Annotated in this window: 43 protein-coding genes and 3 rRNA genes (2 of these 46 running past the window's edge); 19 read left to right on the top strand and 27 right to left on the bottom strand. The window is 69.6% G+C overall.

Annotated elements, in window-relative coordinates; translation table 11 throughout:
• On the bottom strand, nt 1–318 hold the beginning of the coding sequence (gene lhgO / locus CRP56_RS20075) for an L-2-hydroxyglutarate oxidase (RefSeq protein ID WP_097265914.1). 903 nt of this gene lie to the left of the window's left edge; the window shows 318 of its 1221 coding nt (coding positions 1–318); the start codon lies at nt 316–318; the stop codon falls past the left edge of the window.
• 62 nt (nt 319–380) lie between these two features.
• Nucleotides 381–1805 (bottom strand): hypothetical protein, encoded by a 1425-nt coding sequence (locus tag CRP56_RS20070; protein ID WP_059194529.1) that lies wholly within the window; start codon nt 1803–1805, stop codon nt 381–383.
• Between the two features lie 684 nt (nt 1806–2489).
• On the opposite strand from CRP56_RS20070, the gene CRP56_RS20065 reads away from it, so the two are divergent.
• A complete protein-coding gene (locus CRP56_RS20065; protein ID WP_097265913.1) occupies nt 2490–4589 on the top strand; it encodes an asparagine synthase-related protein in 2100 nt (699 codons plus the stop codon).
• 108 nt (nt 4590–4697) lie between these two features.
• Nucleotides 4698–8021, top strand: coding sequence for a BTAD domain-containing putative transcriptional regulator (locus CRP56_RS20060; protein ID WP_097265911.1), 3324 nt, complete (start codon nt 4698–4700; stop codon nt 8019–8021).
• Nucleotides 8022–8045: 24 nt separating this feature from the next.
• On the opposite strand, the gene CRP56_RS20055 is transcribed toward CRP56_RS20060, so the two are convergent.
• Nucleotides 8046–9944: a sigma-70 family RNA polymerase sigma factor gene (locus CRP56_RS20055; RefSeq protein WP_097265910.1), complete on the bottom strand. Its 1899-nt coding sequence runs from the start codon at nt 9942–9944 to the stop codon at nt 8046–8048.
• Nucleotides 9945–10223: 279 nt separating this feature from the next.
• On the bottom strand, nt 10224–10994 hold the full coding sequence (locus CRP56_RS20050) for a TetR/AcrR family transcriptional regulator (protein ID WP_097265909.1): 771 nt from the start codon (nt 10992–10994) through the stop codon (nt 10224–10226).
• Between the two features lie 379 nt (nt 10995–11373).
• Here CRP56_RS20050 and CRP56_RS20045 point away from each other — a divergent pair, with 379 nt between their 5' ends.
• The gene (locus tag CRP56_RS20045; protein WP_097274277.1) at nt 11374–12753 is read left to right on the top strand and encodes an NAD(P)/FAD-dependent oxidoreductase; all 1380 of its coding nucleotides are present in this window, start codon (nt 11374–11376) and stop codon (nt 12751–12753) included.
• Nucleotides 12754–12925: 172 nt separating this feature from the next.
• On the top strand, nt 12926–14563 hold the full coding sequence (locus tag CRP56_RS20040) for an ATP-binding SpoIIE family protein phosphatase (RefSeq protein ID WP_097265908.1): 1638 nt from the start codon (nt 12926–12928) through the stop codon (nt 14561–14563).
• Nucleotides 14564–14640: 77 nt separating this feature from the next.
• On the opposite strand, the gene CRP56_RS20035 is transcribed toward CRP56_RS20040, so the two are convergent.
• Nucleotides 14641–15909: an MDR family MFS transporter gene (locus CRP56_RS20035; protein ID WP_097265906.1), complete on the bottom strand. Its 1269-nt coding sequence runs from the start codon at nt 15907–15909 to the stop codon at nt 14641–14643.
• A 140-nt stretch (nt 15910–16049) separates the two neighbouring features.
• On the opposite strand from CRP56_RS20035, the gene CRP56_RS20030 reads away from it, so the two are divergent.
• From CRP56_RS20030 to CRP56_RS20005, 5 genes are all read left to right on the top strand, one after another.
• The gene (locus CRP56_RS20030) at nt 16050–16619 is read left to right on the top strand and encodes a MarR family winged helix-turn-helix transcriptional regulator (RefSeq protein ID WP_097265905.1); all 570 of its coding nucleotides are present in this window, start codon (nt 16050–16052) and stop codon (nt 16617–16619) included.
• Between the two features lie 652 nt (nt 16620–17271).
• Nucleotides 17272–18797 (top strand): 16S ribosomal RNA (locus tag CRP56_RS20020).
• 307 nt (nt 18798–19104) lie between these two features.
• A 23S ribosomal RNA gene (locus CRP56_RS20015) occupies nt 19105–22226 on the top strand.
• A gap of 94 nt (nt 22227–22320) precedes the next feature.
• A 5S ribosomal RNA gene (rrf, locus tag CRP56_RS20010) occupies nt 22321–22437 on the top strand.
• The 16S, 23S and 5S rRNA genes sit together here, the layout of an rRNA operon.
• A gap of 71 nt (nt 22438–22508) precedes the next feature.
• Complete coding sequence (locus tag CRP56_RS20005; RefSeq protein ID WP_097265904.1) at nt 22509–23066, top strand: GNAT family N-acetyltransferase; 558 nt, start codon at nt 22509–22511, stop codon at nt 23064–23066.
• A gap of 35 nt (nt 23067–23101) precedes the next feature.
• Here CRP56_RS20005 and CRP56_RS20000 read toward each other — a convergent pair whose 3' ends face one another.
• The 9 genes from CRP56_RS20000 to CRP56_RS19960 form a co-directional block, all read right to left on the bottom strand.
• Nucleotides 23102–24553, bottom strand: coding sequence for a TraM recognition domain-containing protein (locus CRP56_RS20000; protein WP_097274275.1), 1452 nt, complete (start codon nt 24551–24553; stop codon nt 23102–23104).
• An 18-nt stretch (nt 24554–24571) separates the two neighbouring features.
• On the bottom strand, nt 24572–26002 hold the full coding sequence (locus tag CRP56_RS19995; RefSeq protein WP_079312623.1) for an ATP-binding protein: 1431 nt from the start codon (nt 26000–26002) through the stop codon (nt 24572–24574).
• A 14-nt stretch (nt 26003–26016) separates the two neighbouring features.
• Nucleotides 26017–27576, bottom strand: coding sequence for an SCO6880 family protein (locus CRP56_RS19990; RefSeq protein WP_097265902.1), 1560 nt, complete (start codon nt 27574–27576; stop codon nt 26017–26019).
• Nucleotides 27573–28913 carry a hypothetical protein gene (locus tag CRP56_RS19985; protein ID WP_097265901.1) on the bottom strand — a complete coding sequence of 447 codons (1341 nt, stop codon included), beginning with the start codon at nt 28911–28913 and terminating at the stop codon, nt 27573–27575. Before CRP56_RS19985 ends, CRP56_RS19990 begins: the two co-directional genes overlap by 4 nt.
• Nucleotides 28903–29712: a hypothetical protein gene (locus tag CRP56_RS19980; protein ID WP_097265899.1), complete on the bottom strand. Its 810-nt coding sequence runs from the start codon at nt 29710–29712 to the stop codon at nt 28903–28905. The genes CRP56_RS19985 and CRP56_RS19980 overlap by 11 nt, the downstream gene beginning before the upstream one ends.
• 205 nt (nt 29713–29917) lie before the next feature.
• Nucleotides 29918–30226, bottom strand: a complete 309-nt coding sequence (locus CRP56_RS19975) for a hypothetical protein (RefSeq protein WP_003991275.1) — start codon at nt 30224–30226, stop codon at nt 29918–29920.
• 277 nt (nt 30227–30503) lie between these two features.
• Nucleotides 30504–30791 carry a DUF2500 family protein gene (locus CRP56_RS19970; RefSeq protein WP_097265898.1) on the bottom strand — a complete coding sequence of 96 codons (288 nt, stop codon included), beginning with the start codon at nt 30789–30791 and terminating at the stop codon, nt 30504–30506.
• Between the two features lie 114 nt (nt 30792–30905).
• Complete coding sequence (locus CRP56_RS19965) at nt 30906–32192, bottom strand: S53 family peptidase (protein WP_097265897.1); 1287 nt, start codon at nt 32190–32192, stop codon at nt 30906–30908.
• A gap of 390 nt (nt 32193–32582) precedes the next feature.
• Nucleotides 32583–33908, bottom strand: coding sequence for a S53 family peptidase (locus CRP56_RS19960; protein ID WP_373559654.1), 1326 nt, complete (start codon nt 33906–33908; stop codon nt 32583–32585).
• A gap of 354 nt (nt 33909–34262) precedes the next feature.
• Here CRP56_RS19960 and CRP56_RS19955 point away from each other — a divergent pair, with 354 nt between their 5' ends.
• The 4 genes from CRP56_RS19955 (at nt 34263) to CRP56_RS19940 (ending at nt 38648) form a co-directional block, all read left to right on the top strand.
• The gene (locus tag CRP56_RS19955) at nt 34263–34967 is read left to right on the top strand and encodes a trypsin-like serine peptidase (protein ID WP_097265894.1); all 705 of its coding nucleotides are present in this window, start codon (nt 34263–34265) and stop codon (nt 34965–34967) included.
• Between the two features lie 22 nt (nt 34968–34989).
• Complete coding sequence (locus tag CRP56_RS19950; protein WP_097265893.1) at nt 34990–36714, top strand: serine/threonine-protein kinase; 1725 nt, start codon at nt 34990–34992, stop codon at nt 36712–36714.
• A 36-nt stretch (nt 36715–36750) separates the two neighbouring features.
• Complete coding sequence (locus CRP56_RS19945; RefSeq protein ID WP_179851068.1) at nt 36751–37758, top strand: C40 family peptidase; 1008 nt, start codon at nt 36751–36753, stop codon at nt 37756–37758.
• Between the two features lie 182 nt (nt 37759–37940).
• Nucleotides 37941–38648, top strand: coding sequence for a phosphatase PAP2 family protein (locus CRP56_RS19940; RefSeq protein WP_097265892.1), 708 nt, complete (start codon nt 37941–37943; stop codon nt 38646–38648).
• Between the two features lie 22 nt (nt 38649–38670).
• Here the strand turns inward: CRP56_RS19940 and CRP56_RS19935 are convergent, their stop codons facing one another.
• On the bottom strand, nt 38671–40236 hold the full coding sequence (locus tag CRP56_RS19935; RefSeq protein WP_097265890.1) for an FAD-binding oxidoreductase: 1566 nt from the start codon (nt 40234–40236) through the stop codon (nt 38671–38673).
• A gap of 1004 nt (nt 40237–41240) precedes the next feature.
• Between CRP56_RS19935 and CRP56_RS19925 the strand changes: the two genes are divergently transcribed.
• Complete coding sequence (locus CRP56_RS19925) at nt 41241–42065, top strand: hypothetical protein (protein WP_097265887.1); 825 nt, start codon at nt 41241–41243, stop codon at nt 42063–42065.
• Nucleotides 42066–42162: 97 nt separating this feature from the next.
• Entirely contained in the window at nt 42163–42342 is a 180-nt protein-coding gene (locus tag CRP56_RS19920) for a hypothetical protein (RefSeq protein ID WP_097265886.1), read from the top strand.
• A gap of 33 nt (nt 42343–42375) precedes the next feature.
• On the opposite strand, the gene CRP56_RS19915 is transcribed toward CRP56_RS19920, so the two are convergent.
• Nucleotides 42376–42702, bottom strand: a complete 327-nt coding sequence (locus tag CRP56_RS19915; protein WP_097265884.1) for a metal-sensitive transcriptional regulator — start codon at nt 42700–42702, stop codon at nt 42376–42378.
• Nucleotides 42703–42914: 212 nt separating this feature from the next.
• On the opposite strand from CRP56_RS19915, the gene CRP56_RS19910 reads away from it, so the two are divergent.
• Together CRP56_RS19910 and CRP56_RS19905 are read left to right on the top strand one after the other, a co-directional pair.
• On the top strand, nt 42915–43535 hold the full coding sequence (locus tag CRP56_RS19910; protein ID WP_059195745.1) for a DUF47 domain-containing protein: 621 nt from the start codon (nt 42915–42917) through the stop codon (nt 43533–43535).
• Between the two features lie 7 nt (nt 43536–43542).
• Nucleotides 43543–44541: an inorganic phosphate transporter gene (locus tag CRP56_RS19905; protein ID WP_097265882.1), complete on the top strand. Its 999-nt coding sequence runs from the start codon at nt 43543–43545 to the stop codon at nt 44539–44541.
• A 121-nt stretch (nt 44542–44662) separates the two neighbouring features.
• Here the strand turns inward: CRP56_RS19905 and pstB are convergent, their stop codons facing one another.
• The 11 genes from pstB to CRP56_RS19850 all read right to left on the bottom strand — a co-directional run bounded on the left by pstB (nt 44663) and on the right by CRP56_RS19850 (nt 56483).
• The gene (gene pstB / locus CRP56_RS19900; protein WP_097265880.1) at nt 44663–45439 is read right to left on the bottom strand and encodes a phosphate ABC transporter ATP-binding protein PstB; all 777 of its coding nucleotides are present in this window, start codon (nt 45437–45439) and stop codon (nt 44663–44665) included.
• A gap of 45 nt (nt 45440–45484) precedes the next feature.
• Nucleotides 45485–46531 (bottom strand): phosphate ABC transporter permease PstA, encoded by a 1047-nt coding sequence (pstA, locus tag CRP56_RS19895; RefSeq protein ID WP_097265876.1) that lies wholly within the window; start codon nt 46529–46531, stop codon nt 45485–45487.
• Nucleotides 46528–47535, bottom strand: a complete 1008-nt coding sequence (gene pstC / locus CRP56_RS19890) for a phosphate ABC transporter permease subunit PstC (protein WP_097265874.1) — start codon at nt 47533–47535, stop codon at nt 46528–46530. Before pstC ends, pstA begins: the two co-directional genes overlap by 4 nt.
• Nucleotides 47536–47639: 104 nt before the next feature.
• Nucleotides 47640–48764, bottom strand: a complete 1125-nt coding sequence (gene pstS / locus CRP56_RS19885; RefSeq protein ID WP_097265872.1) for a phosphate ABC transporter substrate-binding protein PstS — start codon at nt 48762–48764, stop codon at nt 47640–47642.
• Nucleotides 48765–49004: 240 nt separating this feature from the next.
• Nucleotides 49005–49427 carry an NUDIX hydrolase gene (locus tag CRP56_RS19880; protein ID WP_257040842.1) on the bottom strand — a complete coding sequence of 141 codons (423 nt, stop codon included), beginning with the start codon at nt 49425–49427 and terminating at the stop codon, nt 49005–49007.
• A gap of 43 nt (nt 49428–49470) precedes the next feature.
• Nucleotides 49471–50586: a CHAD domain-containing protein gene (locus tag CRP56_RS19875; RefSeq protein ID WP_097265868.1), complete on the bottom strand. Its 1116-nt coding sequence runs from the start codon at nt 50584–50586 to the stop codon at nt 49471–49473.
• Nucleotides 50567–52939 (bottom strand): RNA degradosome polyphosphate kinase, encoded by a 2373-nt coding sequence (locus CRP56_RS19870; protein WP_097265866.1) that lies wholly within the window; start codon nt 52937–52939, stop codon nt 50567–50569. The genes CRP56_RS19875 and CRP56_RS19870 overlap by 20 nt, the downstream gene beginning before the upstream one ends.
• Before the next feature lie 161 nt (nt 52940–53100).
• Nucleotides 53101–54072, bottom strand: coding sequence for a hypothetical protein (locus CRP56_RS19865; protein ID WP_097265864.1), 972 nt, complete (start codon nt 54070–54072; stop codon nt 53101–53103).
• Between the two features lie 70 nt (nt 54073–54142).
• Entirely contained in the window at nt 54143–55141 is a 999-nt protein-coding gene (locus CRP56_RS19860) for a TMEM14 family protein (protein WP_097265862.1), read from the bottom strand.
• On the bottom strand, nt 55138–56046 hold the full coding sequence (locus CRP56_RS19855; protein ID WP_097265860.1) for an ABC transporter ATP-binding protein: 909 nt from the start codon (nt 56044–56046) through the stop codon (nt 55138–55140). The genes CRP56_RS19860 and CRP56_RS19855 overlap by 4 nt, the downstream gene beginning before the upstream one ends.
• Nucleotides 56043–56483 carry a GntR family transcriptional regulator gene (locus CRP56_RS19850; RefSeq protein ID WP_097265857.1) on the bottom strand — a complete coding sequence of 147 codons (441 nt, stop codon included), beginning with the start codon at nt 56481–56483 and terminating at the stop codon, nt 56043–56045. The genes CRP56_RS19855 and CRP56_RS19850 overlap by 4 nt, the downstream gene beginning before the upstream one ends.
• Before the next feature lie 144 nt (nt 56484–56627).
• Between CRP56_RS19850 and CRP56_RS19845 the strand changes: the two genes are divergently transcribed.
• Nucleotides 56628–57167 (top strand): RNA polymerase sigma factor, encoded by a 540-nt coding sequence (locus CRP56_RS19845; protein WP_059195759.1) that lies wholly within the window; start codon nt 56628–56630, stop codon nt 57165–57167.
• A gap of 82 nt (nt 57168–57249) precedes the next feature.
• Nucleotides 57250–57671, top strand: partial view of a hypothetical protein gene (locus CRP56_RS19840; RefSeq protein ID WP_097265855.1) — the 5' portion only. It continues 397 nt past the right edge of the window; the window shows 422 of its 819 coding nt (coding positions 1–422); its start codon is at nt 57250–57252; its stop codon lies off the right edge, out of view.

The raw sequence follows: 57671 nt of genomic DNA, 5'->3' as shown, positions 1-57671 counted from the left end.
CCGCTCGGTGGCGACGATCAGCTTGCCGGTGACCGCGTGCGCGATGCCGTACTCCGCGCAGAACTTCACCATCTCCGCGGCGCCCTTGACGGCGTACCGCGCCTTGAGCGACCCCGGGCGGTAGTAGATCCCGCTGTGGATGACCCCGCTGTTCCGCCCCGTCTGATGCCGGGCCGGCCCCGCCTCCTTCTCCAGGACGGTCACCCGCGTCCCGGGCGCGGCACGCGTGATCGCGTACGCCGTGGACAAGCCGACGATGCCCCCACCGATCACGAGCACGTCACAGTCGTAAGCGACGGCCGAGCGCACATGCACCACCTCCCACCTCGATAGTGCACTGCGCCACTGACAGTCCCTTCAAACGCGGGATGCGACAGCGGCTATGCCGGAGCCATCAGCAGGGGCCTCGCCCGCTCCCGCAGCTCCACCACCCGCGGCTCGTCGCCGTACGGCTCCAGGCGGTGCAGCAGGTCCTTCACGTACTCGGTGGTGCGGGCCGACGAGATGCGCCCCGCGACCTCCACCGCCCGCACGCCCTGCTCGCATGCCGCATCGAGATTGCCCGACTCGAGCTCGGCGACCGCCGAGACGACGAGCCGCAGTCCGTGCGAGCGCACGAACTCCTCCGTCGGCTGCGACAGCGCCTGCTCCGTGAAGCGGCGCACCTGGCGCGGTGCCTTGAGGTCGCGGTAGCACTCGGCCGCGTCGGCGGCGAACCGGTCGTAGGAGTAGAAGCCGAGCCAGGACGGGTCCTGGTCGCCGTCCCGCGCCCGCTCCAGCCAGCCCTCGGCGGCCCGCAGCGCCGCGCCCGCCGCGTGCGCGTCGCCCGCGCGTGCGTGCGCGCGTGCCTCGACGAGGCGGAAGAAGCTCATGGTCCGGGCGGTCGCCAGGCCCCGGTTGCGCTCCAGGGCGGCCTGGGCGAGGTCGACGCCCTCGTCGCCGAAGCCCCGGTAGGTCGCCTGGAGGGACATGGAGGCCAGTACATAGCCCCCGAGGGGGACGTCGGCCGCCGCGCGGGCCAGCCGCAGGGCCTGGATGTAGTAGCGCTGCGCCGCCTCCTGCTGACCGGTGTCGAAGGCCATCCACCCGGCGAGCCGGGTGAGTTCGGCGCTGGCACCGAAGAGTGCCCGGCCCACCTCGTCGGAGTAGGAGCCGAGCAGCAGCGGAGCCGCCTCCACCCGTAAACACTCCGGCACCATGGACGAACGCCAGTCGCCGCCTCCGTACTTGGAGTCCCAGCGCCTGGCGTCCTCGGCGGCCTCCCGCAGTTTCTGCACGTCGCTGTGGCCGACTTTGAGCGGTGCGCCGGAGTCCTCGGAGTGGTTCACCTCGCGCGCGACCGAGCTGTCGGCCGGGGTTATCAGCCACCGTGAGGCAGGCGTTGCGTACGCGCTTACTGCGAACGATCCGGCCAGCGACTGCCAGATGCCGCCGGAGCCGGCCCGGCGCCCCGCGAGGTCGAGCCGGTACAGCTCCGTCGCGCTGCGGACGGCCTGTCCGACGTCCCTGGGGAAGGCGAGGCCCACCTCCGGTGCGGGATCCGCGTCCGCCAGACCGATCTCGTGGAGCGGCACCGGGCGGCCGAGCTTCTGGCCGATCGCGGCGGCGATGAGGTGCGGCGCAGCGCCTTGCGGCACCATGCCCTTCGACACCCAGCGCGCCACCGAGGTCTTGTCGTAGCGAAGAGTCAACCCGCGTTGAGCGCCAAGATCGTTGACGCGACGCGCGAGTCCTGCGTTGCTGATTCCCGCGAGGGCGAGAACGGCGCCGAGTTTTTCGTTCGGCCCGCGTTGCTCCCTGGACATGCGCCACCCCTCGACACAGACGGCTGCCGCGCTGGCATAACCACGCGGCATTCGTAAACCCAGCGTAGTTCGCCGCATCCCAAGCGTTAAGGGGCATTCTTCCGGATGGCGGGATTGTGGCCCGTACGCGCGTGCGGGGCCCCACACGCACCGTCCCACCGTGCTCCCGCTGTGTGGCCGTGCGCCTGCGCGTGCGCTCTTCTCCGGCCATCGGGGGAGCGGTTCCATGGATCGTGCGTGGGTCGGCCCGCTGTACTGGATCCAGTGGGCTGGGGGATTCCGCCGCCTCCATCCCCGCGGGCGGCGGAACGGTCCGGGGGGCGAACTCCGTTCCCCGGACTGCGCGTTGCCGAGGCGCTGCGCAGAGCCTGTACGGAGCGTGCGCGAGCCCGTCTCCGCCGCGCCAATTTGGCTGAAAATCGCCCCCGCATTCCTCGGGCAATTACCGCTCCCACCATGGAAGTTGGCGGCGCGAAGGGCGTTCTGGGGGAGCGTATCGGGGGCGCATTCAGGTCGCAGGCCCCCTCCCTGGTACGGGTGTTCGCTTCTTCACGGGCATGCGCGTGGGGGCGCACACGGCGGAGCTCAAGCGGCTCCGTCGCCCCTCCGGTGCGCGTCCTTCATGGCAGCATGGTGAACCGATTCGTACGGTGCACTGGTTGTCCACAGCCTGTGGAGGCGTCCATGCGGTGGTTGGTGGGGTGGAGCAGCACCGCAGCGGGCGCAGCCGAGATCGGTTCCGCCGGGGCCACCGGTGCGGACGGCGAGACCGTGCACCCGGTGGGGTCCCAACTCCTGTGGGGCGATCCCGATCCGCTGTGGGCGGTCGGCGACTGGCGCCCCGACGAGGTGCGGGTGGTGAAGGCCGACGCCCAGAACCGCATCGCCGTCCTCGGCACCTGCGGCGCGAGCGACGAGCAACTGCGCGTCGGTCTGTTCGCCGCGCGCGGAGGGGCACTTCGCCATCTGACGAACTGGCCCGGCAGCTACACCGCGGTCGTCCAGGTGGGCCGCCGCGTCACGGTGTGCGGCGATCTCGCGGGCGCCCGCCCGGTGTTCTACACCCCCTGGGCCGGCGGTACGGCGTACGCGACGGCCGCCCTCCCGCTCGCCGACCTCATCGAGGCCAACCTCGACTTCGGCCACCTGGCGGCCCTGCTGGCCGCTCCCGACGTACCGGCGGCCCTGCACGACTCCACGCCCTACGACGGCGTACGGCGCATTCCGCCGGGGCACGCGCTGATCCTGCGCGCCGGAGCGCGTGAGATCGCCGGGTACGAGCCGGTGGCCTCCCTCGCGGTGGCGGCGCCCACGGCCGACCCCGACAGCGCGGTGGACGCCGTACGGGACGCGCTGGTGGAGGCGGTACGCGCGCGCTTGTCGGCTCCTCGGCATGTGCCCGGCGCCGACATCGACCCGGGTCCCGTGCCCGGCATGGGGCCCGCCGAACGCCGTGCCGCGCGCGGGATGCCGGTCCCGGGCATCGGCGCCGACCTTTCCGGCGGCCCCGCGTCCGGCACCCTCGCCCTGCTGGCGGCGGGCCTCCCGGGAGCGCCGGGCACGGTCCTGGGACACGGCACGGGGGCGGGCGAACGCCTCCTGGCGGTCACCTTCAACGACCTGGCGGTGGGCGGCCGCGAGGCCGAGCTCGAACGCGCCGGGAACCTCGCCGCCAACCCGCGCCTGCACCATGTGGTGGTGACCGGCGGTGAGGAGACCCTGCCGTACGCCGACCTGGACGGCCCGCTGACCGACGAGCCCGGCGCGAGCCTGGTGACGGCCGCCCGCCATCGCGCCCGCCTGGCCTCCGGCAGCGCCGACCACTTCACGGGCTACGGCGCCCGCCAGGTCCTGGACGCCCACCCGGCCCGCCTCGCCGACCTCCTGATGGACCGCAAACGCCGCCACCTGGTCCGCCCGGTCGCCGCGCTGGCCAAGGCGGACGGCTCGGTGATGGTCCCCGCGCGCGTGTACAGCGCGGCGCGCCGGCTGGCCCGGACGCCCTACAGGGCAGGTCTCGAGGTCCTGGCCGACCGCCTGATGGACCGCCGCTTCGAGGAACCCGGGGGCGCGGTCGGCGCTTCCCTGGCCGCGCTCACGTGGGCCAGACCGGGCCCCGCGGCCCGCTGGCTGACCGGCGAGGCCCTTGCTGAAGTATCGGTTCGCCTGCAAGGCGCGACGAACCGTTCAGCCGTGGGCCCGGGCCAACGTCCCGGCGACTACCGCGCGCGTGCGGCGCTGGCGAGGCACGCCGCGGACCTGAGGGTGCTGGAGCAGGCAGCCGAGATCCGCTTCCAGCGCCTGCACGCCCCGTTCCTCGACAACCAGGTCGTCCGCGCCTGCCGCGCCCTCCCCGAGGCCCTCCGCGTCCAGCCCGGCGCCCGGGCCGCGATCCTGCGCACGGTGCTCCAGGGCGCCGGCGTGGCCGACCTCCCCCCGGGCTGGGGCGCCCCCTCCCACGCCTCGGCGGCGGTGGCGGCCCGCACGGGCCTGAGGGTGGCCGCCGACTCCCTGATGGCCCTCTTCGGCACGCCCTTGCTGGCGGAGGCGGGACTGGTGGAGGCACGGGTGGTCCGCAAGGCCCTGAGGGCGGCGGCGGAGGGCGAACCCCTTCCCCTGGACGGCCTGGCCGACCTGGTCTCCCTGGAACTCTGGCTGCGCCGCCTCCTGGCCCGCCGGGGAACCTGCTGGACCGGAACCCCGGCCCGCGCGCGTGCGGTACCGGCGGGGATCACGCCCCAGCGGGGGGCTCTGGGGGCGGGGGCCACGGCGCGGAGGGGATAGGCCTTCTCACGCCGGGCCGGGCAACACGCACCCCCATCCATCCGCCCCCGACACCCCACCACCCACAAACCCCGTGCCCCTCGCGGCCTCCCCGGCGACAATGACCCGGTGCGGTACAGAATTCTGGGTGTCACCCAGGCAGCGGACGACCACGGCACCGTCGTACCCCTGGGCGGTGCCCGAGTCCGAACGCTGCTCACCGCCCTCGCCCTCCGACCGGGCCACACCCTCACCCCCGACACCCTCATCGACGACATCTGGGCCGACACCCCGCCCCAGGACGCCAACGCGGCGCTCCAGGCCCTCGTGGGCCGTCTGCGCCGCGCCATCGGCAAGGCGACGATCGTCTCGACGCCCGGCGGCTACCGCCTCGACGCGGCCAGGACGGACGTCGACCTCTTCGTCTTCGAACGCCTCGTGCACCAGGGCGTTGAGGCCCTCCACACCGGCGACCCCGGCGCAGCCGCCCGCGCCCTGGACGAGGCCCTCGCCCTGTGGCACGGCCCGGCCCTCGCCGACCTCCCCGACCGCACCGCCGCGACCCGCCCGGAGACGCTCCGCCTGGAGGCGACCAGGACCCGCGCGGAGGCGTCCCTGCGTCTGGGCCGCGCCCAGGACGTCGTACCGGAACTGACAGAGCTGACCACGGCCCGCCCGTACGACGAGAAGCTGCACGCCCTCCTCGTCCGCGCCCTGCGTGACACCGGCCGCCCGGCCGACGCCCTGGCCGCGTACGAGACGGCCCGCCGAGCCCTGTCCGAGGGCCTGGGCACCGACCCGGGCCCGGAACTGCGCGCCCTGCACGCCGAACTCCTGGCCCCGGCGCCACCGGCAGCCGAGGCGGCCCCCGCATCCCCCGACCCCGCATCCCCTGCCCCCGGACCCGCCCGCACCGGCAACCTCCGTCCCCGCCTCAACTCTTTCGTGGGCCGGGAACCCGAACTCGACGCCATCCGTTCCGAATTGCACAGGGCCCGGCTCGTCACCCTCACCGGACCGGGAGGCTCTGGAAAGACCCGCCTCGCCGAGGAGGCCGCCGCCGCGCTGCCGCAGGCTTGGCTGGTCGAACTGGCACCGCTGGACCGCCCGGAGGCGGTGCCCGGCGCGGTGGTCAGCGCCCTCGGTCTGCGGCAGACCGTGCTGATGGCCACCGAGCTGTCCACCCCGCAGGAGGACCCGCTCACCCTCCTCGTCGAGTACTGCGCCCCGCGCAGCCAACTCCTGATCCTTGACAACTGCGAACATGTGATCGAGGCGACGGCCCACCTCGCCGAAACCCTCCTCACCCACTGCCCGGGGCTCACGATCCTCGCGACCAGCCGTGAACCCCTGGGTGTCCCCGGCGAGTCCGTGCGCCCGGTCGAGCCCCTCCTCCCCGACCAGGCCCACCGGCTCTTCACGGAGCGCGCGACGGCCGTCCGCCCGGACGCGGCGGACCTCGTCCTCCGCGACTCCGACGCCGTGGCGGAGATCTGCCGCCGCCTCGACGGACTGCCGCTCGCCATCGAGCTGGCGGCGGCCCGTCTGCGGATGCTCACGCCCCGGCAGATCGCCGACCGCCTCGACGACCGCTTCCGCCTCCTCACCTCCGGCAGTCGCACGGTCCTGCCCCGCCAGCAGACCCTGCGCGCGGTCGTCGACTGGTCCTGGGACCTGCTCGACGAGCGGGAGCGGACGGTGCTGCGCGAGGTGTCGGTGTTCGCGGGCGGCTGGGACCTCGCCGCCGCGGAGGCCGTGTGCACCGGCCCCGCCGCCGAGCTGATCGGGGCGCTCGTCGACAAGTCCCTGATCGTGGCGGCCCCGTCCGAGGCCCCGGACGGCGGCGGCGCGATGCGCTACCGCATGCTGGAGACGATCCACGAGTACGCCGTGGAGCGCGCCGCCGAGGCCCCGGAGCAGCGTGCCGGCGCCGAGCGGCGGCACCGCGCGTGGGCCAGCGCCCTGGTCGCGGAGGCCGAGCCCGTGCTGCGTTCGGTCGGCCAACTCCCGTGGATCTCCCGCCTGGAGGCGGAGCTGGACAACATCCGCGCGGCCCTGCACCGAGCCGTCGAGGACGGGGACGAGGCGGCGGCGGGCGCGCTGGCCGTGAACATGGGCTGGTTCTGGTGGCTGCGCAACTACCGGCGCGAGGGCGCCGACTGGGTCGACCGGATCCTGCGGTTGGGCGCGGCGCTGGACGTGGCCCCGCTCCCCGAGGATCCCCAGGCTCGCTGCTCGCTCCTGGAGTCCCTGGACCCCATGGACGTGCTGCTCTCCGCGCCGGACGGCGGGGCCGGACACCCGCTGTACGAGCTCCGCATGGAGCTGCGGATGCTGCACATCCTGCTCGTCTCGGAGATCGAGGCGCGCGACCGGATACCGGACGAGCGGATGGGCGAGTACCTCGCCCAGGTGCGGGCGTACTTCGAGAAGGGCGGCCCGCAGGCGGCCCGGATGCCCGGCCTCGTCTGGCCGCTGACCTCGTTCTTCGTGGGCGACCGGTTGGACGCCCGGGGCATCCTGGACACCGCGATCGCCAACTGCCGCACGTACGGCGGCGACTGGGAGCTGGGCGTCACCCTGATGTTCCGCACGCACATGGCGGTCGACTCGCCCGGCGGCATGCCGGGCGTGGACGACGACCTCGCGGAGCTGCGGGTCCTCAGCCGCCGCGTCGGTGACCGCTGGCTGCGGGCCCAGGTGTACAGCGCGGCGGGGGAGACGGCCATGGCCCGCGGCCGGCTGGAGGAGGCGAAGGGGGCGTACGAGGAGGCGCTGCAACTCGCCTACGAGGTCGGGGCGTACACGGAGACGCCGTTCCTCATCGCCCGCCTCGCCGAGATCGCCTACCGCGCGGGCGACCGCTCGGCCGCGATCACGGCCCTGGACGAGGCGAGCGAGGCCTCCGACCGGTACGGCGTCGGGGACAGCAGGGCGTTCGTGCTGATGCTGCGGGCGCATGTCGCGCTGGACGACAAGGACACCGCCACCGCGCGCGAGCTTCTGGAGGAGGCCCGCGTGGAGACCGCGCGGGGCACGCCGCCCCCGCAGTTCGTCGTGATGCTGAACGCGGTCGAGGCCATGGTGACGGTCGCCGAGTCCGGCCCGGGGCACGGACTGCCCAAGCTGGTCGCCACGGTTCGGGAGGCCGTGGACAAGCAGTGCGCCGACCTGATCGTGGCGACGCTCGTGGACGTCACGGCGGCGCTGCTCGCCGACCTCGGCGACCTTCCCCGCGCCACCAGGCTGCTGGCCGCGGCCGGGCACTGGCGGGGCCACGAGAGCCGCTCCATGCCGGAGGCGGCCCGCGCCGAGCACGCCGAGTCCACGGCCCGCACCGGGCTGGGAGCGGCGCGGTACGAGGAGGAGCACGCGCGCGGCGCCACCCTCACCCCGGCCGACGTCCTCGACGAACTCGACGCGGCCCTGCGCGCGGGCGTCACCGGCCTCTGAAACGCGGCGGGGCGGGACCGGGCTCTACGAGCAGCGGAACTTCGACTCGGCCCAGTCCGCCAGCAGCAGGTCGTCGTACTCGCTGTGCGGCTCGACGACGAGCCGTACGGTCTTGCGCCCGGTGAGGTCGACATGGACCGGGATCGCCGCGTCCCCGCCCTGGACCATGCCGGACTTCCACAGCTGGACGCCGTCGGCGTAGACGGAGAAGTACATCTTGCCGAGCCCGAGGGTCATGTCGTCGACGCCGACGTAGGCGTCGTAGGAGGTGCAGGCGCGGTTGAGGTCGATGGTGACGGAGGAGCGGCCGTGCACGGTCACGCCGTGCGTGTAGCTCTTGTCCGCGATCGAGACGCCGTACCGCTGCCACACCCAGCTGCTCTCGGCGATCCGCATCTCCGGGTTGGTGCCGTCGCCGTTGACGTTGTACGCCAGCTCGCTCCACTGGTAGACGGCCGGGGCGGGGGTGGGCGTGGGTGTCGGAGTGGGGGTGGGTGTCGGGGTCGGTTTGGGCTTCGGCTTCGGCTTCGGTGTGGGGGTCGGCGTCGGCTTGGGGGTGGGCTTGGGCGTCGGGGTGGGGGTCGGTGTAGGGCTGGGGGCCGGGGCGATGACCGGAGGCACGGGCGCGGGCTGCTTCTTCGGCGGCTCGGGCGTCTCCTCCGCGGGCTCGGCCACCGGCGTGGAGGCGGGCGGCCTGGCCTCGGGCTTGTTGTCGGCCGGCCGGTCGTTGCCGGACAAGGCGAGCGCCGCGGCCACGCCCGCCGCGACCAGCACACTGGCCGCGATCCCGACCTTGACCGGCGCGCCCACCCCCTCGGAGGCCGCCGCGCCGCCGGCCGCGCCCGCCCCGCCCGACGAGCCGCTGCTCGCCGCCGCGGCGCCCGCGACACCGGCCGCGCCCGCTCCGGTGCCACCGGCGATGAGCGCGGCGACCTTGGCGTACCCGGCGGCACCGAACCAGCCGATGACGGCGACCGGTACGACGGCGGGGATGCTGCTCGCGACCTCGGAGATCTGGGCGGCCGCGAGGCGGCACTTGGCGCACTCCTCCAGGTGCTTGCGCAGCCCGCGTTCGGCGCGGGTGCGCAGCCGGCCGCGGGCGTAGGTGCCGAGCTGGTCGGCGTAGCGGGCGCACTCCTCGTCGTCGGCGAGGGTCGCGCTGACGTGGGCCTGGAGGTAGGCCTGCTTGAGGCCCTCGCGGGCGCGGGAGGCCAGCACACGCGTGCCGTTGGCGTCGAGTCCGAAGAGCGTGGCGACATCGCTCGGCGACTCGTCCTCGACCTCGGTGTGCCACAGCACGGCCTGCCAGCGCTCGGGCAGCGACCGGAAGGCCTGCATGGCCATGGACTGCTCGGCCTCGTGCATCGCGCGGACGTCGGCGCCGAGGTCCAGTGTGTCGTCGTCGGAGACCTCGCTGACGCGCGCGGACTGCGCGGCGAACAGCGCGAAGTCGTCGACCAGTTGCTCCCGCTTCGCGGACTTCGTCCAGTTCGCGGCGACCCGTCGGACGGTGGTCAGGAGATACGCACGTACGGCGTGCTCGGGCCCCGAGCCGCCGCGCACCGCCTGGAGCATGCGGGCGAAGACCTCGGCGGTGAGGTCGTCGGCGGTGTGGGCGTCCCGGCAGCAGGTGCGGGCGTAGCGGCGCACCGCGTTCGCGTGGCGCCGGTACAACTCCTCGTAGGCCGTGTCGTCGCCCGAGCGCATCCGGCCGATCAGGTCGGCGTCGGAGGGCGGCAGATCCCGGGGCGGCGGCAGGACGCTGTCCTCGCGCCGGTCGCGCTGCGTCGGGACGCTGCCCTCGACCGGGTCGCCGCCGCTGTGCGGGCGGCCCGCCCGTCCGCCCTGGCTCGGTACCTGGGGAGACGCGAGGCCGTCCGGCTCACCGTCACCGTGTGACTCGTCCCGCCCGTCAACACTCATCGCGGAAAGCCCCCGCCGCCTGCCCTGCCCGTCCCGAACACCGGGTCAGAGTGCCACATCGGCTTTTGACCGGGCCCCGGCAGTACGGGGCATCCACTCGTCCGTGGGGACCTTTGGCAAGGCAGTACTAGCCGTCACCCATCTGGGGAAAGGTCAACTGACGTCGCTCACGCGGAAGTTGGGGGACGTATCCGAAAAGACCGGAATGCGACCGGGGTGTGAGCGGTGTACCGCTCACACCCCGTCGTCACCCGTTCGAGTCACCGGTCGCGCGGGTGTTCACGACGGCCGCGACCGCAGACCCTCCAGCAGGATGTCCAGCAGTCGCGCCGAAGCCGCCGCCTGCTGCGCCGCGTCCGGCAGCGAGGGCGCCGCCGTCGCGATCACCAGCAGCACGTCCGACACCGACACGTCCGCCCGCAGCTCACCCGCCGCCCGCGCCCGTTCCACGAGCTGGCCCACCACGTCGAGCAGCGCCGCCGCCCCCGTGTCGTCGGCCGACAGCGACTCCTCCGACACCAGCCGCAACTCACCGGAGCCCGGCTGGGTCCGCTGCTGCGGCACCCGCGCCTCGTCGAAGACGGCACCGCCGGCCTGCCCGGCCTGCTCCTCGGGAACGCCGACCCGCAGCACCTGCGGCGGCAGCAGCCGCCCGGCACCCGAGGCCACCGACGTCCGCAGGAAGCGCGACAGCGCCGACCACGGCTCGTCCTCCTGCCCGAGCGCCGCACGCGCCTGGTCGGTCAGCCGGGAGGTCTCCTCCTCGGCTATCCGGCGCACCAGGACGTCCTTGCTCGGGAAGCGCCGGTACACCGTGCCGACACCGACCCGCGCGCGACGCGCCACGTCCTCCATCGGCGCGCCGTACCCCAGCTCGCCGAAGACCTCGCGCGCGGCCCGCAGTACGTGCTCCAGATTGCGCTGTGCGTCCACGCGCAGCGGTGTCGAGCGGGACGCGTCCCCGCGTCCGTTGCCCACCGCCGCGCTCATCGCTCCGCCACCGGGTGCGATGGCGGAAGCGGAAGACCAATGAGAGTCCTGAACATGCATAAGCGATCCCCCGGTAATGACGTCTCCCCCCGGAGACTCTCCCCGCCACTGAAAGGCCGGGGCGACACAGGGAACGAACCCGGTTCACGGGCCGCCCGTCGCGGACCCGATGAGCGCATCCCCCTACACCCCGTCGACACACGAACATAGTTGAGTGGGAGTCAATTCAGAAGGGGCAGGTTCCGCACAGAGCGCCCCCCGAAAGGAGTACGGGTCGTATACGTCCCGATTGCACCCTCTGGTGACCCCCGGCGCACACCCGCTGACCTGCAATCCTTCCCCGCACGCCGTCGATTCGGCCAACCCCGCGCACACGAGGTCGCCGGTCACACAAATTGTCGGGGCTGTGGACAAACTCAAGCGCCGGGTGCGTCATGGGGTGGTGAAGGAACGCGCGCGCATTCTCGTTGTCGGCGGCGGCTACGTCGGGATGTACACGGCCCTGCGTCTCCAGCGGAAGCTGAAACAGGAACTCAGGCGCGGAGAAGTCGAGATCACGGTGGTCACTCCCGACCCCTACATGACCTACCAGCCTTTCCTTCCCGAGGCGGCCGCCGGTTCCATCTCCCCGCGCCATGTCGTCGTGCCGCTGCGCCGCGTCCTCGACCACTGCACCGTGATCATCGGCGAGGCCACGGCCATCGACCACGCCAAGCGCACCGCCACCCTCACCACCCTCGCCACCGAGGAGGAGGGCACGGGCGCCCGGCAGCTGACGTACGACGAACTCGTCCTCGCCCCCGGCTCCGTCTCGCGCACCCTGCCCATCCCCGGTCTCGCCGACCACGCCATCGGCTTCAAGACCGTCGAGGAGGCCATCGGCCTGCGCAACCACGTCATCGAGCAGATGGACATCGCCTCCTCCACCCGGGACCCCGCGATCCGCGACGCCGCCCTCACCTTCGTCTTCGTCGGCGGCGGCTACGCGGGCGTGGAGGCGCTCGGCGAACTGGAGGACATGGCCCGCTACACCGCGCGGTACTACCACAACGTCCAACCCGAGGACATGAAGTGGATCCTCGTGGAGGCCTCCGACCGCATCCTCCCCGAGGTCGGCGCTGAGCTGGGCCGCTACACCGTCACCGAACTGCGCCGCCGCAACATCGACGTACGCCTCGACACCCGCCTCGAATCCTGCGCCGACCGGGTCGCCGTCCTCAGCGACGGCGCCCGCTTCCCGACCCGTACGGTCGTCTGGACGGCCGGCGTCAAACCCCACCCGGTCCTCGCCGCCAGCGACCTCCCGCTCACGGACCGAGGTCGGCTGAAATGCACCGCCCAGCTCACGATCGAGGGCGCCACGCACGCGTGGGCGGCCGGAGACGCGGCAGCCGTCCCCGACGTCACGGCCGGGGAACCCGGCAAGGAGACCGCCCCCAACGCCCAGCACGCGGTGCGCCAGGCCAAGGTCCTTGGCGACAACATCGCCCACGCGCTCAAGGGCGAGCCCCTGGAGACGTACTCCCACAAGTACGTCGGATCGGTGGCCTCCCTCGGCCTCCACAAAGGCGTCGCACACGTCTACGGACGCAAGCTGAAGGGCTACCCTGCCTGGTTCATGCACCGCGTCTACCACCTCAGCAGGGTCCCCACCTTCAACCGCAAGGCCCGCGTCCTGGCCGAATGGACCCTGTCCGGGCTCTTCAAGAGGGAGATCGTCTCGCTGGGTTCGCTCGAACATCCCCGAGCGGAGTTCGAACTCGCGGCCGGTGGAAAGCCTCCTCAGGACCCCACGAACGACCCGAAGGGGTCGTCCTGACCGGACCCAGGAACTCCACCGGCGGGGCAGGCGTCTGACGGATGTCGGCCCGGTCGGTCACACTGCCACACTGATCCCCGACCCAGGACGGGTGGACGCCCGCCCACCGAACCCGCGAGGACCCAGGCCGGGTCCGGAGCCGGCCGAAGACGACGACACGAGGCAAGGATTCGTGAACTTCACGCGCTGGAGCGCCCGGCTCCCCGGAACGCAGCGCCGCGCAGCCGCGCGGACCGACCACGAGCTCACCCCGGACCGAATCGGGGAGGGCGCCGTACCCGCGGCCCGCGCCGAACAGCTCACCGACGACGCACCCCCCGTCCCCGCCGTCGACGAACTCCCCGTGCGCGAGGTCCTCGACCGCGTCCCGGCCCTCGTCGCCCTGGTCCACGGCCCCGACCACCGCCTCGCCTACGTCAACGACGCCTATGTGACCGCCTTCGGCCCCCGCTCCCCGGGCGCACCCGCGAGCGAAGGCCTCCCCGAGCTCCACGAGACGGGCCTCCTCCCCCTCCTCGACCAGGTCCTGCGCAGCGGCAAGCCGCGCACGATCAAGTCCCGCAAGGCCCCCGACGGCCGCTGCTACACCTTCACCTGCACCCCGGTGTCGGAAGGCGACGGCGGCGTCCTCGTCTTCGCCACCGACGTCACCGACCACGCCGAAGCCGCCGAGCGCCTCAGAGCGAGCGAACGCCGCCAGCGCGAAACAGCCGTCACCCTCCAGCGCTCCCTGCTCCCCCAGGTCCTGGAGGAACCCGACGACCTCCGCATCGCCGCCACCTACCAGCCCGGCGGCACCGAGGCCGCCGTCGGCGGCGACTGGTACGACGTCATCACCCTCGGCGGCGGCCGCACCGCCCTCGTCATCGGCGACGTCATGGGCCGAGGCGTCCGCGCGGCAGCCGTCATGGGCCAACTCCGTACGGCGGTCCGCGCGTACGCCCGCCTCGACCTGCCCCCGCACGAGGTCCTCCAACTCCTCGACGGCCTCGCCACGGAGATCGACGCCAACCAGATCGCCACCTGCGTGTACGCCATCCACGACCCCAACGAGGGCAAGCTGGTGTACGCCAGCGCCGGCCACCTCCCGATCCTGGTCCGCGACGAGAGCGGCGCGGTACTCCGCGCGGACGAGCCGACCGGCCCGCCCCTCGGCACCGGCGGCTGGATCCACGCCTCCGGCTCGATCCCGCTGGGCCCCGGCGCCACGGCGGTCCTCTACACCGACGGCCTCGTCGAACGCCGCGACGAGGACCTGGACGAGGGAATCGCGTCCCTGGAGCGCGCGCTGTCCGGCGCGACCGGCACGCCCCAGGTCGTCTGCGACCGCCTCGTCCGCTCCGCCGGCGTCACCGCCGACCACGACGACGACGTCGCCGTCCTCGTCCTCCAGCACCCGTCCCGTACGGGCCCCGACAGCGACCTCTTCCGCAACGCCGCGCTCGAACTCCTCGGCGGGGTGGAGGCGGCGCCACGCGCGCGTGCGTTCGCCTCCGGCGTGCTGACCAGTTGGCGGTTCCCGGCGGAGCTGCATGACCTGGGGGTGCTGGCGGCGAGCGAACTGGTCGCGAACTCGTTGCAGCACGGGACGCCGCCGATGCGGTTGAGGCTTCGCCGTACTGATCGGCGGTTGATCATCGAGGTGACGGACGGGGACGACCATCTGCCTCGGCGTCGGAAGGCTGAACCCGGGGATGAATCGGGGCGGGGTATCGCGATTGTGGCGACCATTGCTTCGAACTGGGGGTCGCGGAGGACGCCTGGGGGCGGGAAGGCGGTTTGGTGCGAGTTCGTGCTGCCTAAGGGGTAGGGGCGCGGGGTTGTGTGGCGACTGCGGGCTCGCTGTGGCTTGTCGCGCAGTTCCCCGCGCCCCTTAGGTATCTCCAGTTACGCGGCGACGGATTCTTGCTGTGTGCCGCCCTGGGCCACCACGCGGCTCCTTGCTCGCCACGGGTGGTCCTGCGCCGGTGTCAGCTGACGGCCGAGCCTCAGCGCCAAGTACGTGATGCCCACCGAGAACAGCAGGAACGTCACGACGTACGGGGCGTGCAGGGACGCGCCCATCGGGCCGCCGATCGCCGGGCCCACCGCCAGGGCGAGCTGCTTCACCAGGGCGAAGGCCGAGTTGTACTGGCCCGCCATGCCTGTCGGGGCGAGGTCGGCCACCAGCGGGGCGACCGTCGGGGACAGCATCGCCTCGCCCAGACCGAAGAGGGCGTACGTCGAGACGAACGCGGCCGTCGCCATGGCCTGGCTGCCGTGGCCGAGCCCGGCGTACCCCGCCACGACCCACGCCACCGACCAGATGATCCCGACCGCCGCGATCACCCGCGAGCGCCGACGCCGCTCCACGAACTTCAGAACCGCGAACTGCGCCACGACGATCATCGCCGTGTTGGCGGCCAGCGCCGTCCCCAGCGCGGACGTGGAGATCCCGGCGGCCTCGACGCCGTACGCGGCCAGACCCGACTCGAACTGCCCGTAGCAAGCGAAGAACAGCACGAAGCCCAGCACGCACAGCTGCACCATCGCCCGGTTCCCCAGCAGTTGCTTCCAGCTGCCCTTGGCGGAAGCGGACGGCGCACCCTCGATCCGCGGCGCGCGCGGCATCCGCACCGTCGACATCACCACGGCGAGCAGCAGGAACATCGCCGCCTCGATCGCGAAGAGGAGGGTGAACGAGGAGACGTTCGTGGTGTCGACGAGGTGACCGCCGATGAGTCCGCCCACGCCGAGCCCGAGGTTCTGCAGGAAGAACTGCATGGCGAAGGCCCGGGAGCGGGTCTCCGACGTGGAGCAGTCCACGATCATCGTCGCCAGGGCGGGCTGCATCACGGCCTGGCCGGCGCCCAGCGCGGCCGCCGACAGCAGGACCGTGGTCGCGTTGCTCGCGAGCCCCAGGCTCAGCGCGCCCAGCGCGGCCGTGACCAGGGCGACGAGCAACACCGGAAGCGGGCCACGCCGCACGATCGCCCGGCCGGCGAACGGCAGCACGATCAGCGCGGCCACGGCGAAGACGGCGAGGACGAGCCCCGCCGTCATGGCCCCCAGCCCCCGCACCTGCGCCACATAGACGTACAGGTAGGGGACGGTGAAGCCGAGCCCGAACGCGCTGAGTGCGTTACCCACGTGAATCCGGCGCATCGCTGCGCCCATCGCCCTGGTCACGTTCACCTCTCTCAGGTAGTTGGAGTGCCTCAGTACTTAGAACCGAAGACTTCGAAGCTAAATTTCAGAGCTAAAGAGTACACAGAGAAGGACTTCAACGCCAAGCGGCCGCGTGCCATACTGCGTCCATGGCTGACACCCCCGGCGGTCCCGGCAGTCTCCACATCGGCAGCGAGCCGACACTCGAGGAACAGATCGCCGCCTACCAGCGCGAGTTCCAGGACCTCGACCCCCAGGTCGAACAGATCGTCTCGGCACTGTCGCGACTGAACCGCCGGATGAACGTCGCCTACGGCCGTCAGACCTCCGCCCTCGGCATCAGCAACACCGACTGGGAGGTCCTCAAGGCCCTCGTCCTCTCCGGCGCCCCCTACCGGATGGGCCCCGGCGAGCTCGCCAAGCGCCTCGGCCTGACGCCGGCCGCCATGACCCATCGCATCGACCGGATGGTCACGGAGGGACTGGTCACCCGGGAGCGCGACGAGTCCAACCGCGTCCGCGTCATCGTGGAGCTGACCGCGGAGGGCCGCGAGAAGTGGCTGGAGGCCATGCGCATGGCGACGGTCTTCGAGGAGGACCTCCTCCAGGACCTGTCCCCGGAGGAGCGGACGGCTCTCGGCGATGTCCTCACCCGCCTCCTGCGCAGGGTGGAGCACGCCCAGCCGGACGCGGGCGGCCGCCTCACCGACCTGGACTGACGTCCCCCGAAAAGATCTTGACAGGGGGTGCTTGACAGCCCCCTCACGGATCCGTAGAGTTCTTCGGGTTGCCGCCGAGCCGTAACGGTTCTTCGACAACACCTCCCGCCGCATCAGCGGCACAACAAACCATCAGCACGATCTCCCAGCCGGGGTGAATTCGGTGTGCCCGAATTCAATTCGATTCGGGCACGGCAGCTCGATTAGCAACTGCCGGAAGGATCCGCTAAGGTTTGAGACGTCGGAACGGCCCAACAGCCGGGAAGACAAGCCCCTCTGACTGGGAGTCAGGCCCGAAAGGATCTGATAGAGTCGGAACCGCCGGAAAGGGAAACGCGAAAGCGGAAACCTGGAAAGCGCCGAGGAAATCAGAACCGGAAACGATCTGATAGAGTCGGAAACGCAAGACCGAAGGGAAAAGCCCGGAGGAAAGCCTGAGAGAGTCTCTCGGGTGAGTACAAAGGAAGCGTCCGTTCCTTGAGAACTCAACAGCGTGCCAAAAATCAACGCCAGATTAGTTGATACCCCGTCTCCAGTCATTCTGACTGGGGCGAGGTTCCTTTGAAATAACACAGCGAGGACGCTGTGAACTGCCGGATTATTCCTCCGGTGGTTCCGCTCTCGTGGTGTTCATCCCGATTACGGGAAAACATTCACGGAGAGTTTGATCCTGGCTCAGGACGAACGCTGGCGGCGTGCTTAACACATGCAAGTCGAACGATGAACCACTTCGGTGGGGATTAGTGGCGAACGGGTGAGTAACACGTGGGCAATCTGCCCTTCACTCTGGGACAAGCCCTGGAAACGGGGTCTAATACCGGATATCACTTCCACTCGCATGGGTGGGGGTTGAAAGCTCCGGCGGTGAAGGATGAGCCCGCGGCCTATCAGCTTGTTGGTGAGGTAACGGCTCACCAAGGCGACGACGGGTAGCCGGCCTGAGAGGGCGACCGGCCACACTGGGACTGAGACACGGCCCAGACTCCTACGGGAGGCAGCAGTGGGGAATATTGCACAATGGGCGAAAGCCTGATGCAGCGACGCCGCGTGAGGGATGACGGCCTTCGGGTTGTAAACCTCTTTCAGCAGGGAAGAAGCGAAAGTGACGGTACCTGCAGAAGAAGCGCCGGCTAACTACGTGCCAGCAGCCGCGGTAATACGTAGGGCGCAAGCGTTGTCCGGAATTATTGGGCGTAAAGAGCTCGTAGGCGGCTTGTCACGTCGGGTGTGAAAGCCCGGGGCTTAACCCCGGGTCTGCATTCGATACGGGCTAGCTAGAGTGTGGTAGGGGAGATCGGAATTCCTGGTGTAGCGGTGAAATGCGCAGATATCAGGAGGAACACCGGTGGCGAAGGCGGATCTCTGGGCCATTACTGACGCTGAGGAGCGAAAGCGTGGGGAGCGAACAGGATTAGATACCCTGGTAGTCCACGCCGTAAACGGTGGGAACTAGGTGTTGGCGACATTCCACGTCGTCGGTGCCGCAGCTAACGCATTAAGTTCCCCGCCTGGGGAGTACGGCCGCAAGGCTAAAACTCAAAGGAATTGACGGGGGCCCGCACAAGCAGCGGAGCATGTGGCTTAATTCGACGCAACGCGAAGAACCTTACCAAGGCTTGACATACACCGGAAACGGCCAGAGATGGTCGCCCCCTTGTGGTCGGTGTACAGGTGGTGCATGGCTGTCGTCAGCTCGTGTCGTGAGATGTTGGGTTAAGTCCCGCAACGAGCGCAACCCTTGTCCTGTGTTGCCAGCATGCCCTTCGGGGTGATGGGGACTCACAGGAGACCGCCGGGGTCAACTCGGAGGAAGGTGGGGACGACGTCAAGTCATCATGCCCCTTATGTCTTGGGCTGCACACGTGCTACAATGGCAGGTACAATGAGCTGCGAAACCGTGAGGTGGAGCGAATCTCAAAAAGCCTGTCTCAGTTCGGATTGGGGTCTGCAACTCGACCCCATGAAGTCGGAGTTGCTAGTAATCGCAGATCAGCATTGCTGCGGTGAATACGTTCCCGGGCCTTGTACACACCGCCCGTCACGTCACGAAAGTCGGTAACACCCGAAGCCGGTGGCCCAACCCCTTGTGGGAGGGAGCTGTCGAAGGTGGGACCAGCGATTGGGACGAAGTCGTAACAAGGTAGCCGTACCGGAAGGTGCGGCTGGATCACCTCCTTTCTAAGGAGCACTTCTTACCGGGCTTGCTCGGTCAGAGGCCAGCATGCGAGCGAACGTCTCGCACTGGTTGCTCATGGGTGGAACGTTGATTATTCGGCACACTTGATTGTCTTCTCCTTCTAGTACTGCTCTTCGGAGCGTGGAACGTTGAGGGAAGCGGGGAGTGTGTCGGGCACGCTGTTGGGTGTCTGAAGTAGCGGCCGTATGGCTGTACTTCGATGCCGGCCCCAGTGAACTCGCCGAGTGTGGCGGGGTGATGGGTGGCTGGTCGTTGTTTGAGAACTGCACAGTGGACGCGAGCATCTGTGGCCAAGTTTTTAAGGGCGCACGGTGGATGCCTTGGCACCAGGAACCGATGAAGGACGTGGGAGGCCACGATAGTCCCCGGGGAGTCGTCAACCAGGCTTTGATCCGGGGGTTTCCGAATGGGGAAACCCGGCAGTCGTCATGGGCTGTCACCCATACCTGAACACATAGGGTATGTGGAGGGAACGCGGGGAAGTGAAACATCTCAGTACCCGCAGGAAGAGAAAACAACCGTGATTCCGGGAGTAGTGGCGAGCGAAACCGGATGAGGCCAAACCGTATGCGTGTGAGACCCGGCAGGGGTTGCGTATACGGGGTTGTGGGATCTCTCTTCCACGGTCTGCCGGCCGTGGGACGAGTCAGAAACCGTTGATGTAGGCGAAGGACATGCGAAAGGTCCGGCGTAGAGGGTAAGACCCCCGTAGTCGAAACGTCAGCGGCTCGTTTGAGAGACACCCAAGTAGCACGGGGCCCGAGAAATCCCGTGTGAATCTGGCGGGACCACCCGCTAAGCCTAAATATTCCCTGGTGACCGATAGCGGATAGTACCGTGAGGGAATGGTGAAAAGTACCGCGGGAGCGGAGTGAAATAGTACCTGAAACCGTGTGCCTACAAGCCGTGGGAGCGTCGGATATGTGCTTGCACATATCTCGTGACTGCGTGCCTTTTGAAGAATGAGCCTGCGAGTTTGCGGTGTGTTGCGAGGTTAACCCGTGTGGGGAAGCCGTAGCGAAAGCGAGTCCGAATAGGGCGGTATAGTAGCGCGCTCAAGACCCGAAGCGGAGTGATCTAGCCATGGGCAGGTTGAAGCGGAGGTAAGACTTCGTGGAGGACCGAACCCACCAGGGTTGAAAACCTGGGGGATGACCTGTGGTTAGGGGTGAAAGGCCAATCAAACTCCGTGATAGCTGGTTCTCCCCGAAATGCATTTAGGTGCAGCGTCGTGTGTTTCTTGCCGGAGGTAGAGCACTGGATAGGCGATGGGCCCTACCGGGTTACTGACCTTAGCCAAACTCCGAATGCCGGTAAGTGAGAGCGCGGCAGTGAGACTGTGGGGGATAAGCTCCATGGTCGAGAGGGAAACAGCCCAGAGCATCGACTAAGGCCCCTAAGCGTACGCTAAGTGGGAAAGGATGTGGAGTCGCACAGACAACCAGGAGGTTGGCTTAGAAGCAGCCACCCTTGAAAGAGTGCGTAATAGCTCACTGGTCTAGTGATTCCGCGCCGACAATGTAGCGGGGCTCAAGCGTACCGCCGAAGTCGTGTCATTGCAGCAATAGGGCCAACGCCTGCTGTGATGGGTAGGGGAGCGTCGTCTGCCGGGTGAAGCAGCCGCGGAAGCGAGTTGTGGACGGTTGACGAGTGAGAATGCAGGCATGAGTAGCGATTCACACGTGAGAAACGTGTGCGCCGATTGACTAAGGGTTCCTGGGTCAAGCTGATCTGCCCAGGGTAAGTCGGGACCTAAGGCGAGGCCGACAGGCGTAGTCGATGGATAACCGGTTGATATTCCGGTACCCGCTGTGAAGCGTCAAACATCGAGCATCGTGATGCTAAGGCCGTGAAGCCGCCCTGATCTCTTCGGAGTTGAGGGGAGTGGCGGAGCCGCCGAACCAAGCGGTTAGTAGGTGAGTGATGGGGTGACGCAGGAAGGTAGTCCATCCCGGGCGGTGGTTGTCCCGGGGTAAGGGTGTAGGACGCAGGGTAGGCAAATCCGCCCTGCACATAGTCTGAGACCTGATGCCGAGCCGATTGTGGTGAAGTGGATGATCCTATGCTGTCGAGAAAAGCCTCTAGCGAGTTTCATGGCGGCCCGTACCCTAAACCGACTCAGGTGGTCAGGTAGAGAATACCGAGGCGTTCGGGTGAACTATGGTTAAGGAACTCGGCAAAATGCCCCCGTAACTTCGGGAGAAGGGGGGCCATCACCGGTGAGAGGACTTGCTCCTCGAGCTGGGGGTGGCCGCAGAGACCAGCGAGAAGCGACTGTTTACTAAAAACACAGGTCCGTGCGAAGCCGTAAGGCGATGTATACGGACTGACGCCTGCCCGGTGCTGGAACGTTAAGGGGACCGGTTAGTGACCTTTCGGGGTTGCGAAGCTGAGAACTTAAGCGCCAGTAAACGGCGGTGGTAACTATAACCATCCTAAGGTAGCGAAATTCCTTGTCGGGTAAGTTCCGACCTGCACGAATGGCGTAACGACTTCTCGACTGTCTCAACCATAGGCCCGGTGAAATTGCACTACGAGTAAAGATGCTCGTTTCGCGCAGCAGGACGGAAAGACCCCGGGACCTTTACTACAGTTTGATATTGGTGTTCGGTTCGGCTTGTGTAGGATAGCTGGGAGACTGTGAAGCTCGGACGCCAGTTCGGGTGGAGTCGTCGTTGAAATACCAGTCTGGTCGTGCTGGATGTCTAACCTGGGTCCGTGATCCGGATCAGGGACAGTGTCTGATGGGTAGTTTAACTGGGGCGGTTGCCTCCTAAAGAGTAACGGAGGCGCCCAAAGGTTCCCTCAGCCTGGTTGGCAATCAGGTGTTGAGTGTAAGTGCACAAGGGAGCTTGACTGTGAGACCGACGGGTCGAGCAGGGACGAAAGTCGGGACTAGTGATCCGGCGGTGGCTTGTGGAAGCGCCGTCGCTCAACGGATAAAAGGTACCCCGGGGATAACAGGCTGATCTTCCCCAAGAGTCCATATCGACGGGATGGTTTGGCACCTCGATGTCGGCTCGTCGCATCCTGGGGCTGGAGTCGGTCCCAAGGGTTGGGCTGTTCGCCCATTAAAGCGGTACGCGAGCTGGGTTTAGAACGTCGTGAGACAGTTCGGTCCCTATCCGCTGCGCGCGCAGGAATATTGAGAAGGGCTGTCCCTAGTACGAGAGGACCGGGACGGACGAACCTCTGGTGTGCCAGTTGTTCTGCCAAGGGCATGGCTGGTTGGCTACGTTCGGGAGGGATAACCGCTGAAAGCATCTAAGCGGGAAGCCTGCTTCGAGATGAGTATTCCCACCCACTTGATGGGGTAAGGCTCCCAGTAGACGACTGGGTTGATAGGCCGGATCTGGAAGCACGGTAACGTGTGGAGGTGACCGGTACTAATAGGCCGAGGGCTTGTCCTCAGTTGCTCGCGTCCACTGTGTTGGTTCTGAAACCACGAACAGCCCCATGCCTGGTCACGGCATGGTGCGGCATTGTTTGACAGTTTCATAGTGTTTCGGTGGTCATAGCGTGAGGGAAACGCCCGGTTACATTCCGAACCCGGAAGCTAAGCCTTACAGCGCCGATGGTACTGCAGGGGGGACCCTGTGGGAGAGTAGGACGCCGCCGAACAAATGTTGAGAAAACCCCCGTACCGTTAATTCGGTACGGGGGTTTTCTGCGTTTCGGCTACGGTTACCGGCATGAGCAGCACGAATTTCGAGATCCGTTCCATACGCGCCGACGAGTGGCCCGCCGTGAAGGAGTTGCGGCTGGTCGCGTTGCAGGACCCGGCCGCACCCGTCGCCTTCCTGGAGACGTACGAGGACGCTGTTGGCCGGCCGGACTCCTTCTGGCAGGAACGGGCAGCCGGGGGATCGGATCCCGAGGGTGGGGTTCTTCAGTTCGTTGCCGAGGCCGCTGACGGGACCTGGGTCGGATCCGTCGTCATGTTGATCGAGGATGCCGGGACGACGGACTGGGCCGGCTTCCCTGTGGAGCGGCGGCAAGGACATGTCGTCGCCGTGTTCGTGCGGCCCGAGTGGCGTGGCGGCGGAGTGACCAAGGCGCTGTTCGACGCCGCTGTGGAATGGGCCTGGGGGCGTGGGGTGGAGGCCGTACGGCTCATCGTGCACGAGGACAATCCGCGGGCTCAGGCGTTCTACCGCAAGGCCGGGTTCGTGCCCAGTGGGAAGGTCGTGCCGTTGGCCGGGCACGAAGGGGAGAACGAGCTGGAGTTCGTGCTGGAGAAGGCAGGCTGAAAAGACAGGGTGAGAAGACAGGCTGTCCTTCGGGGTCAGACCGGTAGTTCGTCGTGCGGCCAGCGGGCCCTTGCCTGTTCCCTTGACCGGAGCAGGGCCAGGGTCGGCAGGCCCCGGTCCGCTCCGGTGGCCAGCAGCTCCGGGAGCTGGGGAAGCGGAGCCACTGCGGCGACGTCGTCCAGGACGAGCGTCAGTGGTGGGTCGAGGCGACCGGAGGATGACCGTTCGGCCATGTGCCGGCCGCGCTCGACCACGCTGGAGACGAGGGCCGTCAGGAGGGGCATCGCGCCCGGGTTGGTCCTGGGGTCCTCGATGGACTCCCCCACTACATAAAGCGTGCCCCCTTCGTCGACGAAGGAATCCAAGGCAAGCGCATCAGAGCGGTTTGGAGTGCAGGCCTCACGGATGTTCACCGTGAAGAGCGCGGAGAGCGCGCGGCCGGTCAACTCCTGGGCGATGTCCCGGCGTTCCGGGTGAGCGGTGAGGGTGGCTTCCAGCTCGCCCGCCGCGCCGGGGGCCGCCTTCGGGTTCGTACGGAGGATGCGTACCGCGTCCTGGATCTGGGTGCCCTGGGACCAGCGGTGGACGTGGCGGATGGTGCGGCCGTCTATGGCGGCGGCGTGCAGATAGCTCCGCAGGAGCGTTTCCGCGGTGTCGCTGACCGCCTGGTCGAGGCGGGCGGTCGGGCGGACCGGGGTGAGGAGGGCCGCGGCTCTCGCCTTCGCCGTCTGCTTGTCCTCGCAGCCTGCCGTGGGGGACCAGTGCAGGCGGGCCGGGGTGTCGCAGAGGTGGGTGGGGTCGTAGAGGTGGACCGGGCCCAGTTTCGCGCGGGCGTCCTTGGTGTCCGACCAGATGGCGGGGTTGGACGTGACCACCAGGGTGGGGCCCTCCGCGTCGCGGACCGCCTGGGTGGCCGTGGTCTGGCGGGTCTCCCTCGGAGCGACCAGCACCTTCTCCACCCGTTGGGGGACCGTCGTCGCGGAGACGGGCATGGGTAGCGGTTCCGCCCTCGGTGTGGGCACCTCGTGGTGCGTGACCGTTTCGACAACGGGTTCCTCGAAGGCGGGAGCCGTCGGCGGCTGTTCGACGGCCACGGCCTTCGGCGCCACCGGTGGTGCCGCCTTTCGTGTCCGTCGTAGCGCCCTCCAACGGGCCACCGTCCCCAGTACGAACACGGTGAGCACGACCAGGACCATCAGCTGGCCGATGAACAGGCCCCAGAAGAGGCCGTAGCCGGAGAGCTGGGCCGCCGGGGTCTTCGGCCAGGCGCCCGGCATGTCGTGGGGCTGGCCGATGAGTTGGCGCATGGCCAGGGGCGTGCGGGTGAAGGTGACGCCGTCGGGCCAGGAGCCGTGGGCGAACCAGCCGGCCAGGCCGGTGGCCGACCAGACCATCAGCGTCATGCCGATGAGGAAGGCGAGTATGCCGACCAGCAGCCCGTCCGGGATGCCGCCCTGGCCCTCCTGCCGGCGGTCGTCAGGTCTCACCACAGCCCGCCTCCCTGCCTACGCCACCGTCGACTCGGAGCCGCCCAGGTGCTGCTGCTCCATGTGCGCTTCCACGAAGGCCGCCGCCCGTTCCTCCGCCTCCAGCTCGGCCGCGCGCAGGGCGTCGTCCGTCAGGTCGCGGTCGGCGGAGGACTCGGTCATCGCGCGGTCCGTGAAGACGAGCGGGCGTTCCGTCTCGGTGATCAGGTGTTTGACCACCTGGACATTGCCGTTGACGTCCCACACCGCGATGCCGGGGGTGAGCGAGGGAATGATCTCCACCGCCCAGCGGGGCAGGCCCAGGACCCGTCCCGTCGACCTCGCCTCGTCCGCCTTCTGCGCGTAGATCGTCCTGGTCGACGCCATCTTCAGGATCGCCGCGGCCTCCTTCGCCGCCGCCCCGTCGACGACGTCGGACAGGTGGTGGACCACCGCCACGAACGACAGACCCAGCCGTCGGCCGAACTTCAGCAGGCGCTGGAAAAGCTGGGCCACGAAGGGGCTGTTGATGATGTGCCAGGCCTCCTCGACCAGGAAGATGCGCTTCTTCCGGTCGGGGCGGATCCAGGTGTGCTCCAGCCACACGCCGACGATGGCCATGAGGATGGGCATGGCGATGGAGTTGCGGTCGATGTGGGACAGGTCGAAGACGATCAGCGGGGCGTCCAGGTCGATGCCGACCGTCGTGGGGCCGTCGAACATGCCGCGCAGGTCACCGTCGACGAGCCGGTCCAGGACCAGGGCGACGTCCAGGCCCCACGCCCGTACATCGTCTATGTCGACGTTCATCGCCTCGGCCGACTCCGGCTCGGGATGCCGTAGCTGCTCGACGATGTCGGTGAGGACCGGCTGGCGTTCGACGATGGTCTCGTTGACGTAGGCGTGCGCGACCTTGAGGGCGAAGCCCGAGCGCTCGTCCAGGCCGTGGCCCATCGCGACCTCGATGATGGTCCGGAGCAGCGCGAGCTGGCCCGTCGTCGTGATCGCGGGGTCGAGCGGGTTGAGGCGGATCCCCATGTCCAGGGCGGCCATCGGGTCCAGGCGGATAGGAGTTATTCCCAACTCCTGCGCGATGAGGTTCCATTCACCGACGCCGTCCTCGCCCTGCGCGTCCAGGACGACGACCTGCCGGTCCCGGAAGCGCAACTGCCGTAGGACGTACGTCTTCTCCAGTGCCGACTTGCCGTTGCCGGACTCGCCGAGGACCAGCCAGTGCGGGGCCGGGAGTTGCTGGCCGTACAGCTGGAAGGGGTCGTAGATGTAGCCCTTGCCGGAGTAGACCTCGCGGCCGATGATGACGCCCGAGTCGCCCAGCCCCGGTGCCGCCGTGGGCAGGTAGACCGCCTGGGCCTGGCCCGTGGAGGTGCGGACGGGCAGGCGGGTCGTCTCGACCTTCCCGAAGAGGAAGGACGTGAAGGCGTCGGTGAGGACGGAGAGCGGGTCCCGCATCAGCGCATCAGCCTCTACCTTCGGATTCCGGTGGCGAACGGGAGGGTGTTCACGAAGGCGCGGTGGTGCTCGCGGTCGCACCACTCCAGCTTCAGGTACGACTTTCCGGCCGAGGCCCGGATGGTCCGCTTGTCGCGGGCCAGGGCCTCGGGGGAGCGCGAGGAGACGGTGATGTAGCCGACCAGGTTGACGCCGGCCGCGCCGCTCGCCAGGTCCTCGCCGCGCTGGTCGAGGCGGTTGTGGGCGGCGATGTCACGGGGGTCGACGGTCCGGTTCATCTTGGCGGCGCGGGACGCCTCCGCCTCGTCGTTCGTCTTCTCCGTCAGCATGCGCTCGATGGCGACCTCGGTGGGTTCGAGGTCCATCGTCACGGCGACCGTGCGGATGACGTCCGGGGTGTGGACGAGGAGGGGCGCCAGGAAGTTGACGCCGACGGGGGTCATCGGCCACTCCTTCACCCAGGCGGTGGCGTGGCACCAGGGCGCTCGGGTCGACGACTCGCGGGTCTTGGCCTGGAGGAACGTGGGCTCCATGGCGTCCAGCTCGGCCGGCCAGGCGTTCCGTTTCGTCATCGCCTGGATGTGGTCGATGGGGTGGTCCGGGTCGTACATGGAGTGGATGAGCGAGGCGAGACGTCCCTGGCCGAGCGGCTGGCGGACCCTGATGTCCGCCTCCTGGAGGCGGGAGCAGATGTCGGTCAGCTCGCGCGCCATGACCACCGCCAGGCCCGCGTCGCGGTCCAGCTTGCGGCCCGACTGGGGGCGGGCCGCGCGGGCCATCGCGTGCGCCTCGGCGGAGAGCTCGCGGGTGTAGTGCATGCAGGCGACGAGGTACGCGCGGTGCTGCTCGCTGCTGGTGGAGACCATGGACTGGAGCTGGTCGTACGACTGCTGCAGCCATCCCGGTGACTTCTCGTCGCCGCGGACGGCCACGTCCTTGGCGTGGGCGTCCGGGTCGGCGGGGAGGGTGCGGGCGAGCATCTGGAGGCGGGTGACGAAGCCGTCGCCGTTGGCCACGTGCTTGAGCAGCGTGCCGAAGCGGTCGACCAGCGCCTCCTGGTCCTCGGAGTCGCGCAGACCGACGCCGGGGCCCTCGATCTCGATCGCGGCCGTCACCGTCCTGCGGTCCGCGTGCAGGAGTACGGCGATCTCGTCGGGGCCGAAGGGGGCGGCGAGCCAGCTGATGCGGCCGATGCCGGGGGGCGGGCCGACCTCGACCTCGCGGCCGTCGACGCGGATGCCGGCCTCCATGACGCCGGAGCGGTAGACGGTGCCCTGCTTCAGGGTGCGCTTGTAACTGCGGTTGATCTCGAACCACTTGTAGAACGTGCGGTGCTTGTACGGGACGTAGACCGCCGCCAGCGCGAGCAGCGGGAAGCCCATCAGCAGCACGATGCGCAGGGACAGCACCGGGACGAGGAGCCCGCACATCATGCCGAGGAACGCGCCGCCGATGATGAGCGCGATCTCGCCGGTCTCACGATTCCTGCCGACGATCGCGTTCGGCCGGGCGCGGCCGATCAGATATGTCCGGCGGGGCGTGACCGGATGGGACACGTGGGACTCGGTCGTCAACGCCCTTCACCTCCCGAGCGGTTGTTACTGCTGTTGCGGGTGTTGCTGGCATGGGGTGTGTTCACCGGGCTGCTCGAGCGGGGCGAGGGGGCGGCGGAGGGGACAGATCCGCCGCCACCGCCGCCGCCGTTCGAGCCGCGCGTGCTGTGGGCGGCGACGCCGCCGGAGGCCGGGTTGGAGGGGCGGGCACCGCCACCGGAGGCTTGTCCGCCGCCGTTGTTGTCGGCCCGGGTGCTGTGGGTCTTGATGCCCTGGGCGACGAGGGTGGCGGGGCTGCTGATGACGGCCGCGGCCTTCCCCTCCGCGCCCTGCATGATGCGGTTGTTGCGGGAGCCGGCGATCTCGTCGCCGAAGCCGGGGACGAAGCGGTAGATCATCGCCGATGCGAAGATCGCCAGCAGGATGATGGCGAGGCCGGAGACGACCGCCGAGAAGGCGTCGGGGCCGTCGTCGGTGGACAGGGCGCCGGCGAGGCCGAGGACGATGACGATCACCGGTTTGACCAGGATGACCGCGATCATGATGCCCGCCCAGCGGCGGACGTGGCCCCAGAGGTTCTTGTCGACGAGGCCGGCGTAGACGACGGTGCCGAGCAGCGCGCCCACGTAGAGCAGGGCGGCCCTGATGACGAGCTCCAGCCAGAGGATTCCGGCGGCGAGGATGCTGACGAGTGAGACGACGATCAGCATGATCGGGCCGCCGCCGATGTCCTCGCCCTTGTTGAGGGCGCCGGAGAAGGTGCCGAAGAACGTGTCCGTCTGGTCGCCGGTCGTCTTCGCGAGGACCTCGGTGATGCCGTCGGTCGCCGATACGACGGTGTAGAGGATAAGCGGGGTGAAGGCGGAGGCCAGGACGGTGAGCCAGAGGAACCCGATCGCTTCGCCGATGGCGGTGGAGAGGGGGACGCCTCGTACCGCGCGCTTGGCGACGGCGAGCAGCCAGAGAAGCAGGGTCAGGACGGTCGACGCCGCGAAGACGACCGCGTACTGCTGGAGGAACTTGGGGTTGGTGAAGTCGACGTTCGCGGTGTCCTTCACGGCCTCACTGAGCTTGTCGACGGTCCAGGAGGCGGCGTCGGCACAGCCCTTGGCGAGGGAGGAGAGGGGGTCGAGGGAGGAGGTGGGGTCGAGGGTGGTGGATCCGCCGGAGCCGGTGCCGCGGCCTTTTTCGCAGTAGTCCTTGGCGGGGCCGTGGATCAGGTCGCAGGGGTCATTGCTGGACGTAGGCGTGGGCGACGGTGTGGGTGCGGCGAAGGCGCGTGTCGCCAGGAGGACGGCTGTGGTCTGTACGGCCGTGACGACAGCGGCGACCTTGAGTACGCGTCGGCTACCGGGCATAGGTGAACCCTCCGTACTCTTCGACGGCCTTCGCCATCTCGTCGGCACTGGAGGCCCTGTCGTCGCCGGGAACGGGCGAGGGGCCGTCCTTCTGGGAGTGCGTCACGATCTTCCAGTCCCCCCCGGTCCACTGGAGCTGCATGGTGATGGTGAACCAGGTGCTGGTGACCGGGTTGGTGGAGTTCTCGCCGGCCAGGCCCAGGAGACCGCTGCACCAGACCTCGACCGTCGCGTTGTCGGCGGATGCCTGGGTGGCCTTGGTGCCGATCGGGGTGGTGCGGGATACGAACGTGTAACCCTGCGGTGTGGAGCCGTCCTCGTTCAGGCCGACGTTCTTGTTGAACTCCGGGGTGTATGCCTTGTCGAGGGTTCCTTCGAACTGCGAGACCCGGGAAGGCGTGATGATGGCCTGCAGGATGGCGTCACGCTTGGCCTTGTTGAACATCTCGGCCGATCCCAACGCCACCGCATAATTCGCCGCCGCGCTCTGCGCCCCCTGCTGATCCCGGGCGTACCCCGACTTCACCGGTGTCTTCCCGGTCGCCGCTGTCGGTGAGGTCACCGGCTTGTCGGCGCCGTCTGTTTTCGATGTGGTGTCGTCTCCGCCGCGGTTCGCGAAGGCGATCGCGGCGATGAGGATCACCACCACGCCGACCACCGTGACGAGGCTGCGGGACGACGAGCGGCCGCCTCTTCGGGCGCCGCCGTACACGTCGCCGCCGGTGTCCGGCAGGCGGGTGCGGGTCTGGCCCGTGCCTCCGTAACCGCCGGAGCCCTCGCGTTCGTCCCCGAGACTCATGCCGCGTACGCCCCCTCGACGTCGTGCGGAAACTCGTAGGCATACGACGGTAGCCGTGCTGGTTCCCGCGCGGGCGCGGTGTGGTGACTGGACATCAGGGAAACGCAACCTCAGCCGGTGGGCACGACGGGCGGGTGGGTGGTGGGGGACAGCCGGGCGCGCCCGGGGGACTGGAGGGATGGGCGGCCGACCCGCTAGACCGCCATCAGACCGCCATGCCGTACACGATGGTGAACAGCGTGCCGAGTGAGCCGATGATGAAGACTCCGGTGAGGCCGGCGATGATGAGGCCCTTGCCCTGTTCGGCGCTGAAGGTGTCGCGGAGCGCGGTCGCGCCGATGCGCTGCTTCGCGGCGCCCCAGATGGCGATGCCGAGGCACAGCAGGATGGCCACCGCCATCACCACCTCGATCATCACCTTCGCCTCGTTGCCCAGGCTGCCGAAGGGGCCCCAGTCCGGAGCGATCCCGCCGATGATGGTGTTGATGTCTCCCTTGTCGGCCGCAAAGAGCATGTAAGTCACCGCCCCTGGTGGGTAGTTCCGCTTCCCCTGCGGGTGCGCAGAGGTCAGGCCTCATTGTCGCCGACAATTCCGCCGTCGCATGTCGACTTGGCGTCATTGATTGGCGGGTTTCGTACGAATGCTTGTCTGGTACTCGTCCGATTACTCTGTGTATCACGGCAGGTCACGCCGGGCAATGAGGCCTGAGCGGAACCTTCGTGTGGTTCCGTCGTTGACCTCTTCTTGCACCCGTGTTCTGTGGGTGAAGGCTAACCCCGTACGGCCGCCGTCAGCGCGTCGTGCACTTGGGGTAGGTCGTGCCCTCGGCGCAGTTGTCGTAGCTGCCCTTGCTGACGTCGACTTCCTCCTCGTCGCCGCTCTTCGTACGGACCGTCAGTTCGTACTCCATGTGGCAGCTTTGCTTCTTCTTGCCGTTCTTCTTCTTCGTCTTGCACTCGTAGTCCGTGTCCTTGCCGGTGACCGTGCCGCTGACGGGCTTCGAGTCGCTGCCGCAGGCGGTCAGCAGCGGTGTGGTGAGGACGGCGACCGTGGCAAGGGCCGCGAGTGTGCGCTTCATGTGGTTTCCCCCGTGGGCATCGGCATATCGGCATGACGAACGGACGGGCTGTGGCTTGTCGCCACAGCCCGTCTCTCAGTATCCGTGCCGGCGTCAAGACCGGTCCGGTGCGGTTCAGCCGGTGAAGGCTCCGACTCCCGCCGGGGTGCCCCAGCCTGTCGGGCCGTCATATCCCGACCTGGCCGTGCAGTAGTAGCTCGTGGAGCAGGTGCCGTTGTTGCCCGAGGTCACGTCGTTGAGGGCGGTGGTGTGCGCGTAGGGGTAGGAGGCCGGGTAGGCGCTGCTGCCCGGGGTGCCCGCCAGGGCGTAGACGCCCGCGATGATCGGCGCGGAGGCGCTCGTGCCGCCGAAGGTGTACCAGCCCGCCGTGATGCCGTAGGAGTCGTAGACGGAGACGCCCGTCGCCGGGTCGGCGACCGCCGAGACGTCGGCGATCATGCGCTTCGAGCAGCTCGTGTCGGTCTGCCAGGAGGGCTTCGCGTCGTACGCGGAGCAGCCGGAGCCGGTGCCCTCCGTGCTGCTGGTCTTCCAGACCGTCTCCGACCAGCCTCGGGTCGTCGAGGAGGCCTTCGACAGGGCCGTGCCGCCCACCGACGTCACGTACTTCGACGCCGCCGGGTACTCGGCGCCGTAGCCGCTGTCGCCGGCGCTGACCGTGATGGCCACGCCCGGGTGGTTGAAGTAGGAGGAGTCGTACGTCGTGTCGCTCGACGACTCGCTGCCGCCGTAGCTGTTCGAGACGAACTTCGCGCCGAGCGTGACCGCCTCGTTCACGGCCGTGCCCAGGTTGGCCATGGTGGCCGACTTGGCCTCGACCAGGAGGATGTTGCAGTTCGGGCAGACGGCCGACGCCATGTCGAGGTCGAGGGAGATCTCCTCCGCCCAGCCGCTGTCGGCGGTGGGGAGGGAGGTCGTGGAGCCGGTCTGGCTGACCTTCTTGAAGCAGCCGTTGGCGGTGGTGCAGGCCGGGAGGCCGTAGTACGAGCGGTAGGTGGCCAGGTCGGCGGCCGCGTTGGGGTCGTCGTACGCGTCGACGATCGCGATCGTCTCGCCGGAGCCGTTCGAGGCGGCGGCGGACGTGAGGCCGTAGGCGGATCGGAGGTCGCTGGGGCCGTAGCCGGAGGGGGTGGTGGCGTCGGCGGCCTTGGGGGTCACGCCCTTCGCCCGCTGGAACGCCGTGGCGCCGCCTGTGACGCGGAGGGAGTCGCAGGCCAGCTCGCCCGCCTTCTTGGGGGTGGAACAGGGGGTCGCGGCCCAGGTGACCTTGGCCGGGACGGCCGCGTCGGCCTCGCCGGCCGCGGTGCCGAGGCCGGTGAGCATCAGGGTCACGGCGGCGGCCGCGGTGCCGATCCGGCGCCATCTCGTCCGCGGGGAGGGTCTGTCGGTGGGGGTCGTGCGCATCGTGCAGCCTCCTGAAGGTGGTGGAACAGGAGCGGTGCGGGTGCGAGTCACCGGGGTGGTGGCCCCGGCGGCGGGCGGCGGCCCGGAACGACGGTCTCTTGTTGAGTACGCGACAACAAGGAGGGTGGTGGAATCCTGACTTCCGCCATACCGAACGGGGGTCGGGGCTTACTTCCTGATGGCCGCTCAATGGGCGGAGTACGGCGGTTGCTTGACCTGATTCACAGGTCGGTGGCCGATTCACAGGTGGCCGATTCACAGGGGGACGGCGAACGGGCCGCGACCGGAGGGACGCGGCCCGTTGCCGTGTGTGCCGCCGAAGGGGACCCCACGTCCCCCCTCTGAGGGCGGCTCCCCGTGACCCGACGGGGAGTCTCTTTCCGGCGAGGGTCAGCCGGTGAAGGCGTCCAGGCCCGCCGGCGTGCCCAGGCCCGTCGGGCCGTCGTAGCCCGACTTGGCGGTGCAGAAGTAGCTCGTGGTGCAGGAGCCGTTGCTGCCGCTCGTCACGTCGTTCAGGGCGGAGGTGTCCGCGTAGGGGTAGGAGGCCGGGTAGTCGCTGCTGCCCGGGGTGCCCGCGAGGGCGTACACCGACGCGATGATCGGCGCCGAGGCGCTGGTGCCGCCGTAGGTGTTCCAGCCGGTGCCGTCGGAGCCGTAGGAGTCGTAGACGGAGACGCCCGTCGCCGGGTCGGCCACCGCGGAGACGTCGGCGATCATGCGCTTCGAGCAGCTCGCGTCGGTCTGCCAGGACGGCTTCGCGTCGTACGCGGAGCAGCCGGAGCCGGTGCCCTCGGTGCTGCTGGTGTTCCAGACGGACTCCGTCCAGCCGCGGCTGTTGGAGGACGTGGAGAGCTTCGTGCCGCCGACCGCGGTCACGTACTTCGACGCGGCCGGGTACTCGGCGCCGTAGCCCTCGTCGCCCGCGGAGACGGTGATGGCGACCCCGGGGTGGTTGAAGTAGGAGGAGTCGTACGACGTGTCGCTCGACGACTCGCCACCGCCGTAGGAGTTGGAGACGAACTTCGCGCCGAGCTTGACCGCCTCGTTCACGGCCGTGCCCAGGTTGGCCATGCTCGACGACTTCGCCTCGACGAGCAGGATGTGGGCGTTGGGGGCGATGGCGGAGACCATGTCGAGGTCGAGGGAGATCTCGCCGGCCCAACCGCTGTCGGCGGTGGGGAGGGAGGTCGTGGAGCCGGTCTGGCTGACCTTCTTGAAGCAGCCGTTGGCGGTGGTGCAGGCCGGGAGGCCGTAGTACGAGCGGTAAGTGGCCAGGTCGGCCTCCGCGTTGGGGTCGTCGTACGCGTCGACGATCGCGATCGTCTGGCCCGAGCCGTTCGATGCGGCGGCGTCGGTCAGGCCGTAGGCGTCCTGGAGGTCGCTGGGGCCGTAGCCGGTGGGGGTGGCGGACGTGGCGTTCGGCTTGAGGGACTTCGGGGTCGCGCCCTTCAGCGCGGCCTGCTTCTCCATGAACGCGGTGGTGCCCGCGGTGACGCGGAGCGCGTTGCAGGCGGCGTAGCCCTTCTTGGGGGTCGCGGCGCAGGCACTCTCGTACTGCACATGGGCCTTGGCGACCTGCGCCGCGATGGCCTTCGCGCTCACCTTGTGCGGCGTGGGGGTGGCGGCGTGCGCCTGGGCGGCGGTGCCGAGGCCGGCGAGGAGAAGGGCGGTGGCGGCCGCGGCGGCGGAGCCCGCCTTGCGCCATCTGCCGGACATGTGGGGGGTGTTGGGCGTACGCAACGTACAGCCTCCTGTAAGTGGGGTTGCAGAGGCCTGCGGTGGGGGACCACCGGTGAGGTTCCCGGTGGGGGCGGCGACCCGCGTAGACCATCCCTTTGTTGAGTACGTGACAACAAGACGCGTTGCGGAACTCTGACTTCCGCATGACTCAGGGGTGTCGGGGCTTACTGATCAATGGCGGGCTGATGGCCGTGGGTTGGCTGCGGCTTGACCGTGTGCACAGCGGGCTCACAGGGGGCGGGGCGGGGAACCTCCTGCGTAAGGAGCCGTTCCCCCGGATGGCGTAACCGTTTGACCCCTCTCTCACCTTTGGTGGCCACACTGGCTTCGATGAAGCACACGCCCCTTTGTGTCGCCCTCGTGCTGCTCGCCGTCACCTCCGCCTCCGAGGCGGCCGCCGACGACGGGCCCGGTCCGTTCGGTGTCACCGTCGTCGCGCAGGCGAGTGCGGAGACGGCGAGAGTCGGGGCGTTGTTCGACGACGGGGAGCACTTCTGCACGGCGTCCGTCGTGCACAGTCCGGGCCGGGACCTCATCGTGACCGCCGCACACTGTCTCGACGGCACCGAGGACGCGCTCGAGTTCGTGCCCGGGTACCGCGACGGACAGGCGCCGTACGGGAAGTGGCGGGTGACGCGGCGCTTCCTGCCCGACGGGTGGGACGAGGACAGCGACGTGGCCTTCGCGGAGGTGGCCGAGCGGAACGGCGAGGGCGTCGAGGACGTCGTCGGCGCGAACCGCTTCACCACCGGCGCCACCACCGGCGCCACCGCCGTGACCGTCACCGGATACCCCAACTCCCGTGAGGTCCCGCTGCGGTGCACCAACAAGCCGATCGCGCACAGCCGTACGCAGCAGCGCATCGACTGCCCCGACCTCAGCGGCGGGACCAGCGGCAGCCCCTGGGTGAACGGCGACGGACAGGTCGTCGGCGTGCTCGGCGGGCACGAGGAGGGCGGCCTCACGGACGACATCTCGTACAGCGTCGTTCTGGGGGACGAGGCAGCGGAGTTGTACCGTCACGCGGCCAACTGATCTATGTGGCAAGGTCGGTGCGGTGGACGCACTGAGAGAACGGGATCCCGCGCACATAGGCGCGTACACCCTGCTCGCGCGGCTCGGGGCCGGTGGCATGGGGCAGGTGTATCTCGCGCGGTCGCCCGGCGGACGGCTCGTCGCCGTCAAGGTCATCCGGGACGAGATCACCGACCATCCGGAGGCGTTGGCGCGGTTCCGCCGGGAGGTGGAGACCGTGCGGGCGGTGCGGAGCGCGTACACCGCCAACCTGATCGACGCCTCGCTGGATGCCGCGCCCTACTGGCTGGCCACCGAGTATGTCGCCGGGCCCACGCTGAGCGGGGCCGTCGGTGCGCACGGGCCGCTGCCCGCCGACAGCGCGCGACGGCTGTTCGCGGCGCTCGCGGAGGCGCTGGCGAGCGTCCACGTGTACGGCGTCACGCACCGGGACCTCAAGCCGCAGAACGTCCTCCTCTCCCCGCAGGGGCCGCAGCTCATCGACTTCGGCATCGCGCGGGGCGCCGCCGACACCGCTCTGACCCAGACCGGGCTCACCCCGGGGACGCCTGGGTACAGCGCGCCCGAGGTGATCGTCGGCAACCAGGTGGGCCCGGCGGCGGACGTGTTCGCGCTGGGCGCGACCCTCGCCTACGCCGTCACCGGACGGCCGCCCTTCGGGAGCGGGCCCACGCACGCGGTGTCGTATCGCGTGGTGCACGAGGACATCGACGTCGCGGGGGTCGAGCCGGGGCTCGCCGCGCTGATCCAGGAGTGCGTCGCCAAGGAGCCGGGGGCGCGGCCCGGACCGGCCGCCGTCATCGCGCGCTGTGCGGTGTCGTCCGCGTTGGCCGAGGATCCGCTCTACGGCCGCCTCGCCGCCGACTCGGTGGTGGCACCGTCCGATCTCCGGGCCGCGGTGGCGGCGGGGCTGGTGCCCCTGGGACACGGTGCCCCGGCCGCGCCCGCGCACCGGCCGACCGTCGGCCCCGGCTATGTCCCGACCTATGTGCCGACGACGGTGCCCGAGCCGCCGCGCCGCTCTCGTCGTACGTCCGCGCTGGTGGCCGTCTCCGTCGCGGCCGTTCTCGTCGCCGGGTCCGTGGTGGCGTGGCGGATGCAGGGCGGGCAGGACGACGGTGGGGCGGAGGCCCAGGGCGGGGGTACGGCGTCGGCGTCCGCGAGCGGTTCGGCCACGGCGTTCAAGCCGCCGTCCTACATCTTGGGCAACAAGGCCTCCAGGGACTTCTGGAAGCTCTCGAACGACCCCGCCGAGGCCGCGGAGGGCAGGGGCGACTGCGCGGCGGTCGGGGCGAAGAGCGCGCCGATGGAGTTGCAGTACAGCGCCACCGACGCGGACAGCCCGGACGGCGGGAACGTCCGGCAGCGGGCGAAGATCACCTTCCGGTTCAAGTACGCGGAGCTGCAGAAGCAGAAGCCGGCGCCTTACTACGTCTCGGTCGGCGTGAAGTCGCCGCGCGACTTCGATCCGGAGACGGGCACGCCGTACGAGGGTGACGTGAACAGGACCATCGGCGCCACCAGCAGGCCGGCCGACATCTTCACGCACTGGAAGGAAGGCGGGGCCGTCGAACTCGTCTACCCCGACGACTTCCAGGAGCACCTGCCGAACGGTAAGGCCTACGACGCGGTGCCCGTCGCCGACGACCCCGGTGACTGGACCGTCGTCTTCTACCACCTCACCGGCAGCAGACCCACCGATCAGGAGTCCATCGGTTGCGATGGATTCCACGTGGGAAGCTCCTAAACTGACCCGGGCGGACTCCCGGGCAGCGAGGGGCGGTTGACGGTGCGTAAGGCGTGGATCGTGGCGGGTGCCGCTCTCGGGGCGGGGCTGAGCTTCGTGATGCTGCTCGTCGTGGGGGTCTACGTCGTCGCCGGGAACCTCGCGGGCGGGGTCGGGGGAGCCAGCAAGGCGCTCGCCAAGGGCGCTGTGCCGGCCGCCTATTCGGGGCTCGTGCAGAAGTGGGGCAACCTGTGCCCGGCCATCAACCCCGCGCTGCTCGCCGCCCAGCTGTACCAGGAGAGCGGGTTCAACCCGAGGGCGCAGAGCGGGGCGGCCGCGCAGGGGATAGCGCAATTCATCCCCGGCACCTGGGCCACGCACGGGATCGACGGTGACGGCGACGGCGACCGCGACGTATGGGATCCGAATGACGCGATTCCGTCGGCCGCGTCGTACGACTGCAAGCTCGCCTCGTACGTCAAGGACGTCCCCGGGGACGCCACGCGGAACATGCTCGCGTCCTACAACGCGGGCGCCTACGCGGTCATCAAGTACGGCGGCGTACCGCCGTACAAGGAGACCCAGAACTACGTGAAGACGATCACGACGCTGGAGGAGAGCTTCGCCGCTCCCGTCGCCCGCGTCGACCCCTCCAAGCAGGCCGCCGCCGCGATCACCTACGCGCAGAACAAACTCGGCACGCCCTACCTCTGGGGCGGTGACGGTACTGCTCAGGACGGTGGGCGGTTCGACTGCTCGGGGCTGACGAAGGCCGCGTACGAGAGCGTCGGGGTCACGCTGCCGCGCGTCGCCAACGACCAGTGGAACGCGGGGCCGCATCCGGCCAGGGGCGAGCTGCTGCCGGGCGACCTGGTCTTCTTCTCGGACGACCTCACCAACTCCCGCGCCATCCGGCATGTGGGGATTTATGTCGGCGGCGGATACATGATCGACGCCCCGAGAACGGGCGCTGTGATCCGGTTCGACCCGATCGACACCCCCGATTACTTCGGTGCGACCCGGGTGACCGAAGATGGCGCGAAAGCGCTCCCCACGACGGTATGAGCGGGCTGTGAACCTACCCCCTGAGCTGCAGAGATGTGTCTCTCTTCGATAACGTCTGCGTGATCATTCAGTGGAGTGTGGAACGTATTAACGGGGACCATGCGTTCCTGTTGTCGTAGCCGAACGCATATCGGATCTACATCCACGGGGGCCAAGAACAACGACGAAGGGGCCACAGCACCATGGCTGGACTCGCCGCATCCGGGTCGAACCCCGACGTCGAGCTGCTCTATGACATCAACGGCCTGGCCAAGGACGCACCGCACTGGTTCGACCGGGTCATGGAGTTCGTCGGCGAGTACGGCATCCTGCTCGCCACCGTGCTGCTCGTGCTGTGGTGCTGGCTGTCCGTGCGCAGGCGCGGCGGCGAGGAGGCCGCGCCCTCGGTCGCGGCCCTCGTGTGGGCGCCGCTCGCCGCCGGTGTCGCCGTGCTGATCAACGTGCCGATACGAGGTTTCGTGGAGCGGCCCCGCCCGTTCGTCGACCACGACGGCCTGGAGGTCCTGGTCTCCGGCAAGACCGACTACTCGTTCGTGAGTGATCACGCCACGATCACCATGGCGCTGGCCGTCGGCCTGTTCCTCGCCCACCGCAAGTTCGGCGTCGTCGGCATCCTGCTCGCCCTGTTCGAAGGCTTCTGCCGGGTCTACATGGGCGTCCACTACCCGACCGACGTCCTCGGCGGCCTCGCCCTCGGCACCGCCGTCGCCCTCCTCCTCTCCCCGCCGGCCATGGCCCTGCTCACGCCGCTGACGAAGGCGATCGAGCGGTCGCCGCGCGCGGGGTGGCTGATCCGCTCGCGGAAGGCTTCGGCGTACGACGGACAGGGCGCGGTCGTGCCCGGGGCGCGCCGGGAAGCGGGCGCGGAGGAGCGGGACCTCGCGGCCTGACCGCTCGGGCTGACAGGGCTGCTCAGAGTGCCTGCGGGAACGTGAAGAAGCCGTTCGGGTCGTACTGCTTCTTCAGCGTCGCCAGGCGGTTCGCCGCGTCGCCGTAGTAGGCCTTCCGCCAGTTCGTCAGCGTCGGGTCTGTGTAGTTCTGGTACGCCGCCCCCGATGCGTACGGCTTCATCGCGTCGTGCGCCGCGGTCAGCCAGGACTGGCCGGTGGCGCCGGAGGTGCCCGCCCGCCAGGACACGATGTACTGGGCCAGCATGCGCGAGCGGCGGTGGACGAACGCCGTGGCCGTGGGGGAGACGCGGTTGACCGCTCCGCCGAGCGCGGTCAGGGCGATGCTGCCGGAGCCGCCGCGGACCGTCTCCATCTGCTTCAGCAGGGCCTTGATGCCGGCCGTGGACAGGGAACGGTCGAAGAAGTCCGACTTCGCCGCGTACGTCTCTCGGTTGAGCGCGCCCTGCGGGGAGCGGCCGGGGGTCTTGCCGGGGAGATGGCACTGGGCGTCGGTGGCGAAGGAGGAGCAGCCGGCGTAGATCTCCATCGCCTCCTCGTAGGAGCGGCGGCGCAGGGAGACGCTGCTCGCGGGGGCGCCCACCTTGTCGGCGAGGCGGTCCACCGCGTTCTGCAGTTCGCCGTAGGTGCCGAGGGAGAAGGCGGCGACGTTGATGGTGGTGTAGCCGCCGGTGGTGCCCGCCAGGTGCAGGGACGACCAGATCTCGTCCGGCTGGTCCGGGCCCCACTCCTGCCAGGCCTTGATGACCGCGGCCGCCTTCGACCAGGGCCAGGAGAGATAGCCGGTCACCGCCTGCGGGGCCGGGTGGGTCTTGAACTGGAGTTCCGTGACGACGCCGAAGTTGCCGTTGCCCGCGCCGCGCAGGGCCCAGAACAGGTCGGTGTTGGTGGTGGCGTTGGCGGTGAGCTGCTTGCCGTCCGCGGTGATGACCGTGGCCTGGGTGAGGCTGTCGCAGGTCAGGCCGTAGGCGCGGGAGACGACTCCGTGGCCGCCGCCGAGGGTGAGGCCGGAGACGCCGACGGTGGGGCAGGAGCCGGCGGGGATGGTGACGCCCTTCGCGGTGAGGGCGCGGTAGACGTCGATGAGCTTGGAGCCTGCGCCGACGACCGCGGTGCCGCCGCTCGACCTGATCTTGTTGAGCTTCGATACGTCGATGATCAGGCGGCCGTTGCCTGAGGACCAACCGGCGTAGGAGTGGCCGCCGTTGCGGATCGCGACCTTGAGGTGGTGGGCGCGGGCGTAGGCGAGGGTGGTGCGGATGTCGTCGGCGTGGGCGACGTAGGCGACGGCGGTGGGCTTCAGGTTGTCGAAGCGGGTGTTGTAGAGCTGGTGGGCGGCCGGCCAGTTGGTGTCGCCGGGGCGGAGGAGGGGGCCGTCGAGGTCGTGGGCGAGGGTGGTCCAGTTGGCCGGGGCGGTGGGGAGGGCGGCGGATTTGCCGGTGACGGAGGCTGCGGTGCCGGAGGGGGTGCGGGTCTGGGCCGCGGTGGCGGTGTCGTCGCCGGTGCAGGCCGCGGTGGTGGTGGCGGTCAGGGCGGCGACGGTGCCTCCGATGAACGTACGGCGTTCCATGGTGCGTGCCCTCCGTGGCCTTGGCTGTCGTGCCTCTCGTGGAACGAGACGGGGTGGGGGTGGCCGGGGTTCCATGGTGCACGGAGTTGGGGCTGAGGTGCCGGGGTGTCGCTCGCCCCGCGCTGGCGGGGTGCCGCTGCGCCCACCCGTGCCGCCCCAGCGGCACGACTGCCCGCAGCTATGCGGATGTGCGGGGTCGTGGATGCCGTTGCTGGGGCGGGCGCCGCCTCAGGGGCACGACTGCCCGCAGCTAGGGGGCTGTGTGGGGGTCGGGTGTTGCTGTTGGGGTGGGCGTCGGCCCGGGGGCACGACTGCCCGCAGCTATGCGGATGTGCGGGGTCGTGGATGCCGTTGCTGGGGCGGGCGCTGCCTCAGGGGGACGACTGCCCGTAGCTAGGGGGCTGTGTGGGGGTCGGGTGTTGCTGTTGGGGTGGGCGCCGGCCCGGGGGCATGACTGCCCGCAGCTAGGGGGCTGTGTGGGGGTCGGGTGTTGCTGCTGGGGTGGGCGCCGGCCCGGCGGCACGACTGCCCGCAGCTATGCGGATGTGCGGGGTCGTGGATGCCGTTGCTGGGGCGGGCGCTGCCTCAGGGGGACGACTGCCCGTAGCTAGGGGGCTGTGTGGGGGTCGGGTGTTGCTGCTGGGGTGGGCGCCGGCCCGGGGGCACGACTGCCCGCAGCTGAGGCGGATGGATTGACTGCGGCACGGCTGCGTGGAGAAGCGCGTGGGCTACGGCGTCGGCATGTGGTTCTGGGCGTCTGTTCTTGCTTGGCTTCTTGCTCTTCTTGCGGGGCCTCGCCAGCCGCAGGTGCAGCGGGCTGTGCAGAAGCGGCCCTGGTCGACCGTCGTCGTCTGGTGTTCGGGGGATTCATGGGGTGGGGGGACCCTGTCCTGCTGCGCCACGGCGACAACGTTACCGAGCCTCGGTAAAGGGGCGGTATGCGTGACGGGCCCAACGAGCCGTCGTTAAGCGGAGCGTCAGGGGGTCCGTGACGGAGGCAGGCGATGGCGGAGCGGCAGCACAGGGTCGGCGGGGCGATCGTCGCGGGGGTCGTCGTCCTGTGTGGGGGCACTGGGTGTTCCGGAGGTGGGGGTGGTGGGGACGGGCGGGGTGGGGATCCTGTCGTTGTTCTGCATGCCGCCGCCGCGAGGCTGGTCGAGGCCGGGAGTTCCAAGGCCCGTACCTCCATGGAGATGGCCACCGGCGGGACCCGCGTCACCATCCGCGGCGAGGGTGTCTATGACTACCGGCGGCAGATCGGGCAGCTGAAGGTGCTGTTGCCGCAGGACCCGGCCGGACGGAGTGAGCACCGGCCGATCACCGAACTGCTCGCTCCCGGTGCCCTGTTCATGAAGAACCGGGGGGCAGGGGTTCCCGCGGACAAGTGGGTGCGCGTCGACACCGCCACCCTCTCCGACGGGAACCTGGTCACCGGCGGTGCCACCGACCCGTTCGCCGCCGCCGAGTTGCTGCGCGGGGCGCGGACGGCGACGTACGTGGGGAAGACGGACGTCGCCGGGATCGCCGTACGGCACTATCGCGGTACCGCCGATCTCGCCGTGGCCGCGCGGGACGCGACCGACGGGAACAAGGCGTCGCTGGGTGCGGCGGCGAAAGGGTTCGCCACGGCGCACGTCCCCTTCGACGTGTACCTCGACGACGACGGGCGCATCCGCAAGATCCGGCACCGGTTCAGCTTCGTCAACGGGCAGCAGAAGGGCACCGTGGCCGTCGCGTCGACGACCTTGCTGTTCGACTTCGGCGTCGCCGTCGACGTACGTCTGCCGAACGGCGACGACATCTACGCCGGGAAGATCGCGGAGGGGTGAGCGGTCGTGACGGGCGTCAAGAACTAGCCCGTCCGTGCCATGCGCGGTGTGTAGACCGCTCCCTACTCTAGGAAGCGGTGACGGCAGAGAAGAGGTGATGCACGTGGCTCCGGTCGGCGGTACGGCAGTTCAGGACCACGTGGCCCTCGCCGAGATCGAGCTGTGCGGAGAGCTGATCATCGCGGCGTCGGCCGCGCACGAGGAGCGGCTCAGCCTTGGACGCATCGACGAGGTGCTGAAAGTGGCCCAGGAACGCGAGGACGCCTCCGGCGAGTGAGCCGGAGGCGTTCTTGGCAAGGCATGGATCGCGTCACGTCCGCAGCATGCGGGCGATCGCCTGCGTCGCCTCCTCCACCTTGGCGTCGATCTCGTCGCCGCCCTTGACGGCCGCGTCGGCGACGCAGTGCCGCAGGTGTTCCTCCAGGAGCTGCAGGGCGAAGGACTGAAGCGCCTTGGTGGAGGCGGACACCTGCGTGAGTATGTCGATGCAGTAGACGTCCTCGTCGACCATCCGCTGCAGGCCGCGGATCTGGCCCTCGATGCGGCGCAGGCGCTTGAGGTGCTCGGCCTTCTGCTTGTGGTACCCGTGCGTGGCGTGCTCGGAGGGCGCTGCCGCGCCGGCCTCGGTGGTCGTCATCGCGTCCTCCATGTCACTTGGGCATGACCTAGACGGTTACATACCCCTACTGGGTATATCGTACCGAACTCTGGCGGGTATAGGGCCTGCGGAAGGCCCCCGTGCTGACCACTGTGCCTGATGGGCGACACTGGGGGACGGCCCATTAGCCGTGGCCGGATGATGCACTTAGCATCAGCCTGACCGAAACCGATGCACCCCGAGGACCCCTTGTGCGCTTCCGTCTGACCCCCAGGGAGACGAGCTTCTATGACATGTTCGCCGCATCCGCGGACAACATCGTCACGGGCTCGAAGCTCCTCATGGAACTGCTCGGGGCGGACACCGCCGGCCGGGCCGAGATCGCAGAGCGTATGCGGGCCGCGGAACATGCGGGTGACGACGCCACGCACGCGATCTTCCATCAGCTGAACTCCTCGTTCATCACGCCGTTCGACCGTGAGGACATCTACAACCTCGCGTCCTCCCTCGACGACATCATGGACTTCATGGAGGAGGCCGTCGACCTTGTCGTCCTCTACAACGTCGAGGAGCTGCCGAAGGGCGTCGAGCAGCAGATCGAGGTGCTGGCGCGGGCCGCGGAGCTCACGGCGGAGGCCATGCCGAACCTGCGGACCATGGACAACCTCACCGAGTACTGGATCGAGGTCAACCGGCTGGAGAACCAGGCCGACCAGATCCACCGCAAGCTGCTCGCCCAGCTCTTCAACGGCAAGTACGACGCCATCGAGGTGCTGAAGCTGAAGCAGATCGTGGATGTGCTGGAGGAAGCGGCGGACGCCTTCGAGCACGTGGCCAACACGGTGGAGACCATCGCGGTCAAGGAGTCCTGAGCCCTTCATGGACACCTTTGCGTTGATCGTGACCATTGGCGTCGCGCTCGGATTCACCTACACCAACGGCTTCCACGACTCGGCGAACGCCATCGCCACGTCGGTCTCGACGCGGGCGCTGACCCCGCGCGCGGCCCTGGCGATGGCCGCCGTGATGAACCTCGCCGGCGCGTTCCTCGGCTCCGGGGTCGCCAAGACCGTCAGCGAGGGGCTGATCCAGACGCCCGAGGGGTCGAAGGGGATGGGCATCCTCTTCGCCGCGCTGGTCGGTGCGATCACCTGGAACCTCATCACCTGGTACTTCGGGCTGCCCTCGTCGTCGTCCCACGCGCTGTTCGGCGGCATGGTGGGCGCGGCGCTCGCGGGCGGTACGACGGTCTACTGGCACGGGGTGCTGGAGAAGGTCGTCATCCCGATGTTCGTGTCGCCGTTCGTCGGTCTCATCGCCGGTTACCTGGTGATGACGGCGATCATGTGGATCTTCCGGCGGGCCAACCCGCACAAGGCCAAGCGCGGTTTCCGGATCGCGCAGACCGTCTCGGCCGCCGGGATGGCGCTGGGGCACGGTCTGCAGGACGCGCAGAAGACCATGGGCATCGTGGTGATGGCGCTGGTCATCGCCGATGTCGAGGACTACGGCGATCCGATCCCGGTGTGGGTGAAGATCGTGTGTGCCGTGATGCTGTCGCTGGGGACGTACGCCGGTGGCTGGCGGATCATGCGGACGCTGGGACGGAAGATCATCGAGCTGGACCCGCCGCAGGGGTTCGCCGCGGAGACGACCGGTGCGTCGATCATGTTCACCACCGCGTTCCTCTTCAAGGCGCCGATCTCCACGACCCATGTCATCACCTCCGCGATCATGGGCGTCGGCGCGACCAAGCGCGTGAACGCCGTGCGCTGGGGTGTCGCCAAGAACATCGTGCTGGGCTGGTTCATCACGATGCCGGCGGCGGCGCTGGTGGCGGCGGCCTCGTTCGGGATCGTCAACCTGGCTTTCCTTTAGGCAAGGCGTCGGCAAACACGAAACGGGCCCGCCCTCTGATGAGCCAGAGGGCGGGCCCTTTTTCGTCCTCGCGGTGGCACCGCCATGCAGCACCGCGAGGGGATCTGGGGAGACCCGGGGATCAGCCGAAGCGGCCCGAGATGTAGTCCTCCGTCGCCTGGACCGACGGGTTGGAGAAGATGCGCTCCGTCTCGTCGATCTCGATCAGCTTGCCGGGCTGCCCGACGGCGGCCAGGTTGAAGAAGGCGGTGCGGTCCGAGACACGGGCCGCCTGCTGCATGTTGTGCGTCACGATGACGATCGTGAAGAGCTCCTTCAGCTCGCCGATCAGGTCCTCGATCGCGAGCGTGGAGATGGGGTCGAGCGCTGAGCAGGGCTCGTCCATCAGCAGGACCTTCGGCTCCACCGCGATCGCCCTCGCGATGCACAGGCGCTGCTGCTGACCGCCGGAGAGGCCCGAGCCCGGCTTGTTCAGGCGGTCCTTGACCTCGTTCCAGAGGTTCGCGCCCTTGAGGGACTTCTCGACGACGTCCGCGAGCTCGGACTTCTTGTACGAGCCGTTCAGCCGCAGGCCCGCCGCCACGTTGTCGAAGATCGACATCGTGGGGAACGGGTTCGGACGCTGGAAGACCATGCCGACCTCGCGGCGGACGGAGACCGGGTCGATCCCGGCGCCGTACAGGTCCTCGTCGTCCAGCATCACCTTGCCCTCGACGCGACCGCCGGGGGTGACCTCGTGCATCCGGTTCAGGGTGCGCAGGAACGTCGACTTGCCGCAGCCGGAGGGGCCGATGAAGGCCGTCACCGAGCGGGGCTCGACGGTCATCGAGATGTCTTCGATCGCCTTGTGGGACCCGTAGTAGGCGGTCAGTCCGCTTACGTCGATTCGCTTGGCCATGACTACTTCACTTCCAGAGATTCAGATCGGTCGCTGTTGGCCGCGTCAGCGACCGGTCTTGGGTGCCTTCCAGCGGGCGATGCCGCGGGCCACCAGGTTCAGGATCATCACGAAGGCGATCAGCGTCAGCGACGCCGCCCAGGCGCGGTCGTACGCCGCTCCGGAACCGGCGCTGTTCGCGTACTGCTGGTAGATGTACAGCGGCAGCGACGACTGCGCCCCTTCGAAGGGGTTGGTGTTGATGAACGGGTTCCCGAACACGAGGAGCAGTACCGGGGCCGTCTCGCCCGCGATACGGGCGACCGACAGCATGATGCCGGTCGTGATGCCGCCGATCGAGGTCGGCAGGACCACCTTCAGGATCGTGCGCCACTTCGGGACGCCCAGCGCGAGGGAGGCCTCGCGCAGCTCGTTCGGGACGAGCTTGAGCATCTCCTCGGTGGAGCGGACGACCACCGGCATCATCAGGATGGCCAGGGCCAGCGAGCCGGCGAAGCCGAAGGGCTGCATGTCGAACTGCAGCATGAGGCTGAGGATGAACAGACCCGCGACGATCGACGGGATGCCGGTCATGACGTCGACGAAGAACGTGATGGCCTTGGAGAGCTTGCCCCGCCCGTACTCGACCAGGTAGATCGCGGTGAGCACACCGACCGGGGCGGCGATCAGGGTGGCGAGCCCGACCTGCTCCAGGCTGCCGATGATGGCGTGGTAGATACCGCCGCCGGGCTCGGTGTCGGCGACCACACCCATGGAGTGGGTCAGGAAGTAGAAGTCGAGGACCTTCACACCGCGGACGACGGTCACCCAGACCAGGGAGACCAGCGGGATCACGGCGAGCAGGAAGGCGACCCAGACCAGCGAGGTGGCGATCCGGTCCTTGGCCTGGCGCTTGCCCTCGACGCGGGCGGCGATGCCGTAGGTCCCGACGACGAAGAGGATCGCGGCGATCAGGCCCCACTGGACGCGGCTGTCGAGGCCCGCGCCCAGACCGATGGCGATCGCGAGGCCGACCGAGCCGCCCGCGATGGCGTACGGGGACCACTTGGGCAGCCGGGCGCCCTTGAGCGTGCTGACGGTTGCGGTGCTCATGCGTTGGCCCCCGAGTACTCCGCGCGGCGGGCGATGATCGCCCGGGCCGCGCCGTTGACCAGCAGCGTGATGACGAACAGGACCAGACCGGAGGCGATCAGCGCGTCCCGGCCGAACTCGGTGGCCTCGCCGAACTTGCTGGCGATGTTCTGCGCGAAGGTGCCGCCGCCCGGGTCCAGCAGGCTGGCCTGGATGTCGAACGTCGGGGAGAGCACGGTGGCCACGGCCATCGTCTCGCCGAGCGCGCGGCCGAGGCCGAGCATCGAGGCGGAGATCACGCCGGAGCGGCCGAAGGGGATCACCGCCATGCGGATGACCTCCCAGCGGGTGGCGCCGAGCGCCAGGGCCGCCTCCTCGTTCATCCGCGGCGTCTGCCGGAAGACCTCACGGCTGACGTTGGTGATGATCGGCAGGATCATGATCGCGAGCAGGATGCCGACGGTCAGCATCGAGCGGGGCGCGCCGCCCTGCCAGGAGAAGATGCCGGTCCAGCCGAGGTAGTCGTCCAGCCAGCCGAACAGGCCGTTCATGTGCGGTACGAGGACCAGGGCGCCCCACAGGCCGTACACGATGGACGGCACGGCGGCGAGCAGGTCGATCACGTAGGCGATCGGACCGCTCAGCTTGCGCGGGGCGTAGTGCGTGAGGAACAGGGCGATCGCGACGGCGATCGGGACCGCGATGGCCATGGCGACGATCGAGGAGACGATCGTGCCGAAGGCGAGGACCGCGATGCCGAAGACCGGCTCCTGCAGGCCCGTGTTCCACTCGAACGTGGTCAGGAAGTTGCCGTGGTCCTTGCTGATGGCGAGGGACGCGCGGTAGGTGAGGAAGACCGCGATCGCGGCCATGATCACCAGCAGGAAGATGCCCGAGCCGCGGGAGAATCCGAGGAAGATCCGGTCTCCGGGGCGGGTGGCGCCGCGGGCGGCGCGCTTCTGCTCGGTCGCGGTGGGTTGGGGTGCGGGAGGAGGAGGCGTGTCGGTTATCTGTGTGGTGTCCATCGGGTTCTCCGGTCTGCGGAGACGCACGGTGTGTGCGGCTCCTGGCGGCGGTGCACCGGACGGTGCGGCCCGGCCCCGGCGAGGGGACGGGCCGCACGCTCAGATCAGCTCAGGCCCTCGATGGTGGTGCGGACCTTGGCGATGATGTCGTCGGGGATCGGGGCGTAGCCGGCCGCGGAGAGCTGGCCCTGGCCGTCCTCGGAGGCGATGTAGCGCAGGAACGCCTTCGTGGCGGGCAGGGTGTCGGCCTTGTTGCCCTTGTCGCAGACGATCTCGTACGTGACCAGGGTGATCGGGTAGGCGCCCTCGGCCTTGGTGGCGCGGTCCAGCTCCAGGGAGAGGTCCTTGCCGGTGCCGACGATCTTGGCGGCGGCGATGGCCTTGGTGGCGTTCTCGACGGTGGCCTCGACCGGGGCGGAGGCGCCGGTGTCGACGGTGACCGGGACGATGCCGTCCTTGGCGTACGACAGCTCCATGTAGGAGATGGCGCCGGAGGTCTGCTTGACCTGCTGGGCGACACCGGAGGAGCCGGACGCCGACTGGCCGCCCTTGGCCTGCCAGGCCTTGCCGCCCGAGTACTTCCAGTCCGCCGGGGCGGCGGCGATCAGGTACTTGGTGAAGTTGTCCGTGGTGCCGGACTCGTCCGAGCGGTGGAACGCCTGGATCTTCAGGTCGGGGAGCTTGGCGTCGGGGTTCAGCTTCTTGATCGCCGCGTCGTTCCAGTTGGTGATCTTGCTGTCGAAGATCTTGGCGATCGTCGAGGCGTCGAGGACGAGCTTGTCGACGCCGGGGACGTTGAAGCCGACCGCGATCGGGCCGCCGACCATCGGAAGGTCGATGCCCGTGCCGCCCTTGCAGACGGACTTGGAGGCGGTGACCTCTTCGGGCTTCAGCGCCGAGTCGGAACCGGCGAAGGCCACCTGGCCCTGCGTGAACGCGGTGACACCGGCGCCGGAGCCGGAGCCCTTGTAGTTGATCTGCACGCCGGAGCAGGCCTGGGTGAACGACTTCACCCAGGCGTCGATCGCGTTCTTCTGCGCGGAAGAGCCGTCGGCGAGCAGCTGACCCTTGGCGTCGTCGCACTTGATGGAGCTGTTGGCGGCGGTGGACGAGCTGGGGTTGCTCGACGAGCCGGTGTCGTCGGAGCCGCACGCCGTGAGGGCCAGGGCGCCGGAGACGGCGAACGCGCCGAGAGCGAGAGCCCGCCGGTTCTTGCGCTGAAGCTTCACTGAGGGATTTCCTTCCGAGAGCCGCCGTCCTGAATCCGGCGGCGTGCGAAGACTGGGTGGCGCGGATGCGTCGTCGAGGTGTTCCCGGGAGGCGCGGTCCGCACCGCGTAAGGCCGAAATTAGGCAGATCAGGTGAAGGCGCCGACTGGCGGAAATGAACGGCGGGTGAACCCCTGCGGAAGGTGCGGTTAGGTCACGGAACGGTTGCATTCCCTGGGGTGCACCGGTGATGCACCGGTCTCATGCGAGGTGCAGTGCCGCCAGGAGATCGTCGATCAGCGCGCGGTCCCGCAGCTGGGTCAGCCGGTTACGGGCCGCCGTCGGCGAGAGCCAGAGGATGCGGTCCACCTCGGTGTTCGGGGTGAACGCCCCGGCCGTGGCCTCCGCCGCCCAGTACTGGACCTGTTTGGGACGGCCGTTCGCCAGGTAGCGGAGGGTGGACAGCCTGGCGCCCGGGGCCGCCTCGTGACCGGTCTCCTCCGCCACCTCGCGCAGCGCGCCGGCGAGCGCGTCCTCGTCGCGTTTCAGCTTGCCCTTCGGGTGCGACCAGTCGTCGTATTTCGGCCGGTGCACGAGGCAGATCTCCAGCTCGCCGTCGATGGGGGAGCGGCGCCACAGGACGCAGCCGGCCGCGTGGACGGTGGTCGTGTCGGGAGAGCTCACGGGGCGCTCACCGTTCCTTCTCGGCTGTATCGGTCGGATCGGCTTATGGGGTGCTGACTGTTTCCTTCTGCCAGGCCTGCTGGAAGGCGAATCGCGCGGCCTCCACCTCATGGCGCTGGTCGGCGTGGAGCACGCCGAGGGCGTACGCCGTGGCCGGGGCGATACGCGGGGTGCGCGCCGCCTGTGCCGCGGCGGCCGCCGCCTCGGACGCGTCGCGGTGCCGGTCCAGGGCCTCGCCCGCCGCGAGCAGGCGTACGTCGACGATCTCGGCGTCGATCTCGGTCCTGTGGAGGACCTCGCGGGCGTAGCGGTGCAGGCGCAGCAGGAGGCGGACCTGGTGCCAGGGGGCGTCCTGGGGGTGGGGGGACGGGTCCGGGGAGAGGCCGTGGATGAGGGCCTCGGCGTTGTAGGGGTGGCCTGCGGTGACGAGGGGGAGAGCGGTGACGGCGTCTTTGAGGCGGTCCTCGGCTGCGGCGGCGAGGGGGTGGAGATCGGTGGGGGTGGGGGTTTGTGCCAACGGGACTTCGCTGGCCAGTACGGCGATGTTGTCGGCGACTGCGTGGAAGCGGGAGGAGCCGAGGGCCTGGAGGGCGGTGGAGTGAGCTCGGGTCCTTGCGAGCGTTAGTTGGCGGTCGAGCAGGGCGCCTGCCTTTGCTGCGCCCACTGTGAGGTTGCCGCGGTCCGGGGTGGGCGTACCGGGGTTTCCGCTCGCCGCGCTGGCGGGTGCCGTTTTCTGTGGGCCGGGTGCCGCCCCAGCGGCACGACTGCCCGCAACGGGGTCGGCTTGGAGGGGCAGCATCGCGCCCGACAGGCGGTGGAGGGCCAGCAGCAGCCTCTCCAGTCTTGCCTCGTACGCGTGTTCCAGTGCCAACGTGCCTGACAGCCATGCCAGTTCGGGGCGGATCTGTTCCGACCAGTCCGGGTCCAGGAGGGGGCGGAAGGTGTGGAGGCTGGCGCTGATGCGGCGGGCCGAGCGGCGGAGGGCTCGGGCCGCGTCGACGGACGCCTCCGAGCCGCCCGCTGCCGCACCGCCGTTCTCGCGGTGCTGGCGCAGGGCTCGGAGGAACTCCGTGGCCTGGGCGCGGAGGTAGCCCGCGAGGGCCTCCGCCGTGGCCGCCCCGGCCGTGGCGTCCGTCGGTTCAAGGTGTTGCTGTGCCACGCCGGCGCCTCCGGGCGTCTATGAGCATCTCCTGGATGTTGCGCAGGGGCTGGCCGTCCGCGTCGGTGGCGTGCCGCTCCCAGTCGCCGTCCGGGCCCAGGTGCCAGGAGGAGGTGGTGTCGGACATGCCCGTTTCCAGAAGGCGGTTGAGGGATGCGCGGTGGGCCGGGTCGGTGACCCGGACCAGCGCTTCGATACGGCGGTCGAGGTTGCGGTGCATCATGTCGGCGCTGCCGATCCACACCTCGGGCTCGCCGCCGTTGCCGAAGGCGAAGACCCGGGAGTGTTCGAGGAAGCGGCCGAGGATCGAGCGGACCCTGATGTTGTCCGACAGGCCTTCCACGCCCGGGCGTATCGCGCAGATGCCGCGCACCCAGACGTCGACCGGCACGCCCGCCTGGGACGCGCGGTAGAGCGAGTCGATGAGGGCCTCGTCCACCATCGAGTTGACCTTGATGCGGATGAACGCCGGGCGGCCCGCACGGTGGTGCTGGACCTCCTTGTTCACCCGTGAGATCAGGCCGTCGCGCAGGGACTTGGGGGCGACCAGGAGGCGGCGGTACGTCTCGCGGCGGGAGTAGCCGGAGAGGCGGTTGAAGAGGTCGGAGAGGTCCGCGCCGACCTGCGGGTCGGCGGTGAGCAGGCCGAGGTCCTCGTACAGACGGGCCGTCTTCGGGTGGTAGTTGCCGGTGCCGACGTGGCTGTACCGCCGCAGCGTGTCGCCCTCCTGACGGACCACCAGGGACAGCTTGCAGTGGGTCTTCAGGCCGACGAGGCCGTAGACCACATGGCAGCCCGCCTCCTCCAGCTTGCGCGCCCACTTGATGTTGGCGTGCTCGTCGAAGCGGGCCTTGATCTCGACCAGGACGAGGACCTGCTTGCCCGCCTCGGCGGCGTCGATGAGGGCGTCGACTATGGGGGAGTCGCCCGAGGTCCGGTACAGGGTCTGCTTGATGGCGAGGACGTCCGGGTCGTCGGCCGCCTGCTGCAGGAAGGCCTGCACGGAGGTGGAGAAGCTGTCGTACGGGTGGTGCAGGAGGACGTCACGGGCGCGCAGGGCCGCGAAGATGTCCGGCGCGGACGCCGACTCGACCTCGGCCAGATCGCGGTGGACGCCGGCGATGAACTTCTTGTACTTGAGCTCGGGACGGTCCAGCGAGGCGATGCGGAAGAGGCCGGTGAGGTCCAGGGGGCCGGGGAGGGGGTACACCTCGGCCTCGGAGATCTTCAGCTCGCGGACCAGGAGGTCCAGCACCTCGCGGTCGATGGACTCCTCCACCTCCAGGCGCACCGGCGGGCCGAAGCGGCGCCGCATGAGCTCCTTCTCCAGCGCCTGCAGCAGGTTCTCGGCGTCGTCCTCCTCGACCTCCAGGTCCTCGTTCCTGGTCAGGCGGAAGGCGTGGTGCTCCAGCACCTCCATGCCCGGGAACAGCTCCTCCAGGTGGGCCGCGATGACGTCCTCGATGGGGACGTAGCGTCCGGGGGAGCTCTCCAGGAAGCGGGACAGCAGCGGCGGGACCTTGACACGGGCGAAGTGGCGGTGGCCGGTGACGGGGTTCCGTACGACGACCGCGAGGTTCAGGGAGAGACCCGAGATGTACGGGAAGGGGTGCGCCGGGTCGACCGCCAGCGGGGTCAGGACCGGGAAGATCTGGTGCCGGAACAGGGTGAAGAGGCGGGCCTGCTCCTTCTCCTGGAGCTCGTTCCAGCGGACCAGGTGGATGCCCTCCTCCGCGAGTGCGGGGGCGACGTCCTCGTGGTAGCAGGCGGCGTGCCGGGCCATCAGCTCGCGGGAGCGGGCCCAGATCATCTCCAGCACCTCGCGCGGCTGGAGACCGGAGGCCGAACGGGTGGCGACGCCGGTGGCGATACGGCGCTTGAGGCCGGCCACCCGGACCATGAAGAACTCGTCCAGGTTGCTGGCGAAGATGGCGAGGAAGTTCGCCCGTTCGAGGAGCGGGGTGTTCGGGTCCTCGGCGAGTTCCAGGACGCGCTCGTTGAACGCGAGCCAGCTGCGTTCCCGGTCGAGGAAACGGCCCTGCGGAAGCTCGACGCCGTCGTACGGGGCCTCCTCGTACGCGTCGAGGTCGGCGTCGATGTCGGGTTCCAGATCCGAGACGGCCGCCGCGACCGTGTGCGGGCGGTGCGCGGCTATGGAACCCACGGAGGGCTGCGCGTGCTGGACCTGTGATGACGCCTGGGCGTTGGGCTGGCTCATGGACCCATTGTTCCGCGCCATGGGCGATACAGGCGCGTCGGACAGCGCGGGCGGGAGCGCGGCGGCGAGGCGGAGGTCCCCGTTTCCCCCGGATCCCTTGGAGGGCGGCGAAGGCTCTGGCACGGCGGGCTTCATTCGCCGAGCGTCGCAAGCCCGTCTGAACCAATGGTTACGGAGACATGGCGTGCGGGATATCGCGGGACGGCTCCCGGGCATCTACAGGTCCGGGCCGCACGTCCCCCACCCCCGTGGGAGGACGTGCGGCCCGGAAGTCGTGGCCCGTCCCGGCCCGGATGTCAGGCGGTACGGCGGCGCAGCAGCCAGAACGCGGTGGCGACGGCCGCGGTGGCGACGCCGAGCAGGATGCCGGTCTCCACGAGCTGGAGGGGCCAGAAGTGGGCGGCGGGGTGGTAGTCGGCGTAGAAGGCGACCGCGTGGTGGTCGGCCATGCACCGCTCGAAGTCGTCGCCGCAGTTCGGGTAGGGGATGCGGGCTCCCGTGTCGGTCAGCATGCCCTGGTCGCCGAACGCGACGTCGCCGTTCGTGGCGGGCCACTCGGACTCCAGGGACGCGGTGGCGGTCTTCCACGGCCACAGGTCGGGGCTCACCAGGGCGGCGAGGCGGACGACGCCCCAGGTGACCGCGGTGCCCAGGGCGAGCGCGGGCAGGGTGCGGCGCAGCAGCAGGCCGGTGAGCGCGCCGAGGGCGAGGGCGCACAGGGGCAGGGCCAGGGCGACGGTGCCGTTGGCGACGAAGACCTCCCGCTCCGACCAGGTCAGGTACACCGGGAACGGGTTCGCCTCGAAGGTCAGGCGGTGCACCAGCACCAGCACGGTCGTGCCCGCGGTGAGCACGGCGGCCGGCACGGCGAGCTTGCCGACCAGCCAGCGAGCCGGGCTCACGGACTGCGTCCAGGCCAGCTTCGCGGTGCCGTTCTCCATCTCGCGGCCGGTCAGCGCGGCCCCGGCCCAGGCGGCGACGGGCAGGCACAGCAAGGAGAGCGCCAGCTCGGGAAGGCGTACGGCCCGGTAGTAGCCGTTGATCGTGGTGTCCCACGTGCAGGCGTCGATGTCGTCGGGGCACCCCCGCCGCCAGTTGGCATAGACCTCGGTGGCGCCGGGACCGTACGCCCACAGCAGGCTGCCCGCGGCGGCGGCCACGGCGACCAGCCAGACGATCAGCGCGCCGCGGTGCAGGCGCAGCACCGTGCGCCCGGTGGCGGCGGGTCTTCCCGCGGCGGGCGCCGGGGCGGTGGTGGTCGCGGTCATGCGGGGGACTCCTGGCGGGGCGTGCGGGCGGGGACGGTGCGGCGGGTAGGGCCTGTCCTGCGGAAGGAGCTCATGCGGGCCCTCCCGCGCGGCGGCGGGCGGTCTCCCGGTGCAGCAGCCGGAAGGCCAGCAGGGTCAGCAGCGCGGTGAGGGCGAGGACCAGGGCGGTCGCGGTGAGCTGGAGGGGCCAGTAGTGGGAGGCGGGGTGGTAGTCGCGGTACCAGCCGACGGCGTCGAACTTGTCGTAGAACGCGAGGCATTCGACGTTCTCGGAGTTGGCGCAGGTCGGGTTGGAGACGTGGGCGCCGGTGGCGGTCACGATGCCCTCGTCGACGCCGAGGCCGCCGCCGGCCGGGGCGAAGCGGCGCAGGCCGACCACGGCGGTGGACGTGGTCCACAGGTGGGGCATGGCCAGCTGGACGCCGTACCAGAGCAGGCCGGTGAAGCCCAGGCCCGCGACCAGGGCCGGCAGGGAACCGCGCCGGAGCAGGCCCGCGAGGGCGCCCGCGACCAGACCGGCCAGGGCCAGGGCGACGACGACCGGGCCGTTGGCGTAGAAGGTCGGCAGGTCGTACCAGCTCTTGAGGCTGTCGATGCGGCCCTTGCCCGCCGACCACGCCAGGTGGTGCAGCAGGACCAGCAGGCCGGTGCCCGCGGTGACGACGGCCGCCGGGAGCGCCAGCCGGGAGGCGAACCAGCGCAGCGGGGAGGTGCTCTGCGTCCACGCCAGCCGCGCGGTGCCGGTCTCCACCTCGCGGCCGGTGAGGGCGGCGCCGGCCCAGGCGGCGACCAGGAAGGGTGCGGCGAGCACGGCGTAGGTCGTGTAGGCGTAGACGTCCTTGTAGCGGAGGATCGCGGCCTGGTCGTACCGGCACGCGGATGCCTGGCAGGCGTCGTACGCACGCCAGGCATCCGCGGACGCGTCGGCGAGCGGACCGCCCAGCCACAGCAGGACGCCGGAGACGGTGACGATCACGGCCGTCCAGAACAGCAGGGCCGGGCGGTGCAGGCGGATCAGCCAGCGGGTGAGGTGCGGGGTGCTTGGGGCGGGCGGGGTGAGGGCGGTCATGCGACGGACTCCTCGGGGGACTTCGCCGGGGTGCCCGTCGCCGTCGCCTGCGCCTCGGGGTTGCGCAGGTAGGACAGGACCAGTTCCTCCAGGGACGGCGTGCCGGTGCGCCAGTCGGCGGGGAGCGGGGCGGCCGGGCGGATCAGGGCGGTGAGCTGTCGGCCCGTGATGCGGGACTCGACGACGGCGTGCGGGGCGAGGTCGGTGTCGGCGGCGGCCGACACGCGCGCGTGCGTCTCCAGCAGGTCGTCGATCTCCCCGGCGAGCCGGACCCGGCCGCCGCCGATCAGCAGCAGGTGGTCGCACGAGTCCTCCAGCTCCGCCACGACGTGTGAGGACATGACGATCGTGGTGCCGTGCTGGGCGGCCTGGGACATCAGGACGCCCATCAGCTCGTGCCGGGCCAGCGGGTCGAGGTCGGCCATCGGCTCGTCCAGGAGCAGCAGTTCGGGCCGTTTGCCGAGGGCGAGGGCGAGCGCGACCCGGGTGCGCTGACCGCCGGACAGGGAGCGGATGCGGGCCTTCGGGTCGAGGTCGCCGCCGGTCGCGATCCGCTCGGCGGCACGCGCGTCCCAGCGGCCGGGGTTGAGGTCGCCGCCCATGCGGAGCGTCTCGGCGACGGTGAGCTGGGGGTAGAGCGGCTTGTCCTGTGCGACGAAGCCCACCCGCGCGCGTGCCTGGCCGACGGGCGCCCCGAGCACGGTGAGCGTGCCCTCGGTCGGGGCCAGCAGGCCCGCCGCGAGGGCGAGCAGGGTGGACTTGCCCGCGCCGTTGGGGCCGACGACGGCGCACACGCGTCCGGCGGGGAGGGCGAAGGAGCAGTCCCGCAGGGCCCATCCGGCGCTCCGCCGCAGCCGCCCGAAACGCTTGCCCAGCGCGGCTGCCTCGAGGGCGGTGTCGGTCATGAAGGGTCTCCCTGGCTGTGCTGGGGTGCGGCGGTCGGTGCGGGGAACTGTGTCGGGAACTGCGTCGGGAAGTGCTTGTCGAGTACGGCGGTGAAGAGGGCGGCCACGTCGTCCCGGTCCAGGCCGGCCTCGCGGGCCTTGGCCGTCCAGCCGTCCAGCTCGGCGTTGAGCGGCGAGTCGGCCGGGGCGGCGCCGAGACCGCGGCGCACGAAGGTGCCGAGTCCGCGGCGGGCCTCGACCAGTCCCTCGCGCTCCAGCTCGCGGTAGGCCTTGAGAACGGTGTTGGGGTTGATGGCGGTGGCCTCCACTACTTCGCGCGCCGTGGGGAGCTTGTCGCCCGGCTCCAGGTGGCCCAGTCGGAGGGCCTGCTTGGTCTGCTGGACGATCTGGACGTACGTGGCGACCCCGGAGTGCCGGTCGATGCGGTACTCGAGCACCCGTGAACCACCCTTTCACTAATTGAGTAGTGAAAGGGTGGTGGAAGGGGGGTGGCAAAGTCAAGCGGCGGTTTTGGGTGGCGGCTGCGGAAAGTCGTTCGCCGATCCGTGAACCGATCGGTGGGGCTCGTGCGATGAGGGGGTGTGAGCGAGACGAGAAGCGACGGAGAGCTGCTGCGGGCCGCGGCAGACGGGGACCGGCGCGCCTTCGAGGAGCTGTACCGGCGGTTCGCGCCCTGGCTGACCGCGCGACTGCGGGGCCGGTGCGCCGACGCCGGGATAGTCGACGACGTCGTGCAGGAGACCTTCCTCGCGATCTGGCGCGGCAAGGCCCGTTATCGGGAGGACGGCGACGTGGCCGGGTGGCTGTGGCGGATCGGGTCGCGGCGGCTGGTCGACGCGCTGCGCGGTGACGGGGCGCGGGGGCGGCTGCGGCAGGCCCTGGCCAGGCTGCGGCACCGGGACGAGGCGTCCGCGGAGGAACGCGTGCTCGCGGGGGTGGAGCACGGAGACCTCGCGGGCGCCCTGGTCCGGCTCTCGCCGGAGCTCCGCGCGGTCCTCCAGGCGACGGTCATCGACGGACTGACCACCCGCGAGGCCGCCGTCGTCCTGGGGATTCCGCCGGGGACGGTCAAGACGCGGGCCTCGCGCGCCCGCAAGCAACTGCGGGAGGCGCTGGCATGAGCGGGCGGATGGACAGACGGGGCCTGCGGGGCCGCGCGCGGATGGCCCGGTCGGTGCGGGGGCGAACAGTGGAGGTGACGGCATGACATGGCATGTGGACGAACAGGACCTGCGGGCCTACGCCCGGGGCGAGTTGGCGCCGCCCATGCTCTGGTCCGCCGACACCCATCTGATGGCCTGCGCGGACTGCCGGGAGGCGCTCGCCGCGGTGAGCGACCCGGTCACCCTCGACGCCGGCTGGGAGCGGCTCGACGCCGAACTCGACGTCCCCCGAAGGGGGCTGCTGGAGGGGCTGCTCGTGCGGCTCGGCGTCGCCGACCATGTCGCCCGGCTGCTCACGGCGACCCCCGTACTGCGCCGTTCCTGGCTCGCGGCGGTGGTGTTCCTGCTGGTGACGACCGTGGGCGTGGTCTACACGGCCGACTCGCCGACCCTCTTCCTGGCCCTCGCCCCGCTGCTCCCGCTCGCCGGCGTCGCGCTGTCGTACGGCCCCGCGCTGGACCC

Source organism: Streptomyces sp. TLI_55 (genome assembly GCF_900206255.1).
Classification (GTDB): domain Bacteria; phylum Actinomycetota; class Actinomycetes; order Streptomycetales; family Streptomycetaceae; genus Streptomyces; species Streptomyces aquilus.
This window is presented reverse-complemented; position numbering and strand designations above follow the sequence as displayed.

Bases quoted from the DNA above. Each gene is read 5' to 3' on its own strand.
- CRP56_RS20055 (WP_097265910.1), bottom strand. From the start codon at position 9,944: ATGAGTGTTGACGGGCGGGACGAGTCACACGGTGACGGTGAGCCGGAC.
- CRP56_RS19855 (WP_097265860.1), bottom strand. From the start codon at position 56,046: ATGACCGACACCGCCCTCGAGGCAGCCGCGCTGGGCAAGCGTTTCGGG.
- CRP56_RS20050 (WP_097265909.1), bottom strand. From the start codon at position 10,994: ATGCATGTTCAGGACTCTCATTGGTCTTCCGCTTCCGCCATCGCACCC.
- CRP56_RS19955 (WP_097265894.1), top strand. From the start codon at position 34,263: ATGAAGCACACGCCCCTTTGTGTCGCCCTCGTGCTGCTCGCCGTCACC.
- CRP56_RS20005 (WP_097265904.1), top strand. From the start codon at position 22,509: ATGAGCAGCACGAATTTCGAGATCCGTTCCATACGCGCCGACGAGTGG.
- CRP56_RS19870 (WP_097265866.1), bottom strand. From the start codon at position 52,939: ATGAAGCCCGCCGTGCCAGAGCCTTCGCCGCCCTCCAAGGGATCCGGG.
- CRP56_RS19940 (WP_097265892.1), top strand. From the start codon at position 37,941: ATGGCTGGACTCGCCGCATCCGGGTCGAACCCCGACGTCGAGCTGCTC.
- CRP56_RS19925 (WP_097265887.1), top strand. From the start codon at position 41,241: ATGGCGGAGCGGCAGCACAGGGTCGGCGGGGCGATCGTCGCGGGGGTC.
- CRP56_RS19965 (WP_097265897.1), bottom strand. From the start codon at position 32,192: ATGCGCACGACCCCCACCGACAGACCCTCCCCGCGGACGAGATGGCGC.
- CRP56_RS20035 (WP_097265906.1), bottom strand. From the start codon at position 15,909: ATGGGCGCAGCGATGCGCCGGATTCACGTGGGTAACGCACTCAGCGCG.
- CRP56_RS19980 (WP_097265899.1), bottom strand. From the start codon at position 29,712: ATGAGTCTCGGGGACGAACGCGAGGGCTCCGGCGGTTACGGAGGCACG.
- CRP56_RS19970 (WP_097265898.1), bottom strand. From the start codon at position 30,791: ATGAAGCGCACACTCGCGGCCCTTGCCACGGTCGCCGTCCTCACCACA.
- CRP56_RS19915 (WP_097265884.1), bottom strand. From the start codon at position 42,702: ATGACGACCACCGAGGCCGGCGCGGCAGCGCCCTCCGAGCACGCCACG.
- pstA (WP_097265876.1), bottom strand. From the start codon at position 46,531: ATGAGCACCGCAACCGTCAGCACGCTCAAGGGCGCCCGGCTGCCCAAG.
- CRP56_RS19985 (WP_097265901.1), bottom strand. From the start codon at position 28,913: ATGCCCGGTAGCCGACGCGTACTCAAGGTCGCCGCTGTCGTCACGGCC.
- pstB (WP_097265880.1), bottom strand. From the start codon at position 45,439: ATGGCCAAGCGAATCGACGTAAGCGGACTGACCGCCTACTACGGGTCC.
- CRP56_RS19960 (WP_373559654.1), bottom strand. From the start codon at position 33,908: ATGTCCGGCAGATGGCGCAAGGCGGGCTCCGCCGCCGCGGCCGCCACC.
- CRP56_RS19905 (WP_097265882.1), top strand. From the start codon at position 43,543: ATGGACACCTTTGCGTTGATCGTGACCATTGGCGTCGCGCTCGGATTC.
- CRP56_RS20030 (WP_097265905.1), top strand. From the start codon at position 16,050: ATGGCTGACACCCCCGGCGGTCCCGGCAGTCTCCACATCGGCAGCGAG.
- CRP56_RS19920 (WP_097265886.1), top strand. From the start codon at position 42,163: ATGCACGTGGCTCCGGTCGGCGGTACGGCAGTTCAGGACCACGTGGCC.
- CRP56_RS19865 (WP_097265864.1), bottom strand. From the start codon at position 54,072: ATGACCGCGACCACCACCGCCCCGGCGCCCGCCGCGGGAAGACCCGCC.
- CRP56_RS19975 (WP_003991275.1), bottom strand. From the start codon at position 30,226: ATGCTCTTTGCGGCCGACAAGGGAGACATCAACACCATCATCGGCGGG.
- CRP56_RS20070 (WP_059194529.1), bottom strand. From the start codon at position 1,805: ATGTCCAGGGAGCAACGCGGGCCGAACGAAAAACTCGGCGCCGTTCTC.
- CRP56_RS19860 (WP_097265862.1), bottom strand. From the start codon at position 55,141: ATGACCGCCCTCACCCCGCCCGCCCCAAGCACCCCGCACCTCACCCGC.
- pstC (WP_097265874.1), bottom strand. From the start codon at position 47,535: ATGGACACCACACAGATAACCGACACGCCTCCTCCTCCCGCACCCCAA.
- CRP56_RS20065 (WP_097265913.1), top strand. From the start codon at position 2,490: ATGCGGTGGTTGGTGGGGTGGAGCAGCACCGCAGCGGGCGCAGCCGAG.
- CRP56_RS19995 (WP_079312623.1), bottom strand. From the start codon at position 26,002: ATGCGGGACCCGCTCTCCGTCCTCACCGACGCCTTCACGTCCTTCCTC.
- CRP56_RS19935 (WP_097265890.1), bottom strand. From the start codon at position 40,236: ATGGAACGCCGTACGTTCATCGGAGGCACCGTCGCCGCCCTGACCGCC.